The organism is Nocardia neocaledoniensis, assembly GCF_029868625.1.
GTDB lineage: Bacteria > Actinomycetota > Actinomycetes > Mycobacteriales > Mycobacteriaceae > Nocardia > Nocardia neocaledoniensis_A.
In genome coordinates, this window is the sequence record NZ_JARWOJ010000248.1 from 1 (window position 1) to 57,671 (window position 57,671).

44 protein-coding genes and 3 pseudogenes (1 of these 47 running past the window's edge) are annotated in these 57,671 nt (G+C 69.7%); 20 read left to right on the forward strand and 27 right to left on the reverse strand.

Going from position 1 to position 57,671, the window contains the following annotated elements:
* Nucleotides 1-163: 163 nt before the first annotated feature.
* Nucleotides 164-1,012: pseudogene (locus QH270_RS19205) on the reverse strand (LysR family transcriptional regulator); the annotation flags it as partial.
* Between the two features lie 72 nt (nucleotides 1,013-1,084).
* Here QH270_RS19205 and QH270_RS19210 point away from each other — a divergent pair.
* From QH270_RS19210 to QH270_RS19250, 9 genes are all read left to right on the forward strand, one after another.
* The gene (locus QH270_RS19210; protein WP_280344295.1) at nucleotides 1,085-2,014 is read left to right on the forward strand and encodes an EamA family transporter; all 930 of its coding nucleotides are present in this window, start codon (nucleotides 1,085-1,087) and stop codon (nucleotides 2,012-2,014) included.
* A 190-nt stretch (nucleotides 2,015-2,204) separates the two neighbouring features.
* Nucleotides 2,205-3,956, forward strand: a complete 1,752-nt coding sequence (locus QH270_RS19215; protein WP_280344297.1) for a hydroxysqualene dehydroxylase — start codon at nucleotides 2,205-2,207, stop codon at nucleotides 3,954-3,956.
* Nucleotides 3,957-4,023: 67 nt separating this feature from the next.
* Nucleotides 4,024-5,259 carry a MurT ligase domain-containing protein gene (locus QH270_RS19220; RefSeq protein ID WP_280344299.1) on the forward strand — a complete coding sequence of 412 codons (1,236 nt, stop codon included), beginning with the start codon at nucleotides 4,024-4,026 and terminating at the stop codon, nucleotides 5,257-5,259.
* On the forward strand, nucleotides 5,256-5,960 hold the full coding sequence (locus tag QH270_RS19225) for a type 1 glutamine amidotransferase (RefSeq protein ID WP_280344300.1): 705 nt from the start codon (nucleotides 5,256-5,258) through the stop codon (nucleotides 5,958-5,960). Before QH270_RS19220 ends, QH270_RS19225 begins: the two co-directional genes overlap by 4 nt.
* Nucleotides 5,961-5,994: 34 nt before the next feature.
* A complete protein-coding gene (locus QH270_RS19230; protein WP_280344302.1) occupies nucleotides 5,995-6,462 on the forward strand; it encodes a hypothetical protein in 468 nt (155 codons plus the stop codon).
* On the forward strand, nucleotides 6,459-6,818 hold the full coding sequence (locus QH270_RS19235) for a hypothetical protein (RefSeq protein ID WP_280344304.1): 360 nt from the start codon (nucleotides 6,459-6,461) through the stop codon (nucleotides 6,816-6,818). Before QH270_RS19230 ends, QH270_RS19235 begins: the two co-directional genes overlap by 4 nt.
* Before the next feature lie 232 nt (nucleotides 6,819-7,050).
* Nucleotides 7,051-7,827, forward strand: a complete 777-nt coding sequence (locus QH270_RS19240) for an ABC transporter permease (RefSeq protein ID WP_280344390.1) — start codon at nucleotides 7,051-7,053, stop codon at nucleotides 7,825-7,827.
* Nucleotides 7,824-8,879 carry a taurine ABC transporter substrate-binding protein gene (locus QH270_RS19245; RefSeq protein WP_280344306.1) on the forward strand — a complete coding sequence of 352 codons (1,056 nt, stop codon included), beginning with the start codon at nucleotides 7,824-7,826 and terminating at the stop codon, nucleotides 8,877-8,879. The genes QH270_RS19240 and QH270_RS19245 overlap by 4 nt, the downstream gene beginning before the upstream one ends.
* The gene (locus QH270_RS19250; protein WP_280344309.1) at nucleotides 8,876-9,637 is read left to right on the forward strand and encodes an ABC transporter ATP-binding protein; all 762 of its coding nucleotides are present in this window, start codon (nucleotides 8,876-8,878) and stop codon (nucleotides 9,635-9,637) included. The genes QH270_RS19245 and QH270_RS19250 overlap by 4 nt, the downstream gene beginning before the upstream one ends.
* Before the next feature lie 2 nt (nucleotides 9,638-9,639).
* Here the strand turns inward: QH270_RS19250 and QH270_RS19255 are convergent, their stop codons facing one another.
* The 6 genes and pseudogenes from QH270_RS19255 to QH270_RS34545 form a co-directional block, all read right to left on the reverse strand.
* A complete protein-coding gene (locus QH270_RS19255; RefSeq protein WP_280344312.1) occupies nucleotides 9,640-10,524 on the reverse strand; it encodes a bile acid:sodium symporter family protein in 885 nt (294 codons plus the stop codon).
* A gap of 108 nt (nucleotides 10,525-10,632) precedes the next feature.
* Nucleotides 10,633-11,682, reverse strand: a complete 1,050-nt coding sequence (locus QH270_RS19260) for a zinc-binding metallopeptidase family protein (RefSeq protein ID WP_280344315.1) — start codon at nucleotides 11,680-11,682, stop codon at nucleotides 10,633-10,635.
* Nucleotides 11,683-11,686: 4 nt separating this feature from the next.
* Nucleotides 11,687-12,577, reverse strand: coding sequence for a transglutaminase family protein (locus QH270_RS19265; RefSeq protein WP_280344318.1), 891 nt, complete (start codon nucleotides 12,575-12,577; stop codon nucleotides 11,687-11,689).
* Nucleotides 12,574-15,624, reverse strand: a complete 3,051-nt coding sequence (locus QH270_RS19270; RefSeq protein ID WP_280344321.1) for a circularly permuted type 2 ATP-grasp protein — start codon at nucleotides 15,622-15,624, stop codon at nucleotides 12,574-12,576. Before QH270_RS19270 ends, QH270_RS19265 begins: the two co-directional genes overlap by 4 nt.
* 45 nt (nucleotides 15,625-15,669) lie before the next feature.
* Nucleotides 15,670-17,727, reverse strand: a pseudogene (locus QH270_RS34540) (transglutaminase family protein); the annotation flags it as partial.
* Between the two features lie 663 nt (nucleotides 17,728-18,390).
* Nucleotides 18,391-19,662: pseudogene (locus QH270_RS34545) on the reverse strand (transglutaminase family protein); the annotation flags it as partial.
* 107 nt (nucleotides 19,663-19,769) lie between these two features.
* Here QH270_RS34545 and QH270_RS19280 point away from each other — a divergent pair.
* A complete protein-coding gene (locus QH270_RS19280) occupies nucleotides 19,770-20,411 on the forward strand; it encodes a hypothetical protein (protein WP_280344324.1) in 642 nt (213 codons plus the stop codon).
* On the opposite strand, the gene recR is transcribed toward QH270_RS19280, so the two are convergent.
* Nucleotides 20,408-21,016: a recombination mediator RecR gene (gene recR / locus QH270_RS19285; RefSeq protein ID WP_019044526.1), complete on the reverse strand. Its 609-nt coding sequence runs from the start codon at nucleotides 21,014-21,016 to the stop codon at nucleotides 20,408-20,410. The two genes, QH270_RS19280 and recR, sit on opposite strands and share 4 nt — an antisense overlap.
* Entirely contained in the window at nucleotides 21,016-21,333 is a 318-nt protein-coding gene (locus QH270_RS19290; protein ID WP_432420382.1) for a YbaB/EbfC family nucleoid-associated protein, read from the reverse strand. Before QH270_RS19290 ends, recR begins: the two co-directional genes overlap by 1 nt.
* A gap of 251 nt (nucleotides 21,334-21,584) precedes the next feature.
* Here QH270_RS19290 and QH270_RS19295 point away from each other — a divergent pair, with 251 nt between their 5' ends.
* Nucleotides 21,585-22,139, forward strand: a complete 555-nt coding sequence (locus tag QH270_RS19295) for a hypothetical protein (RefSeq protein ID WP_280344331.1) — start codon at nucleotides 21,585-21,587, stop codon at nucleotides 22,137-22,139.
* A gap of 1 nt (nucleotide 22,140) precedes the next feature.
* Here QH270_RS19295 and QH270_RS19300 read toward each other — a convergent pair whose 3' ends face one another.
* From QH270_RS19300 to QH270_RS19315, 4 genes are read right to left on the reverse strand one after another with little or no spacing between them, the layout of a single operon-like run.
* Entirely contained in the window at nucleotides 22,141-23,292 is a 1,152-nt protein-coding gene (locus QH270_RS19300) for an ROK family transcriptional regulator (RefSeq protein WP_280344332.1), read from the reverse strand.
* Between the two features lie 25 nt (nucleotides 23,293-23,317).
* Nucleotides 23,318-24,733, reverse strand: a complete 1,416-nt coding sequence (locus QH270_RS19305) for a sugar ABC transporter permease (RefSeq protein WP_280344336.1) — start codon at nucleotides 24,731-24,733, stop codon at nucleotides 23,318-23,320.
* Complete coding sequence (locus tag QH270_RS19310; RefSeq protein ID WP_280344338.1) at nucleotides 24,730-25,503, reverse strand: ATP-binding cassette domain-containing protein; 774 nt, start codon at nucleotides 25,501-25,503, stop codon at nucleotides 24,730-24,732. The genes QH270_RS19305 and QH270_RS19310 overlap by 4 nt, the downstream gene beginning before the upstream one ends.
* Before the next feature lie 11 nt (nucleotides 25,504-25,514).
* Nucleotides 25,515-26,648 (reverse strand): sugar ABC transporter substrate-binding protein, encoded by a 1,134-nt coding sequence (locus tag QH270_RS19315; protein WP_280344340.1) that lies wholly within the window; start codon nucleotides 26,646-26,648, stop codon nucleotides 25,515-25,517.
* A 216-nt stretch (nucleotides 26,649-26,864) separates the two neighbouring features.
* Here QH270_RS19315 and QH270_RS19320 point away from each other — a divergent pair, with 216 nt between their 5' ends.
* Both QH270_RS19320 and QH270_RS19325 read left to right on the forward strand, forming a co-directional pair.
* Nucleotides 26,865-27,695 (forward strand): MerR family transcriptional regulator, encoded by an 831-nt coding sequence (locus tag QH270_RS19320; RefSeq protein WP_280344342.1) that lies wholly within the window; start codon nucleotides 26,865-26,867, stop codon nucleotides 27,693-27,695.
* Nucleotides 27,692-28,042, forward strand: coding sequence for a VOC family protein (locus QH270_RS19325; protein WP_280344344.1), 351 nt, complete (start codon nucleotides 27,692-27,694; stop codon nucleotides 28,040-28,042). The genes QH270_RS19320 and QH270_RS19325 overlap by 4 nt, the downstream gene beginning before the upstream one ends.
* Nucleotides 28,043-28,044: 2 nt before the next feature.
* Here QH270_RS19325 and QH270_RS19330 read toward each other — a convergent pair whose 3' ends face one another.
* Nucleotides 28,045-28,479 (reverse strand): SRPBCC family protein, encoded by a 435-nt coding sequence (locus QH270_RS19330; protein WP_280344347.1) that lies wholly within the window; start codon nucleotides 28,477-28,479, stop codon nucleotides 28,045-28,047.
* Between the two features lie 172 nt (nucleotides 28,480-28,651).
* Here QH270_RS19330 and QH270_RS19335 point away from each other — a divergent pair, with 172 nt between their 5' ends.
* Together QH270_RS19335 and QH270_RS19340 are read left to right on the forward strand one after the other, a co-directional pair.
* Nucleotides 28,652-30,088, forward strand: coding sequence for an FAD-binding oxidoreductase (locus QH270_RS19335; RefSeq protein WP_280344393.1), 1,437 nt, complete (start codon nucleotides 28,652-28,654; stop codon nucleotides 30,086-30,088).
* Nucleotides 30,085-31,401 (forward strand): class I SAM-dependent methyltransferase, encoded by a 1,317-nt coding sequence (locus QH270_RS19340; protein ID WP_280344350.1) that lies wholly within the window; start codon nucleotides 30,085-30,087, stop codon nucleotides 31,399-31,401. The genes QH270_RS19335 and QH270_RS19340 overlap by 4 nt, the downstream gene beginning before the upstream one ends.
* Before the next feature lie 29 nt (nucleotides 31,402-31,430).
* Here QH270_RS19340 and QH270_RS19345 read toward each other — a convergent pair whose 3' ends face one another.
* Nucleotides 31,431-34,973: a serine/threonine-protein kinase gene (locus QH270_RS19345; RefSeq protein WP_280344353.1), complete on the reverse strand. Its 3,543-nt coding sequence runs from the start codon at nucleotides 34,971-34,973 to the stop codon at nucleotides 31,431-31,433.
* A gap of 123 nt (nucleotides 34,974-35,096) precedes the next feature.
* Entirely contained in the window at nucleotides 35,097-36,182 is a 1,086-nt protein-coding gene (locus QH270_RS19350; protein WP_280344356.1) for an esterase-like activity of phytase family protein, read from the reverse strand.
* Between the two features lie 122 nt (nucleotides 36,183-36,304).
* Between QH270_RS19350 and QH270_RS19355 the strand changes: the two genes are divergently transcribed.
* Nucleotides 36,305-37,048: a hypothetical protein gene (locus tag QH270_RS19355; RefSeq protein WP_280344358.1), complete on the forward strand. Its 744-nt coding sequence runs from the start codon at nucleotides 36,305-36,307 to the stop codon at nucleotides 37,046-37,048.
* Between the two features lie 59 nt (nucleotides 37,049-37,107).
* Here the strand turns inward: QH270_RS19355 and QH270_RS19360 are convergent, their stop codons facing one another.
* Genes QH270_RS19360 through QH270_RS19385 form a run of 6 tightly spaced genes read right to left on the reverse strand, consistent with a single transcriptional unit; the run spans nucleotide 37,108 to nucleotide 44,725 of the window.
* Nucleotides 37,108-38,556, reverse strand: a complete 1,449-nt coding sequence (locus QH270_RS19360) for an NCS1 family nucleobase:cation symporter-1 (RefSeq protein WP_280344360.1) — start codon at nucleotides 38,554-38,556, stop codon at nucleotides 37,108-37,110.
* A gap of 26 nt (nucleotides 38,557-38,582) precedes the next feature.
* On the reverse strand, nucleotides 38,583-40,085 hold the full coding sequence (locus QH270_RS19365; RefSeq protein ID WP_280344361.1) for a CoA-acylating methylmalonate-semialdehyde dehydrogenase: 1,503 nt from the start codon (nucleotides 40,083-40,085) through the stop codon (nucleotides 38,583-38,585).
* Complete coding sequence (locus QH270_RS19370) at nucleotides 40,082-41,410, reverse strand: aspartate aminotransferase family protein (protein WP_280344363.1); 1,329 nt, start codon at nucleotides 41,408-41,410, stop codon at nucleotides 40,082-40,084. The genes QH270_RS19365 and QH270_RS19370 overlap by 4 nt, the downstream gene beginning before the upstream one ends.
* Nucleotides 41,407-42,429 carry a TIGR03842 family LLM class F420-dependent oxidoreductase gene (locus tag QH270_RS19375; protein WP_280344365.1) on the reverse strand — a complete coding sequence of 341 codons (1,023 nt, stop codon included), beginning with the start codon at nucleotides 42,427-42,429 and terminating at the stop codon, nucleotides 41,407-41,409. Before QH270_RS19375 ends, QH270_RS19370 begins: the two co-directional genes overlap by 4 nt.
* 9 nt (nucleotides 42,430-42,438) lie before the next feature.
* On the reverse strand, nucleotides 42,439-43,860 hold the full coding sequence (gene hydA / locus QH270_RS19380) for a dihydropyrimidinase (RefSeq protein ID WP_110038168.1): 1,422 nt from the start codon (nucleotides 43,858-43,860) through the stop codon (nucleotides 42,439-42,441).
* Between the two features lie 16 nt (nucleotides 43,861-43,876).
* The gene (locus QH270_RS19385; protein WP_280344369.1) at nucleotides 43,877-44,725 is read right to left on the reverse strand and encodes a nitrilase-related carbon-nitrogen hydrolase; all 849 of its coding nucleotides are present in this window, start codon (nucleotides 44,723-44,725) and stop codon (nucleotides 43,877-43,879) included.
* 110 nt (nucleotides 44,726-44,835) lie between these two features.
* On the opposite strand from QH270_RS19385, the gene QH270_RS19390 reads away from it, so the two are divergent.
* On the forward strand, nucleotides 44,836-46,194 hold the full coding sequence (locus QH270_RS19390) for a PLP-dependent aminotransferase family protein (protein WP_280344371.1): 1,359 nt from the start codon (nucleotides 44,836-44,838) through the stop codon (nucleotides 46,192-46,194).
* 67 nt (nucleotides 46,195-46,261) lie between these two features.
* Here QH270_RS19390 and QH270_RS19395 read toward each other — a convergent pair whose 3' ends face one another.
* From QH270_RS19395 to QH270_RS19405, 3 genes are all read right to left on the reverse strand, one after another.
* Complete coding sequence (locus QH270_RS19395; protein WP_280344373.1) at nucleotides 46,262-48,412, reverse strand: 3-hydroxyacyl-CoA dehydrogenase NAD-binding domain-containing protein; 2,151 nt, start codon at nucleotides 48,410-48,412, stop codon at nucleotides 46,262-46,264.
* Between the two features lie 39 nt (nucleotides 48,413-48,451).
* A complete protein-coding gene (locus tag QH270_RS19400) occupies nucleotides 48,452-49,666 on the reverse strand; it encodes an acetyl-CoA C-acetyltransferase (RefSeq protein ID WP_280344374.1) in 1,215 nt (404 codons plus the stop codon).
* Nucleotides 49,667-49,855: 189 nt separating this feature from the next.
* Complete coding sequence (locus tag QH270_RS19405) at nucleotides 49,856-52,645, reverse strand: DNA polymerase III subunit gamma and tau (RefSeq protein WP_280344377.1); 2,790 nt, start codon at nucleotides 52,643-52,645, stop codon at nucleotides 49,856-49,858.
* A gap of 440 nt (nucleotides 52,646-53,085) precedes the next feature.
* Between QH270_RS19405 and QH270_RS19410 the strand changes: the two genes are divergently transcribed.
* Both QH270_RS19410 and QH270_RS19415 read left to right on the forward strand, forming a co-directional pair.
* Nucleotides 53,086-53,913 carry a hypothetical protein gene (locus QH270_RS19410; protein ID WP_280344379.1) on the forward strand — a complete coding sequence of 276 codons (828 nt, stop codon included), beginning with the start codon at nucleotides 53,086-53,088 and terminating at the stop codon, nucleotides 53,911-53,913.
* Between the two features lie 79 nt (nucleotides 53,914-53,992).
* Nucleotides 53,993-55,273, forward strand: a complete 1,281-nt coding sequence (locus tag QH270_RS19415; RefSeq protein ID WP_280344383.1) for an ammonium transporter — start codon at nucleotides 53,993-53,995, stop codon at nucleotides 55,271-55,273.
* A gap of 3 nt (nucleotides 55,274-55,276) precedes the next feature.
* On the opposite strand, the gene QH270_RS19420 is transcribed toward QH270_RS19415, so the two are convergent.
* Together QH270_RS19420 and QH270_RS19425 are read right to left on the reverse strand one after the other, a co-directional pair.
* On the reverse strand, nucleotides 55,277-56,413 hold the full coding sequence (locus QH270_RS19420; RefSeq protein WP_280344396.1) for a neutral zinc metallopeptidase: 1,137 nt from the start codon (nucleotides 56,411-56,413) through the stop codon (nucleotides 55,277-55,279).
* A gap of 58 nt (nucleotides 56,414-56,471) precedes the next feature.
* Nucleotides 56,472-57,383: a neutral zinc metallopeptidase gene (locus QH270_RS19425; RefSeq protein WP_280344385.1), complete on the reverse strand. Its 912-nt coding sequence runs from the start codon at nucleotides 57,381-57,383 to the stop codon at nucleotides 56,472-56,474.
* Nucleotides 57,384-57,661: 278 nt separating this feature from the next.
* Here QH270_RS19425 and QH270_RS19430 point away from each other — a divergent pair, with 278 nt between their 5' ends.
* On the forward strand, nucleotides 57,662-57,671 hold the 5' portion of the coding sequence (locus tag QH270_RS19430; RefSeq protein ID WP_280344387.1) for a DUF2207 family protein. It continues 1,613 nt past the right edge of the window; the window shows 10 of its 1,623 coding nt (coding positions 1-10); the start codon lies at nucleotides 57,662-57,664; its stop codon lies beyond the right edge, outside the window.

A 57,671-nucleotide genomic window follows, 5' to 3' on the forward strand; every position in this document is an offset into this window, starting at 1 on the left:
CGCCGGGGCCGGCGGGCGGGGCCCGCGGCGGGGCCCCGCCCCCCGCCCCGCGGCCGCCCCGCCGCGCCCCGCCCCCCGCCCGCGGCGCGCCCGCCGGCCTCGGCCCCGCGCCCCCCCCCCCCCCCCCCCCCGGCGCCGCGCCCTCCACCCCCGCGCGGCCCGGGGCTATCGCCGGGCGCGGGGGCGCCGGCGGCGGGGTGAGTATCTCTAACCCCCGCGCCGCGCCCACCCCGGCCAGCCGCAGCACCGACAGTTCGGGGTGGGCCACGGCGTACCTCGGCATCAGCGCGACGCCGTAGCCGGAGGCGACGACCGTCTCGATCACGCGGAAGTCGTTGAGCCGCTGCGCGATCCGGGGACGTACCCCGGTGACGGTGGCGATCGAGTTCAGCACGTCGTCCACCGGGAACCCGCCGCGCACGCTCACCCAGGTCTCCTCGGCGAGTTCCTCCGGCCGCACCGACGGCCTGCCCGCCAGCGGATGCGTCGGCGCGACGACGACGTCGATCGGCTCGCGCATCAGCACCCGCGCCGAGAGCCGTGGCCCGGCGGGCGATGGCGCGCGCTCGTCGCGGTGGGTCAGCACGATGTCGTAGTCGGCCAGCAGTGTCCCCGCGGTCGACGGCGGCAGATCCTCGTCACCGGCGACGATCTCCACCCCGCTGTCGGCGAGCGCGGTGAGCACGGGCGGCAGCAGCAGCGCCGCGCCGGACGGGAACAGCCCCACCCGCACCTGCCCGCGCGCCGACCCACGGTAGTGCGCCATCTCGGCGGTGGCCCGTTCCATCGCGGCGAGCACGTCGTCGGCGCGCAGCACCAGCGCGTGACCGGCGTCGGTGAGCCGCACCCGACGTCCGTCCGGTTCGAGCAACGCGACGCCCGCTTCCCTGGCGAGCACCTTCAATTGCTGCGATACCGCGGAGGGGGTCATCGACAGTGCTTCGGCCACGGCGGCGACGGTGCTGCGGTCGGCCAGCTCCCGCAGAATCCGCAGCCGCTCGATCGAGAACATGAAGCAAAACTACTTCATCAATCCACTTTTATTAGATTGTCCTGAACCTTTAGCCGCCCGCACGATAAGGGCGTGACCTCCCGTGACCGCCTGCTCGGACTGACCGTCGTCGTGCTCTGGGGCCTGAACTTCCTCGCCATTCGCATCGGCCTCGACCACTTCCCGCCCTTCTTCTTCGCCGCGCTCCGGTTCGCCGTCATCGCCGTTCCGGTGCTGGTCTTCATTCCGCGCCCCGCCGTGCGCACGCGCTGGCTCCTGCTCTACGGCACCGGCTTCGGCATCCTGCAGTTCGCGTTCCTGTTCACCGCCATGCGGGTGGGCATGCCGACCGGACTCGCCTCGCTGGTGCTGCAATCCTCGGCGCCGTTCACGGTGGTGCTCGGCGCGGTGCTGCTACGGGAACGGCTGCGACCGCTGCAGGTCGCCGGGCTCGCGGTGGCCGTGCTCGGCATGGTCGTCATCGGTGCCGACCGGCTGGCGAACGCGACGCTGCTGCCGGTGCTGCTGACGCTGGCGGGCGGGCTGGGCTGGGCGTTCGGCAATATCGGCGCGCGCCAGGCCGGCGCCGATTCACCCGGCTTCGATCCGCTGCACCTCACCCTGTGGATGTCGGTGGTGCCGGTGCTACCGCTGCTGGCGCTGTCGATGGCTGTCGAGGGGCCTGACACCGGATTCCGCGCGCTCGGCGCCGCGGTCTCCTCGGTCGACGGGCTGCCCGCGCTGGCCGCGCTCGCCTACATCGCGATTCTCGCCACGGTGTGCGGCTCCGGCCTGTGGACATACCTGATGAGCCGCTACCCGGCCGGCACCGTCGCGCCGTTGTCCCTGCTCGTGCCGGTGGTCGGCATCGCCGCCGCGTGGGTCGTGTTCGACGAGGAGCCGTCCGTGGCGGCGCTGATCGGCGGCGCGATCGTGATCGCCGGCGCCTTCGCCGCGACGACCACCCGGCCGATCGGGCGCGCGCCGAAGCCGACACCTGAACCGGAGCTCGTCCAGGTCTGACGTCCGATTCCGCCTATGGCCGCCGGGGCTGTGGCTAGCATGTGACCGATCGCGCGAGCCGTTATCCGCGCGACCGGTCGGTTTCGGGCGCGGGTGAACGACGCGACAGGTCGTCACAGCCAGGTCTTCGCCGCGCTCTAGAGTGTGAGCAAACAGCAGGCAAAACACGAGCAAGGCAGCTGAACAGCGTATGGCGGAACAGCGGTTGCCCGTCTCGCGGAGAACTTTTCTCCGCGGCACGGTCGCGGCGGGGGTGGTATCGGCGGGGGCCGTCGCGGGCGCGTCCGGAATCGCGCTGGGCGCACCCCCCGGACGCCGGGTCGCCGTCCTCGGCGGCGGTGTCGCCGGCCTGACCGCAGCCCATGAGCTGGCCGAACGCGGGTTCGACGTGACGGTCTACGAGGCGAGGGCGCTCGGCGGCAAGGCCCGCAGCGTCGCCGTGCCAGGCACCGGCCGCGACGGCCGACCCGACCTGCCCGGCGAGCACGGGTTCCGGTTCTTCCCCGGCTTCTATCAGAACCTGCCCGACACCATGCGCCGCATCCCCGTCGCGGGCAATCCCGACGGCGTCTGGAACAACCTGCTCAGCGTGCCGGAGGCCAGGTTCTCCCGCCGCGACGGTGACGACATCTCCCTGGCCCTGCCGGGCAGCTTCGCCGGAGCGAGCTTCCATCCCGACGCGATCAGGGAGACCCTCGCCGGGACCATCGCCACGGCCTCGAAGATGCCGCCGCCCGAGGCCGCCTACTTCGCCAACCGGCTGCTGGTGTTCAACAGCAGCTGCGATGCCCGCCGGTTCGGGCAGTGGGAGCACACCTCCTGGCAGGATTTCGTGCACGGGCACGAGCGCTCGCACGAGTTCCGCGCGATCGTGTCGCGCTCGCTCACCAGCATCATGGTCGCGGCCAAGGAGAATCTGGCCAGCACGCGCACCATCGGCAGCATGGGTGAGCAGTTCCTCGGCAACCCACTGGGCCTCGGCAACGACGGCGGCCTGGACCGGGTGCTGAACAACGCCACGAATATCGCCTGGATCGACCCCTGGGTGGCGCACCTGCGCGAGCTCGGCGTGCGCTTCGAACTCGGCGCCCGCGTCGAGGAACTCGTGGTGCGGGACAAGCGGATCGGCGCGGCCAGGATCGCCGGAGCGGGCACCGTCGAGGCCGACTATTTCGTGCTCGCCCTCCCGGTGGAGCAGGCCAGGAAACTATGGACGCCGCGGGTACTCGAGCTGGCGCCGGAACTGGCTGCCACCGAGCGGCTCTTCGTCGACTGGATGAACGGCATCCAGATCTATTTCCGTACGCCACTGAACATCTCGCGCGGGCACACCGCCTACGTCGACTCGCCGTGGTCGCTCACCTCGATCAGCCAGAACCAGCTGTGGACGCGCGGACTGTCGTCCTTCGGTGACGGCACAGCGACCGATTGCCTCTCGATCGACATCTCCGACTGGCACACCCCCGGCGTGCTGTTCGGCAAGCCCGCCGAGGCGTGCACGCACGAGGAGATCTTCCGCGAGGTATGGGCCCAGCTCAGCGCCCACCTCAACGACCGGGAACAACTGCTGCGCCCCGCCGACGTGCATTCGTGGTTCCTCGACCCCGGCATCACCTGGCAGGGCGACCGCAACGCCAACGCCGACCCGCTGCTGATCAACACCGCGGGCTCCTGGGACGCGCGCCCTGAACCGCACGGCTCGATCGAAAACCTGTTCCTCGCCGGTGATTACGTGCGCACCGATGTCGACCTGGCCACCATGGAGGGCGCCAACGAATCGGCGCGCGCGGCGGTGAACGCGCTGCTCGACGTCGCCGGGTCCGGTGCCGAGCGCTGCCGCACCTTCCGGCTGCGCCGCACACCCGAGCTGGAGCCGCTGCGCCGCGTCGACGCCGACCGTTACGCCGCCGGCCTGCCGAACATGTTCGACGAGCCGGTCTGACCTGCGTCGACGTACCTCACACCGCTCCCCTACCCGGCCCGTAACAACACGCACATAGACTCGCGGCGTGGCAGACATCTCGGTGCGTGGGCGCCTGGCTTTGCGAGCGGCGGCGGCAGCGTCGTGGGCTTCGCAGAAGGCGGGCCGCGGCAAGGGTTCGATGATCGGCGGCCTGATCGCGTTGAAGATCGATCCGACGATCATGACGCAGCTCGGGCGCGGCAGACGGACGGTGCTGATCACCGGCACCAACGGCAAGTCGACGACCACCAGGATGACCACCGCGGCGCTGGGCACCCTGGGCCAGGTCGCCACCCAGGCCGACGGCGCCAACATGGACGCCGGCATCGTCGCCGCGCTGAGCGTGCACCAGGGCGTGCCGCTGGCCGCGATCGAGGTCGACGAGCTGCATCTGCCGCACGTCAGCGACGCGCTCGGCCCGGCGGCCGTGGTGCTGCTGAACCTGAGCCGCGATCAGCTCGACCGGGTCGGCGAGATCAACATGATCGAGCGCAAGCTGCGCGCGGGACTGGCCAGGCACCCCGACACCGTGGTCGTCGCCAACTGCGACGACGTGCTGGTGGCCTCCATCGCCTACGACCACCCCAAGGTGATCTGGGTGGCGGCGGGCAGCGGCTGGGCCGTCGACGCCACCAGCTGCCCGCGCAGCGGCGAGCCGATCGTCTGGGAGGGCGAGAACTGGCGCTCCACCGGCGCCGATTTCCACCGCCCGCAGCCTGATTGGTGGCTCGAGGGCGAAGACCTGTGCGGCCCAGACGGTTTCCGCGCACCCCTGCACCTGGCGCTGCCCGGCCGCGCGAACCGCGGCAACGCGGCGCAGGCCGTGGCGGCGGCGGTGGCCATGGGCGCCGAGCCGGTCAAGGCCACCGATGCCACCGGGACCGTGCGCGAGATCGCGGGCCGGTACCGCACCGTCACCGTCGGCGCGCACGACGCCCGGCTGCTGCTGGCGAAGAACCCGGCGGGCTGGCAGGAAGCGTTGTCGATGATCGAGCCGACCTCGGCCGGCCTGGTGATCGCGGTGAACGGGCAGGTGCCCGACGGCGAGGACCTGTCCTGGCTGTGGGACGTGCGATTCGAGCACTTCGAGGGCGTGCAGGTGGTGGCCGCCGGTGAGCGCGCCACCGACCTCGCGGTCCGCCTGACCTACGCCGGGGTGGAGCACACCCTGGTGCCCGATCCGCTGCGCGCGATCGAGTCCTGCCCGGCCGGGCACGTCGAGGTGCTGGCCAACTACACCGCGTTCCGCGATCTCAACCGTGACCTGGAGGCCCGTTCATGATCCGCATCGGCCTCGTCCTGCCCGACGTGATGGGCACCTACGGCGACGGTGGCAACGCGCTGGTCCTGCGGCAGCGGCTGCGGATGCGCGGCTACGACGCCGAGATCGTCGACATCACCCTCGCCGATCCGGTCCCGGATTCCTTCGACATCTACACCCTCGGCGGCGCCGAGGACTCCGCGCAGCGCCTGGCCACCCGCCACCTGCAGAAGTACCCCGGCCTGCAGCAGGCGGCCGCCAAGGGCGCGCCGGTCCTCGCGATCTGCGCGGCCATCCAGGTGCTCGGCAACTGGTACGAGACCTCCTCGGGCGAAAAGGTCGACGGCGTCGGTCTTTTCGACGTCACCACCTCCCCCCAGGCCACCCGCGCCATCGGCGAGGTCACCACCACGCCCGTCATGGAGGGCCTGAAAGCCCCGCTGACCGGCTTCGAGAACCATCGCGGCGGCACCCTGCTCGGCGCCGACGCCGCCCCGCTGGCCAAGGTGACCCGCGGTGTCGGCAACGGTGTCGGCGACGGCACCGAGGGCGTCGTCCAGGGCTCGGTCATCGGTACCTACCTGCACGGCCCCGCCCTGGCCCGCAACCCCGAACTCGCCGACCTCCTCATCGCCCGCGCCCTCGGCATCCCCGCCACCGACCTCGCCCCCCTCGACCTCCCGGTCGTCGACCGTCTCCGCCGCGAACGCCTCCGCGCCTGATCGACATCTGAACTAGTTCTGACATACTGGAGGCATGAGCGCGACAGCCACCTGGTCCGAATTTCTGCGGGACCCCAACCGGATCATCGAGGAGATGGAAGCCAACGGCGACGTGATCCTCGTCCGCCGGTCCGCGCCGCCGGTCCGGCTGTCGAGCGCGGACGCCGAGGCGGCGGCTTCCGACGCCCTCGGTGTGCTGATGCAGTTGCTCACCGTCGCGATGAACGACGAGGTGCTCGAACGCATGGTGTCCCGCCTCGCGGTCGTCTTCCCGTGGCTCGAGCTACTCCCCGAATCCGCGCGGATCGAGTTCGTCGGCGAGTTCCTCGCCATCGCGCGAGGCGGGCTGTCGGTCGGTCGGGTCGACCGCCTGAGTACCACCCTCGAATCGTGGAAGGAAACGGCGCGCGCGTACGCCGACCCGGCGATCTCCGTCGACGGTTCGGATCTGCACTACCTCGAAACCCCTGAAGCAGCAGCTGCTCCAGGGGAAGCGGAGTGAGCCGCCGTTCGGATGTACCCAGACCACTGAAGCGGGCGGAGTTCGAGATCGTCTTCGCCACCAGCCAGGCGCAGAAAGGCTGGACCGACTGTCTCGCGGCGGCGCGCAACGCGATGGTCGACGCTTGGGATCAGCTCACCCGCGACCCGGAAGCGGTGTCCTCCCGGCTCTATCCGCTCAAGGCGGACCTGCGCTACGGCCAGTACCAGGGGCGAACGTTCGAGCGGTTCCAGTACAAGTTCTCCGACGGCGGCAGGCTCTGGTACTTCGTCGACCACGCGCCCAAGGGCAGCCGCACAGCGGGACGCGTCCTCCTCGAACGCTGTATGCCAGGACACCCGAAGGAAACCGACTAGCACTGGTCGGCGAACCAGCCGACTTCCGCTCACGGCGACTTTTACCCTCCCGGAGTCGCTACCTGCGCCGATAGCGTCGGGTCTCGTCGTGTCGGGCGCATCGGCCGGGGCACCGAGGCTGAGGAGTGCGGGCGTGACCGGAGTGCTGATCGAGACGGCGGGAGCGCGGGGTCTCGGGGCGAAGGTCGTGCGGAGGGGCGGGCCGCGACGGGGTCGGCGAGCGCTTGCTTCGGTGGTCGCCATCGGCATCGTGCTCGTCGGCTGGACGGTGGTGTCGGCGGTCGGGGTGGTGGATGCGCTGTATCTGCCGTCGCCGGGCGCCGTGTGGGACGCGTTCGTGCGGGCCAATACGCGGCACCGGATCGCCGACGGGGTGGACCGGTTCGTCATCGGGGAACAGGGCTACTACCTCTGGGAGCATCTGCTCGCGAGCCTGCAGCGGATCGCGGTCGGGGTGGGGGCGGCGATTCTGCTCGGCCCGCTGGTGGGGTTCGTGATGGGGATGGTGGCGCCGGTGCGCTGGGTGGCCGAGCCCGTGCTCAACTTCCTGCGCGCGCTGCCCCCGCTCGGCTACATCGGCCTGCTGATCGTCTGGTTCGGCATCGGTGACACCTCCAAGATCTGGCTGCTGTTCCTGGCCGCGTTCCCGCCGATCGCGATCGCGACCCTCGACGGGGTGCTCGGCGTGAAGCAGGACTACCTCAACGCCGCCCGCTCACTGGGAGCCGGTCGCGCCCAAGTGGTTTCGCTCGTCGTGCTGCCTGCGACGCTGCCGAATGTCCTCAGCGGCATCCGCATCGCGACCGCGTTCGCCTGGACGACGGTCGTCGCGGCCGAACTCAACAACGGCATCCCCGGCATCGGTGGGCTCGCGTATATCGCGGGCACGCAATTGAATACGCCGCTCACCATCGCCTGCATCATCGTGATCGGCGTGGCGGCGCTGCTGCTGGACGCGGTGATCGCGTTCATCGGCACCAGAGTCGTCCCTTGGAAAGGCAAAGCATGACAACCACCGTGCGCAAGATCGTGGCGACCGCGGCCACGCTCTCCGCTGTCCTCGCGGTCACCGCGGGCTGTGTGGAATCCGGCCGCGCGGACACCGGCCAGGCCGGGGCCAGCTGCCCGTTCGCCGCGGATCCGAGCGTCACCAGCACGGTTCGGCTCGGGTTCCAGGCCATTCCCAACGGTGACCTCCTGGTGAAGGACCGAAACCTGCTGCAGGCCTGCCTGCCCAACGCGAAGATCACCTGGAGTCAGTTCGCCTCCGGCGCCGACGTGGTGCAGGCCTTCGGCGCGGGCAGCCTGGATATCGGCACACTCGGCTCCAGTCCGGCGACCAAGGCGCTGTCCGCCCCACTGAATCTGCCGGTGCAGGTGGTGTGGATCCACGACGTGATCGGCGCCTCGGAATCGCTGGTCGCCAAACAGAAGTCGGACCTGGCGGGGCTCAGGGGCAAGCGCATCGCCACGCCCTTCGGCAGCACCTCGCACTACAGCCTGCTCGCGGCCCTGGACCGGGCCGGCCTCACCGGCCAGGTGGAGTTGATCAACCTGCAGCCGGCGGCGATCCCCGGCGCCTGGCAGGGCGACCAGATCGACGCGGCCTGGGTGTGGGATCCCACCCTGTCCGAGCTCACGGCCGCGGGCGGCACGGTGATCACCAGCAGTGCCGAGACCGCCGCCGCGGGCGCGCCGACCTTCGACGTGGCCATCGCCGACAAGAAGTTCCTCGCCGACAACGCCGCCTTCGCCGTCACCTGGGCGAAGCTGCAGAGCTACGCGGTCGAGCAGATCAACACCGACAAGGAGGCGGCGGCCGTCTCGATCGGCGCCCAGCTCGGCATCGCGCCGGACAAGGTCACACCGCAGCTGGCGGGCTACCGATATCTGACCGCCGCCGAGCAGGCGGGCCCGCGCTACCTGGGTGGTGGATTCGCCGCAGACCTCGCCGGAACCGCGGGATTCCTGCTGAGCCAGGGCGGTATCGCCGCGGTCGGCAGCGAGCAGCAGTACCGCGACGGCATCGCGGTCGCGGCCGTGACGGGCGCGGCGGGGTGAGCGCCGAGCGGGTGACGCTGACCGGGGTGAGCAAGAGCTACCCCGGGCCGGCGGGCGATGTCGAGGTGCTCGCGCCGACAGATCTCACCATCGAGCCGGGCGAATTCGTCTGCGTCGTCGGCCCTTCCGGCTGCGGCAAGTCGACGCTGCTGAACATCCTGGCCGGGTTCCTCACACCGTCCACGGGCGAGGTGCGGGTGGGTGACCGCGTTGTCGACGGTCCCGATCCGGATCGCGGCGTGGTGTTCCAGCAGGCGAACCTCTACCCGTGGCTGTCGGTGCGCGGCAATGTGGAGTTCGGCCCGAAAGTCCGTGGGGTGGACAGGGAGACGCGTCGAGCCGAGGCACGGCGGTTGCTCGCGCTGGTCGGACTGGACCAGCTCGCTGATCGCCGACCCTACGAGCTCTCCGGCGGGCAGCAGCAGCGCGCGCAGATCGCCCGGGTGCTGGTGAACGATCCGGGCATCGTGCTCATGGACGAACCGTTCGGCGCGCTCGACGCCCTCACCAGGGAGCGGCTCCAGCGTGAACTGCGCGCGCTGTGGCGCGGTGGCGACAAGACGGTCCTGTTCGTCACGCACGGCATCGAGGAGGCGGTGCTGCTCGGCACCAGAATCCTGGTGATGGCGCCCGGCCGGATCGTCCACGACGCCGCGCCCACGTTCAAGACCGCGGGCGACGATTTCGAGACGATCCGCGCGCACCCCGAATTCGCGGCGCTGCGTGACGAATTGGCGCGCCACATCTACGCCGCCTGAACTCACTCGGTGGCGGCGACCACCGCCCGCGACCGGCCCCGGGTGATCAGGTAGCCGAACACGGCCGCGATCGGGAACATCAGCACGCCGTAGACGGCGGCGGGCACGGCCAGCTCGGTGCTGTCGAGCACGCTGATGGCGATGGTGATGGCGATCGTGCTGTTGTGGATGCCGACCTCCATCGAGCAGGCGATGGCCTGGCGGTCCGGCACGCCGAGCAGGCGCGGGACGAGGTAGCCGAGGGTGAGGCTGATCAGGCAGAACAGTACGGTGATCGCGCCGACCTGGCCCAGCGAGTCGGTGAGCGTCTCGGATTCGGCGATGATCGTGCCGACGATCACCAGCAGCAGGGTGAGCGCGGAGCCGATGCGGACCGGGCGGTCCATCCGGTCGGCGAACGCGGCCGACCAGCGCCGCACCAGCATGCCGACGGCGACCGGGACGAGCACGATCGCGAACACCTGCACGACCTTGCCGAACTGCAGGCCCACCGTCCCGCCGCCGTCGGCCGGCTCGAAGTAGCCGATCGCGAAATTGGTGACCAGCGGCAGGGTGACGACCGCGATGATCGAATTGACCGCGGTCAGCGACACATTCAGCGCGACGTCACCGCGGAACAGATGGCTGAACAGGTTCGCCGTCGTCCCGCCGGGCGACGCGGCGAGCAACATCACGCCCACCGCGAGGACGGCGGGCAGATCGAACAGCAGCACCAGCCCGAAGGCCACGGCCGGGAGTGCGATGAGCTGGCAGAGCAGGGCGATGGCGACGATCCGCGGGCTCTTCGCGATCCGGGTGAAGTCGGCAGGGGTGAGCGAGAGCCCGAGGCCGAACATGATGACGACCAAGGCCAGGGGCAGGCCGACGGATACCAGGGGTGAGTTCATAAGCCATCCTCATCGAGCAGTCCGGGCGTGGGACCCGGTTTGAGACGCGATCGTCTCAACAAGAGGGTAGCCAGATGTGACCCACATCGCAGTTGAACGGCGAAAATCCTAGGCGGCTACCGAACTCCGCTCACAGAGTTCGTGCACGAAGCGCATCTTCTCCAGCACCCGTTCCGGGAGGACGAAGGGGTACAGGTCGTCGTGGCCCATCGAGCGGTTGACCATGTTCAGCGACCAGGCCAGCGGCAGCCACAGTTCGATGATCTTGTCGAAACCGGCGCGGCCCACCTGCGGGCGATCCAGGGTGGCACCCGCGGGCGCGAAGCCGAAGGCGGCGGCGGTATCGAGGGTGTCGCGGATATGCAGATAGTGAGCGAAGGTCTCGGCCCAGTCCTCGGCCGCGTGCATGGTGGCGTAGGAGGAGACATAGTCGTCCTCCCAGCCGGGCGGAGCGCCGTTGGCGTAGTGGGTGTCCAGCGCGGCCTGGTAGTCGGCGTACGGATCGCCGAACAGGTCGCGGAACCGTTGCAGCTCTTCGTCGCCGGTGACCAGAACGGTGAAGTAGTAGTGGCCGATCTCGTGCCGGAAATGACCGAGCAGGGTCCGGTACGGCTCGGCCATCTCGATCCGCAGTTGCTCGCGGTGCGGGTCGTCGGCCTCGGCCAGATCGAGGGTGACGACGCCGTCGAGGTGGCCGGTGAGCACCCCGTCATTGCGGCTCGACAGCAGGTCGAAGGCCAGGCCGTGCGCGGGATCGGCGTCGCGGCCGACGATCGGCAGGTCGAGTTCGGCCAGTTCGAAGATCAACCGGCGCTTGGCCGCCTCGGCCTCGGCGAAGGCGGCCAGGCCGGCGGCGTCGTTGTCGTTGGGCCTGGTGCGGGTGAGCGCGCAGGATTCGCACAGCGTCGGCCCGTCGTTCGCGCCGTCGGCGTGGACCAGCCAATTGCATTGCGCCACGTGCAGGTTGTCGCACAGGCGGAACCGGTCGCCGTCGACGACACCGCCCGCGTGGTCGATCGCCGCGTCGCCGGGCGGATCGCCGATCACCACCAGCGCCCGTTCCCGCAGGCTGAACCCGAGCGGGCTCGAACACGACAGGCACACCGAATTCTCGAAGGCCAGCTGCTGGCCGCAGTTCGGGCAGACGAAATCACGCAAGGGACTACACCTCCACCGGGGCTACATCGACCGAGACCGTGATCGTGGACTGTTTGGCGTCGGTATAGATGATGCCACGCAGGGGCGGCACATCCTGGTAGTCGCGGCCCCACGCCACGGTGACGTAGCGCTCGTCGGCGAACTGATCGTTCGTCGGATCGAAGGCGATCCAGCCGCCGGTGCGGTCGCCTGCGTCGGTGCCGGGCAGCCAGACCGCGGCCCAGGCATGGGTGGCGTCGACACCGACCATGCGTTCCTTGCCGGGCGGCGGGTCGGTGGCGAGATAGCCGGAGACGTAGCGGGCGGCCAGGCCGTGCGAGCGCAGGCACGCGGCGCCGACGCGGGCGAAGTCCTGGCAGACGCCCTCGCGGGCGGCGAACACGTCGGCGACGCTGGTGCTCACCGTCGTCGAGCCGGAGCGGTAGCGGAAGTCGCGGTGGATGCGGGTGTTCAGCTCGGTCACCGCCGCGAGCAGCGGCCGACCCGGCGTGAGACTCTCCGCCGCGTACGCGGTGACCTCCTCGGTGATCTCCGGCGGCAGCAGATCGAGGGTGAACTCGACGGCGAGCGGACCGGTGGCGGAGGTCGGACGCGCTGTCTCCCAGGGCATATCGGCCCGGTCGACCGTCGACAGACCCTCGACCTCGACCAGCGATTCACCGGTGACCTCGAGGGTCCGATGCTCCGCGGTGACGTGGAAGTACGTCGTCGTATTGCCGTAGACGTCGGTGCCGACGGAACGGTCCGATGGCACCGGGTCGATGTGGATGTCGTGTTCGAGCAGCCGCTGGCCCGCGAACTCGCGCGGCGTCAGGTAGGCGCGGCCATAGGAACTGGTGACCTCGTCGGAATAGCTGTAGGTGGTGCGGTGGGTCACCAGGTAGCGCCTGCTCATCCGACCATCCTGGTATTGCCCCACAGCGGCTGGATGCTGACCGGCACAGCGAGTTTCGTCGCCTCGAACGACTCCGACAGCTTGCGCAGCCGCAAGTGCACCCCTTCCAGCAGTTCCACCAGTTCGGTGCGGACGCCGTCGGCGTCGCTGTGCGCGAGGTCGTCCGGGTCGACGCGGCGCAGCATGCGCTGCGCGTCGGCGAGCAGCCGTTGGGACCGCGAGGCGCCGGAACCGCCTGGCAGCGCCTGGAAGTCGGCCTCGAGGCGGTCGAGCTGATACACCAGCGAACGCGGATTGCCCGCGTCGAACAGCAGCAGCGCGGCCAGGGCGCCGACATGGGCCGACCCACGGTGCCGACGCCGGTAGATCACCGCCGATTCCGTGGCGGTGAGGACGGCCTCGGCCACCACTCGCTCCACCTCGGGCGGATTCACCCGCGCCAGCGCGGCATTGACGAGCGAGGTGACGGCGAGTCCGCGCTCGATCCGCTTGCCGATGTCCATGACGAACCAGCCGGTGTCGCGCACCAGCGATTCCGCGCCGATCCCCGACAGCGACAGCAGCGCGGCCAGCGTCAGCGAGTGCACCGCCGACATCGCGTTCTCCTGTTCGCTACTGGCGCCGCGGAATTCGGCCAGCGCGCGGTCGACCGCGCCGATGATCATCCAGGTGTCACCGGAGACCTGATCACGCACCGCCCTGGCCGCCGATCCGTAGTGATCCACCGCGTACGAGAGCGAGCCGGGCAGATACCGGTCCCCGGTGAGCGAGGCCAGGTAGTGAAACCCTTCCGCCGATGCTCCCGCCACCGCCTGATGTCGCGCCTGCGCGCGCTTGGTCCGCGCACGCGCCTTCCCCCGCGGCCTACCAGCGACCGGCTCCTCGCTCCCGGCCGATTCCGTGCCGCGCTCGGCGGTCGTCCCGGTCGTGCGCAGCGCACGCGCGAGCGCACTGGTCCCCCGCTCCCACGATCCGCCCTCGTCGGCCGCCGCGTCACCGTCACCCGTCGCGTCACCATCGGCCGCCGCGCTGCCATCAGCCGCCGCGCCATCGTCGTCAGCTACGCCGCCAGTAACCACGCCACTGTTGGCTGCCACGCCACCGTTAGCGGAGTTGGCGCCGGGCGTCTCGTCCATGCTGAGCACCGCGTCGTCCGGCGGCCGCGCAGCCTGGGTGGCTTCGGCCGGCTCGACGCAACTGAGCTGTCCGGTCGGGTCGGGCAGGACCGAGTTCGGGGCGTTGGTGCCCGTGGTCACCGAGAGGGCGCGCATCAGGATGGGCAGGGCTTCGGCGCCGTCCAACCAGGGGCGGTAGCGGTAGTCCTGGTAGACGTCGTGGGTGGCGGCGAGGAGGCGGACGACCGACTCGGCGCGCTCGCTGTAGCGGCCCATCCAGAACAGGTCGTTGAGGACGCGCGGGGAACTGATCGCCTCGACCACCGGCATCGCCCGGCGCAACCGATCCTCGTGCGGCGCTTCACTGCCGACGGCGGGCGCGGTGGCGGGAGCGGCACGCACCCAGACATCCTTGGCGGCCACCTTGATCACGCTGCGGGTCGGTTCCAGCCGCATCCGCTGCTGACCGAGCCCGCCCGACATGGCCGTGTACCCACCGCGGCGGGCCATCGAGAACAGCCGCATACCGACCGGCGCCGGCGCCAAACCCGAGCCGTCCTCGATCGCCGGCGCCACCGAGAACTCGGCAGGCTCCTGGCCGACCCACTTCCACCGCTCGGCCTCGATCCGGGCCGCGAGATCGGCACGTTCGGCGGCCGACAGGCTCGGCCCGAAGATGGTCGACCCGTCGACGGCCGACCGGATCACCAGGTCACCGAGGTGCGCGACGAGGTGGGAACGCTCGCTGTCGTCGCCGCCCCAGTACGCGGGGGTGCCGTCGAGCAGCAGATCGGTCCCGAGTACCGAGCGGGCGACGCGCGGCAGGAACGCGCTCAGCGCGGGCGATTCCAGCAGTCCGCTGCCGAGGGTGTTGACCACCGTCACCGCACCGCGCCGCAACACCTCGACCAGCCCCACCACGCCGAGGCGCGAATCGGGGCGCAGATCCAGCGGATCGGAGAACTCGGCGTCGACGCGGCGCAGCACCACATCGACCCGCTCCAGGCTGCCGAGCGAGCGCATCCACAGGGCGCCGTCGCGGACCACCAGGTCGGCGCTCTCGACGAGTGGGAAGCCGAGCACCTGCGCGAGATAGGCCTGATCGAAGGCGGTTTCGGAGTACGAGCCCGGGCTCAGCACCACGACCACCGGCTCCTCGCCGTCGGCCAGTTCGGGCGCCGCCTCCGCCAGCATCAACCGCATCGCGCGGGCGAACGGGGTGAGCGGCCGCGGTCCGGCGTGCTCGAACGCCTCGGGAATGGCCGAGGCGACGACGCGGCGGTCGGCCAGCGCGTACCCCGCCCCCGAGGGCGCCTGCGCCCAGTCGGCGAGCACCCGGAACTGCCCGTCCCCCCAGCGGCTGATGTCGCAGGCGTGCAGGAACAACTGATGGGTGCCGGGGATCGTGATGCCGTGCGCCGCACGGACATACCCGGTGTTGCCGAACACGATCTCCGGTGGCAGCAGGCCCGAACTCAGCAGTCTGCGCGGCCCGTACACGTCGGTGAGCACCTCGTCGAGCACGAGCGAGCGCTGCACCAGGCCGGTTTCCAGGCGGGTCCAGTCGTCGGCGGAGACCAGCAGCGGGATCGGGTCCAGCCGCCACGGCGCGGCGGTCACGGTGTCGTCCGCGCCGACCTCGGTATAGGTGACGCCGTCGTCCTCGATCTGCCTGCGCACCCGCAGGTCGATCCTGCCGAGTCCGCCGACACCCTGGTCGACGAAGTCGGCCGACAGCTCCGACCACATCGACCGCACCCGGCCGCGGCCGTCGACCAGTTCGTCGTAATAGCCCTGGGTGGGCCTGCCGCACTCGTCGAACCGCGCGCCCGCCTTGCTCTCGGACCGGTACCGCGCGAACTGCTCGGCGGCGGCCGCGGCGGCGTGCCCGCCGCCGGTCTCACGGCCCACTGTGTCCCGTCGGTCAGGCACCGTTGCTTGCTCCTACGCGGCGAGTGGTCGGGCGGTTGACATGTGCTACCGGCTGTCGCCCACGCCCCACACCGTGCGCGCGCGACGTAGATCCAGGATGCCCGGTGCGCCGACATCGGTCGACTGTGCCGCGATCTTCGCACGGAGTTCGGCCGGGTCGAGCGGATTCACCGTATGCCCGGCGGCCTCGAAGCGGCGATTGCGTCGCGACTGCGCGGCGACCGCGTTGACCGGGGCGTCGTCGAAGGCACGGCCGCCCGGGTGCACGACGTGATAGGTGCAGCCGCCGCGGGACAGTCCGGTGGCCGGGTCGATCAGGTCGAACACCAGCGGCGCGTCGACGGTGATCGAGGGATGCAGCGAATTCGGCGGCTGCCAGGCCCGATACCGCACTCCGGCGACCTGTACGTCGGCCTTGTCGGTGGCCAGCAGCGGCACGGGCATGCCGTTGCAGGTCAGCACGTAGCGGTCGCGGTCGGCACCGACCACCCGCACCTGGAGCCGTTCCACCGAGGAATCGACATAGCGGGCCGTGCCCTGCCCGGTGGTCTGCTCGCCGAGGGTCAGCCAGGGTTCGATCGCGCCGCGCAGTTCCACCTCCACCTCGCCGATCACGGCGGTGCCGATGCGCGGGAACCGGAACTCGGTGAACGGATCCAGCCAGCTGGTGTCGAAGTCGATGCCGTGCGCGCGCAGGTCCGCGGCGACCTCGGCGATGTCGCGCATCAGGAAGTGCGGCAGCAGGTAGCGGCCGTGCAGGTTGGCGCCGTGGCGCAGCAGCGGCGCGCGGTAGGGCCGGTCCCAGAACATCGCGACCAGCCCGCGGACCAGCAGCGACTGCACCATGGCCATCTGGAAGTGTGGCGGCATCTCGAAGCCGCGCAGTTCGAGCAGCCCGAGCCGGCCGCGCGCGGAATCGGGGCTGTAGAGCTTGTCGATGCAGAATTCCGCGCGGTGGGTGTTGCCGGTGAGGTCGGTGAGCAGATGCCGCAGGGCACGATCGATATGCCAAGGCGCCGACTGGATCTCGGCCGGGGTGCCGTCCACGCTCGATTCGGCGGTGAGTCTGGCGATCTCGGCGAAGGCGATCTCGAGTTCGTAGAGCGCGCCCTCGCGGCCCTCGTCGGCGCGCGGCGCCTGGGAGGTCGGGCCGACGAAACGTCCGGCGAACAGGTACGACAGCGCCGGGTGCCGCTGCCAGTAGGTGAGCATCGAGACCAGCAGGTCGGGGCGCCGCAGCAGCGGTGAGCGTGCGGGGGTCACCCCGCCGAGCGTGATGTGGTTGCCGCCGCCGGTGCCGCCGTGCGTGCCGTCCACGTCGAAGGATTCGGTGCTCAGGCGGGCCAGCCTCGCCTGCTCGTAGAGGGTGCCCAGCACTTCGGACTGCTCGGCGAACGAGCTGGTCGGCATGATGTTGACCTCGATCACGCCCGGGTCAGGAGTCACCGAGAAGGTCCGCAGCCGTGGGTCGTTCGGCGGCGCGTAACCCTCGAGGACCACCGGCTGATCCAGCGCGACCGCAGCGGCCTCGACCCTGGCGACGAGGTCGAGGAAGTCGTCGAGCTCGGCAACCGGCGGCAAGAACACGTGCAAGCGGCCGGCCCGCACCTCGGCGACCAACGCGGTCGTGGGCGTGAAGTCCGCCGATTCGAGCACCGCCGACGGTTCCTCGCGCGGCAGCCGCAGCGGTCCCTGGAACAGCGGATCGGCGTCCGGAACGGGTGGTGGGGAGTGCCACGACACAGAGTTCAGCGGAAGCCGCAGGCCCGCAGGCGAATCCCCGTCGGCGAGCACGATCCGGCCCGGCCCCTCGCCATCGCGTCCGCGCCGCAGCTGCCAATCCGCGCTGGCCCAGCCCGCGCCGTCGGCACGGCGGTGAATCGGCAGCACGTAGGCGGCCGGCTCGGTGACGGGTTCTTCGAGCCGGTCCAGCAGTGTCCGGCGGGCCTGTGGCGAGTCATCGGCCGGGTCGAGATCGTATGCCGGCGGTTCCCCGTGGGGCGCCGTCACTGTCGCCGCCAGCCGTGCCAGCGGATCCTCGAAGGCGGGCCGCACCTGCCCGTCGGGCAGTCCCAACGATTCCGCGACCCGCGCGATCAGCGCACGCGCCGCGTCCGTGTCGGCCGCGGGCACCCGGTCGGGCGCCACCGCCGCCGAATTCTGCGGCTGTGCCCGCGCGGGCTGCACCGCCGCCGCAGCGGCGGCGGCCTTTCCACCCAGGCCCACCATGGCAAGCATCCTCGCCGTCAGGCCGCCGAACCACGTCGACTTCGCAGCGGGCTCCACGACCGGCTCCGGGTGGCCGGCTTCGGCTGAGACGACGACCCCGCCGGAACCAGCCACTTGCCCGGGCCGACCCGCTTCGGCTGACGCAGTGACCTCGCCTGGACCGAAGTCCTGCTCCGGTCGGGCGACGCCGAGCGGCACGGCGATCTCGCCGGGGTCGCCGACCGGGCCGTCCGCCGCCACGGCGGGTTCCACCGCCGCTTCGTCAGCGTGCGGGGCAGGCGGCGGGGAGCCGAATGGTCCGACCGGCTGGGTGCCGGTCTCGCCTGGTAGAGCCACGACCTCGGCAGCCTGCGACGTGGCGGGCTGCGCCTCGGTGAGCTGAACGTCAGCGGACGGAGCGACGTGTGGTGTGCCGTGTTCACCGCTGGAGGCAGGGGTGTCGGTGGTCGGCTCGACGGCGGGCTCATCGAGCATGCCGCCCGAGGGCGGCGAGTCGGCGGGGCCGGTCTCCGGCAGGTGGGGACGGCCCACCGGCGTCCACGGGTTGGTGAGCAGGTCTTGCCTGGTCCAGACGGGTTCGCCGTCGGCGCGCCAGGCGATGGCGATCTCCCAGCGCGGCAGGGGTTCTCCGGGGTACCACTTGCCCTGGCGGTATTGGACGAGGCCGGTGGGGGCGTAGATGGCGCGGAGTCGGTCGGCGAGGTCGACGGCGCGTTCGCGTTTGTGGGGGCCGTCGGCGGCGGTGGTCCACTGGGCGCTCATCTGGTCGTCGATGGAGACGAAGGTGGGTTCGCCGCCCATGGTGAGGCCGACGTCGGCGGCGGCCATCCGCTTGTCGATGGCGGCGCCGGAGGCGGTGATCCGGTCCCATTGGGAATCGGTGTAGGGCAGGGTGACTCGCGGGTCCTCGTGCACCCGGCGCACCACATTGCTGAATTCGAGGGTCGCCTCGGTGATCCCGGTGGCGCCGGTGATGGGGGCGGCCGCGCCGGGATGCGGGGTCGCGGCGAGCGGGATGTGTCCCTCCCCGGCGAACAGTCCCGAGGTGGGGTCCATGCCGATCCAGCCCGCGCCGGGGATATAGACCTCGGTCCACGCGTGCAGGTCGGTGAAGTCGGCGCTCGGCCCGGACGGCCCGTCCAGCGACGGCGTGTCCGAGGTGAGCTGCACCAGGTAACCGGAGACGAACCGCGCGGCCAACCCGAGTTCGCGCAGGATGCCGACGAGCAGCCAGGCCGAATCACGGCAGGACCCCAGCCGGGTCCGCAGCGTGTGATCGGGCGTCTGCACCCCCGGCTCCATCCGCACCGTGTAGTCCACCGTGCTCCGCAGCGCGTAGTTGAGTTCGACCAGGTAGTCGATGACGCGGATGCGCCCGTGCGGCCCGTGCACCCGCACCCAGTCGCGCAGCAACTCCCCTGGCCCCGAACCCGGTTCGCCCTCGTCGACCGGTCGCAGATACGGCTCCAGGTCGGTGGCCAGCGCCTCGGGGTAGGCGAACGGGAAGTGCTCGGCGTAATCCTCGACGAAGAAGTCGAACGGGTTGACCACCTCGAGATCGGCGATCAACCCGACGGTGATGGACAACTCATCGGTCGGCTCCGGAAAGACGAGGCGCGCAACGAAATTGCCGAACGCGTCCTGCTGCCAGTTCACGAAGTGCGCGGCCGGGGTGACCTGGAGCGAGTAGGCCTCGATCGGGGTCCGCGAGTGCGGGGCAGGCCGCAGCCGCACCTCGTGCGGATGCACCTCGACGAGACGATCGAAGGAGTACGCGGTCCGGTGTTCGAGCGACACCTTGATGCCCATGGGTCAAGTTGACCACAGGCCACCCGCCCCGGGCGTGCCGATGAATCGGGCGTTTCCCGACGGGCATCATGTCGAAACCCGCAGGCAACACACCGTAGGCTGGACCGGTGAGCTATGACCACATCCTCTTGCCGTCCGGCGTCGCCACCTCCGTCGACGAGGTGGACGCGTACCTGGCCAGTCAGGAAGGTCAGCCGGAGTCCGCGGAGATCGCGCAGATCGCGGCGGTGCTGAATGGCCGCAACGGCGAACTGCCGGTGGACGACACGTTTCTCAGCGTGGAATCGGTCGGCGGCGCGACCGGGACCACGCTCTACGTCCCGTCGCCGTACGACGCCGTCGGTTTCGTCCGCAACCTGCTCTTCGACCTCGCCACCCCGCGCGGCTACGCCATCTACGATCCGCAGCTGAGCTGGCTGATCGATCCCCAGGGTCACATCCCGATCCGCGTCACCCACGGCGGCGCGGGTGAGTTCCCCTATCTCACCGAGGAATTGGCGCATCGTTGGGTCGCAGGCCTGGCCGACCCCAATCCGTACCTGATCGTCGAACGCGGCGAGCAGCGCTACATCCAGACCTACCGCGATCCCGACGGCGGCTACATCCTCGAGTACCGCGACGGTTCACCCAAGCAGCACTTCGGCACCAGCAGCGACGACCCGGCCCAGGTCGCCAGGGTGATCTGGGACTGGGCCACCGAGCAGCCCGACGCGGGGGCCGAACTCGCCTGGGACCGGGTGAAGCTCTAGAGCGCGCGGCGCCCCGACAGCGCGCGACCCAGCGTCAGCTCGTCGGCGAACTCCAGGTCACCGCCCATCGGCAGGCCGGACGCCAGCCGGGTGACGGTGAGCCCGGGGAAATCGCGCAGCATGCGCACCAGGTAGGTGGCCGTCGCCTCGCCCTCGGTGTTCGGGTCGGTCGCGATGATCACCTCGCTCACGTCGACGCCGTCGTCCTGGTTGCCGATGCGGGTCAGCAATTCCCTGATCCGCAGCTGATCGGGACCGACGCCACTGAGCGGATCGAGCGCACCGCCGAGCACGTGGTAGCGACCACGGAACTCGCGGGTGCGCTCGATCGCCTGCACGTCCTTGGGTTCCTCGACCACACAGATCATGGTGCGATCGCGGCGCGGGTCGGCACAGATCCGGCACAGTTCGCCGTCGGCGACGGTGCCGCACGAGACACAGAACTGCACGCCGTCGCGCACCTTCTGCAGGGCCGCCTGCAACCGGTCGATCTCCGGCGGCTCCACCTGCAGCAGGTGGAAGGCGATGCGCTGCGCGCTCTTCGGACCGACGCCGGGCAGCTTGCCCAGCTCGTCGATCAGATCCTGAACCGGCCCCTCATACATCAGAAATCAGGCAGACCGGGCATCGAGCCGCCGCCGAGGCCCTGCGAGAGCGGGCCCAGCCGCTCGGCGGCCAGCTTCTGCGCGTTGGCCATGGCGTCGTTGATCGCGCCGATCACCAGGTCCTGCAGCCCGTCGACATCGGACGGGTCGACGACCTTCGGATCGATGGTCAGCGACTGCACCTCGCCGCTCACCTTGATGGTGGCCTGGACCAGACCACCACCGGCCTGACCTTGCACTTCGGACTCGGCGAGCTCGGCCTGCGCCTGCATCACCGCTTGCTGCATCTGCTGAGCCTGGGCCAGCAGGGCCTGCATATCGAACTGACCGCCATCGGGTTGCACCAGCACGTCCTCTCAGAAGTTTCGTCCGCGTCAAGCGTAGTCCTCACGCGCCGCCGGGATACTCCCACACCCGGGGCGGCGGCGGCGCGTACCGACGAGGCCGTTATCCGTGATCCGCCTGGTAACAGCTTGATTGCTGACTCGCCGGACCGGATCGGGCAGTGGCTGCCCCGCTTAGGATCGGACGGGGTCGGAACCGGGTACAGCAACCGTAGGGAGAACAGATGAAGGCTCACCGCACTTCGCTCGTCGCTGCCTCCGTCGCCGCGACGGCCCTGGCGGTTCTCGCCCCGACGGCATCGGCCGAACCGGTCGCCGACTACGGGGGCGGCTGCGTGGTCGATCCGGGCAATTCGGCAGCGACACTGGATTCGCTGCGGTTTCGCTGCAGCGTCACCCAGCAGGATCAGATCTACCGCGACGCGCAGGCGGGCGCGGTGCCGTCCGGAGTCACCAACGGCTGGGTGACCCGCCCGCCGCAGTTCGCGCCGACGGCCTCGGCCCTGTGGATCGGCAAGGTGTTCCGCACCGGCCCCGACGGAGGCAGCCTGACCAACCGCGTCACCGGCGCCGGAATCGAGGCGTTCCCGGCCGACGTCTACCGCGCGCCCTCGATCCTCGACGGCGGGCCCGCCTGGGCACTGAACTACGCACCGTCGCCGACGCCGCAGGTCTACGACGAGATCCGTGAGATCGCGCCGGGCGTCTGGTTCGGCTATTCGTGGTGGCGCGCGGACGGGTGGCCGCTGCTCGCGGCGTTCGTGCTTGCCCCGGCCTGAGTCAGAGCAGCGCGAGGACGTCGTCGAAGGCGGCCTCGGCGGCGCCGAGCAGTTTGGAATCCGCACCGAGGCGTGACTTCTCGATCCGCACGCCGCCGATCGCCCGGCTCACCATGCTGCGCCGGCGGACCTCCTCGGCGACTCCGGCGACGGCGGCGTCGGGCAGCGCGGTGAACAGGTCACCGAGGACCAGCAGTTCCGGGCCGAGGATATTGACGACATTGACCAGGCCGAGCGTCAGCCACTCCAGATAATCGGCGAGCGCGGGCCCGCCGTCGCCGGGCAGGGCACGCAGCTCCGCGACGATGGCGCCGCGCGGGCCGTGCTCGGACCGGCCGAGCGCGCGGCACAGCGCGGCCTCGCCGACCTCGGTCTCCCAGCAGCCGGTATTGCCGCAGTGACAGGGCCTGCCGTCGGGTCGCACCGTCATGTGCCCGATCTCACCGAGGTACCCGGCGGCGCCGCGCAGCAGCGTGCCCTGGGAGATGAGGCCGCCGCCGACGCCCACGTCGGCGGAGACGAAGACGGTGTCGCCCGCCCCGCGTCCAGCGCCGCGCGCGTATTCGGCGAGGGCGCCGAGTTCGGCGTCGTTGCCGACCACGACCGGGATGCCGAGCACGCCGGTCAGCCGCGAGCCGAGCGCCACGTCGGTCCAGTCGAGGTTCGCGGCGTCGTGCACCAGGCCGTCCGCGCGGCGCACGACACCGGGTACCGACACTCCGGCCGCCACCGGGCGCAGCCCGAGATCCGCGGCGAGCAGCGTGGCCGACTCGGCGATGTGGGTGATCACTTCGGCCGGTTGCCGTTGCCGCCCATGCAGATTCCAGCTGTTGCGGCCCAGGATCTGCCCGCCGAAGCCGACCAGCGCGATGCCCGCGTGCTCGACCTGCACGTCCACCGCCAGCACCACCGCAGCCTGTGGCTGCGGCAGGACAAGCAGCGAGGGGCGACCGGCCCCGCGCGCCAGCCGCGGCACCCGCTCCTCCACCAGTCCGCTCTCGGCGAGCGCGTCGACGAGCATCTTGATGGTGGAGCGGTTGAGCCCGAGTTCGGTGGCCAGCGCCGCGCGGGTGGCGGGGCCGCCGATGTGCAGCAGGCGCAGGAGGCTCGACCGGTTGAAGCGGCGCACCTCGTCCGGTCGGGCGACGGTCATGGCCTCTTGAATACCACTGTGGCGCTCATCGTTGCACCACCGCCGCGCGCCGCCGGGACAGCGCGTCGACCGAGGCCGCCAGCAACAGCACGAGTCCGGTGACGATGGAGACCACCGCCGCGGGCTGTTCCAGCAGGCCGAGGCCGTTCGAGACCACCGCCAGCACCGCGCCGCCGATCACGGCGTCGGCCACCCGGCCGCGTCCGCCGAAGAGCGAGGTGCCGCCGATCACGGCCGCGCCCACCGCGAACAGCAGGGTGTTGAGCCCGCCCGCCTGTGGATCGACCGACCCGACCTTCGACGAGTAGACGATCGCGCCGACCGCGGCGCACGCCGAGCAGATGACGAACACGCTCGCCCGCAACTGGGTCACATTGATGCCCGCCCGCCGTGCCGCTTCCGCGTTGCCGCCGACCGCGTAGATGTGGCGGCCGTAAGTGGTCCGGTTGAGCACATAGGTACCGACCACCAGCAACGCCAGCACGATCGGCACCACGTACGGCACCCCGGAGATCTCGACGAGATCGTTGGGCGAGCGGTTCACGGTGAGCGCGGCCGTCACCACCGCCGCGAAGACGGTGAGCGCCCCCACCTTCGCGAGCACCAGCGGCGTCGGCCCGGTGACCAACCCGCGCCGCCGCCGCAGGAAGTGCCCGCCCAGCGTGACCGCCGCGTAGCCGCCTGCCGCCACCACGAACAGCGCCCAGCTGCCCACCGTCGACAGGTTGCCGTTGGCGACCTTGTCGAGCACGGGCGATGAACTGATGCCGAGCACGCCGCCCTCGCCGATGAGCTGCAGGATCACGCCCTGCCAGGCCAGGAACAGCGCCAGCGTCACCACGAACGATGGCATCCCGATCTTGGCGATGAGGAAGCCGGTGATGCAGCCGATGGCCGCGCCGACACACACGGCCAGCAGCATCTCCACCCACGGATTCGCCGGGAACCCGATGACGGTGATCGCCACGCCGAGCAGCGACATGGCCACACCGGGCCAGATCCGCAGCAGCGCCGCCAGCACCGCGCCGAGCACGAGCAGCGCGTTGAAGACGAAGAAGACCGTTGACCCCATGCCCGCCATGAGGTTTCCGTCTTCGACGTAGTGCATGGCCAGCACCGCGCCGGCCACACCCGACGCGGTACCCGCCGACAGATCGATCTCCCCGATCAGCAGCACGTAGACGATGCCGATCGCGATGATCGTCTGCCCGGCGCCCTGCGCGAGCAGATTGGCGATGTTGTTCAGCGAGAAGAACACGTCCGACAGCACCGAGAAGAACACGATCAGCGCGACCAGGCCCAACAACGCGGGCAGCGAACCGATCTCGCCGGCGCGCAGCCGCGCCACATAGTCGCCGAGTGCCTCCCTGGTCGACCGGGTGGTGGTGTCGATCCCGAAGTCGGTGACGGCCGTTTCCTGCTTCTCCACCAGCTCGCTCACAGGACCACCGCCTCCGGCCGCGCCAACCCGAGCTCACCCGAGCGGCCCGCCGTGATCAACTCGACCACCTGTCCGTGCGTGACGTCGGCGGTGCGCACCTGGGCGGCCATCCGGCCCAGGTACAGCACCGCGATCCGATCCGCGGCCTCGAACACGTCGGCCAGGTTGTGGCTGATCAGCACGACGCCGAGCCCCTGCTCGGCCAGACGCCGCACCAGGTCGAGCACCTGCCTGGTCTGGGCGACGCCCAGTGCCGCGGTCGGCTCGTCGAGCAGCACCAGATTGCTGTTCCACAGCACCGCTTTGGCGATCGCGACGGTCTGTCGCTGGCCACCGGACAGTGCCGAGACGGGGGTGCGCACCGACTTCACGGTCCGCACCCCGAGCGAGGCCAGGGTGCGCCGCGCCGCCTCCTCCATGCTCGCCTCGTCCAGCAACCACGGCTTGCCGCGTTCCCGGCCGAGGAACATGTTGCCGACGATGTCGAGGTTGTCGGCCAGCGCCAGATCCTGGTAGACCACCTCGATGCCGAGTTCGGCGGCGTCCTTGGGTCCGCGCAGATGCACCGGCTCGCCACGGAAGCGCACCTCACCGGAGTCCGAACCATGGATCCCGGCAATACATTTCACCAGTGTGCTCTTGCCAGCGCCGTTGTCGCCGACCAGCGCGGTGACCTCACCGGCGGGCACGGTGAGGTCGACATCGTGCAGCACGTGGACCGCGCCGAAGCTCTTGTTCAGCCCGGTGATCCGGAGTAGCGGCTCGCTCATGTCCTCGGCCCTCAGCTGATCCCGAGCTCGGCGCAGGCCGCCGCCAGATCGCCACCGCAGATGTCGGCGACCTTGACGAACCCGGCGTCCACGACGACCTTCACCTCGGCACGCGTCACGGTCTGCGGCTGCAGCAGCACCGACTTCACCTCGCGCTTGCCCTTGGGGTCCTGGCTCACGTTCACCGCCAGCGCGTCCGCGGCCGCCTTGTCGCCCTTGGCCAGCGCGGCGGCGAGTTTCGCCGCGGTCTGCGCCTCCTCGAGGATGGGCTTGAACACGGTCATGTACTGGTCACCGCGCAGCACGGCCTTGAGGCCCTCGGCGGTGGCGTCCTGGCCGGTGACCGGGACCTTGCCGTTGAGCCCGTTCTTCTTCAGCACCGTGATCACCGCGCCGGCGAGCCCGTCGTTGGCCGCGACCACGCCGTCGACCTTGCCGCCGTTGCCGGTGAGGATCTGCTCGAAAGTGGTGCCGCCCTTCTGGTTGTCCCAGCCGTCGATGGCCTGGGAGCGCACCAGTTTCAGCGTGCCGTTGTCGTAGAGCGGCTTCAGAACGTTCTGCTGGCCCTGGTGGAACAGGGTGGCGTTGTTGTCGGTGGGCGCGCCCTCGATCTCGACGACCTCGGCGCCCGGCTCGGCCCGCAACGCGTCCGCGAGCGCGCGGCCCTGCAGCTCACCGACCTTCACGTTGTCGAAGGACACGTAGTAGTCGGACGACCCGCCCAGGTTGAGGCGGTCGTAGTCGATCGTCGGGATGCCCGCCTTCTTCGCCTTGGCCGCGACCGCGCCACCGACCTCACTGTTGATCGCGGCGATGACGAGGACCTTCACGCCCTTGGCGATCATGCCGTCGGCGAGGGTGGTGAACTTCTGCACGTCGCCCTGGGCGTTCTGCACGTCGGCGTCGAAGCCCTCGGCGCGCAGCGCCTGCTGCAGCATGGGCTTGTCGAAGGATTCCCAGCGGGCCGACGTGGCGGTCTCGGGCAGGATCACGCCCACCGTCGGTCCGCCGCTGCCGCCCGACGCCGCGTCGGATTCGTCGCCGCCGCCGCTGTTCGATCCGCAGGCGGTGAGCGTCAGTGCGCCGGACAGCGCCAGCGCCACGGCTGCGTGCCCCAGGCGGAACTTCCGGTTGTTCGTCCTCATCACGGTGACCTTCCCGAACCGCGGTCCCGCCACTTCTTTCGCTGTGACGTAGACCACTCTCGATATGTTGTGGTCAACAACATATGCGAATCGGGCCCGGCGGAACGGCGAAATCGGACAAACCGTTCGCGTTCACCTGCGCAGAGTGTCGTCCGGTCTCCTTGACAGCCTCGCGGTGTTGACCCTCCCGCCACTGGAGGGTGTTGTCTTGTGCACATGACAGCGACCGTGGCGATCGGCGAGTTCGCCCGCCTCACCCATCTGAGCGTCAAGGCCCTGCGCTACTACCACGAGATCGAGCTGCTGGAGCCGGTCGCGGTGGACGCGGGCACCGGCTACCGGCGCTATTCCACCGACCAGGTGGATCGCGCCCACCTGATCCGGCGCCTGCGCGACCTCGACATGCCGCTCCCCGACATCCGCACCGTGCTCGCCGCCGCCGACCCGGCCGACCGGGATGCCGCCCTGCGCGCGCACCTGACCAGGATGGAAGCGGAGTTGCAGCGCACCCGCGACGTGGTCGCCTCGCTGCGCGCCCTGCTCACCACCCCGGCGCCGCCGCTGCGGGTCGACTATCGGGTCGAGCCCGCCTTCACCGCGCTCACGGTCACCGAGCGGGTGGATCACAGCGCGATCTCCGCCTGGTGCGACCAGGCGTTCGAGCGGCTCTACACCGGCTTGCTCGCGGCCGGAGTGACGCCGGGAGGCGTTGCGGGCGCGACCTATTCGGCCGAGTTCTTCACCGAGGACGCGGGCGAGGTCACCGCGTACGTGCCGCTGCCGCCCGGCGCCGCGCTCACCCCGCCCGCCGGGCTCGCGATCACCGAGTTCGGCGCACAGCGCTTCGCCATCGCGGTGCACACCGGCGCGTTCGAGGACTTCGACCGCACCTACGGCGCCCTCGGCAGCCACGTCGCCGAGCACGACACCGTCGCGCCCGGCCGGCCGGTCCGCGAGCGCTATCTCGTCGGACCCGACCTCACCAGCGATCCCACCGAATACCGCACCGAAGTGTGCTGGCCCATCACCGAAGGAGAAAACCCATGAGTCTCACCATCGACAACATCACCTACGACTGCGCGAACGCGGGCGCGCTCGCCGAGTTCTACGCCCAGCTGCTCGAACGCACCGTCGACCCGGAGGCGTCGGAGTTCTTCGCCACCGTCGGTCAGACCGAGGGCGCCACGCCGGTGCTGATGTTCATCCAGGTCCCGGACAAGACGCCGGGCAAGAACGTCATCCACCTCGACCTGCACGCGGTCGACTGGCGCGAGCACATCGACCGCGCGATCGGCCTGGGCGCCAAGCACATCGGCGACTTCGACGAATACGGCCAGCAGTGGGCCACCCTCGCCGATCCCGAAGGAAATCTCTTCGACATCGGCAAGGAGTGAGTTCAGGCGAGCTCGCTCGCCAGGTTGCCCAGCACCTCGGCCTGGATCTTCTTCAGGCCGAGCGGGGCGAAGATGCCCTCGAAGATGCCGGAGACCCCGCCCGCTCCGGTCCAGGTGGTGCGGAGCGTGACCTGGGATCCCGCGCCGTCCGGCGTGACGGTCCAGGTGTTGACCATCGAGGAGTTCGCGTCGCGCTCGGTGAGGATCGAGTCCGACACGGTGACGTTCGCGCGCACGTTGCGGGAGCGCTTCTCGGTGGCCTGCAGGGTCCACTCCACCACGGTCCCCGCGCCCTTGCCACCCTCGACGACCTTGTAGTCGCGGTAGTGCGAGGAGAGGATGCGCGGGCGGACCGTCTCGTAATCACCGATCGCTTCGAGCGTGCGCTGCGGATCCGCGGCGACGGTGATCGAACTGCTTGCGCTGACCTGTCCCACTGTTGACTCCTTGTCGGGGGTGCGAAATCGACCGGGTTACATCCTGCCCTGCCGGGCTACGAGTCGCCCGACCAGGTTGGACGAGTGGGAAACAGGTGCGTGACATTTCCCCGCCGCGCGGGCATATCCGGTGGCCGGACAGGCACGGTCGTACTAGCGTCGAAGTGTGGCACTGAGTCTTTTGGGTAGGGCTGGTCACGAACCGGCCGCACGCGAGTCCGGATATGCCGCGCACCGAGCGGGTGTGGAGCGATTGCTTGCCAGCTATCGCGCCATTCCACCCGGCGCCGTCGTCCGGCTGGCGAAGAAGACGTCGAACTTGTTCCGGGCCAGGGCGGCGACCACCGCGCCCGGCCTCGACGTGTCCGGACTCGGCCAGGTGATCGCCGTCGACCCGAAGGCCCGCACCGCCGACGTGGCGGGCATGACCACCTACGAGGACCTGGTCGCGGCGACCCTGCCCTACGGGCTGGCGCCGCTGGTGGTGCCCCAGCTCAAGACCATCACGCTCGGCGGCGCGGTCACCGGCCTGGGCATCGAGTCGACCTCGTTCCGCAACGGCCTGCCGCACGAATCGGTGCTGGAGATGGACGTGCTGACCGGCTCCGGTGAGATCGTCACCGTCCGCCCGGACGACGACACCGCCGACCTGTTCCGCGGCTTCCCCAACTCCTACGGCACGCTCGGCTACACGGTCCGCCTCAAGATCGAACTCGAACCCGTCCAGCCCTTCGTCGCGCTGCGGCACGTGCGCTTCCACGACCTGCGCGAACTCGAAGCCGAGCTGGAGCGCATCGTCACCGAGCGCAGCTACCAGGGCGAGCGGGTCGACTATCTAGACGGCGTCGTGTTCACCGCCACCGAGAGTTACCTCACACTCGGGCGGCAGACCGACGAACCCGGCCCGGTCAGCGACTACACCGGCATGGACATCTACTACCGGTCCATCCAGCACGCCGAGGGCGTCGCGCGCGACCGGCTCACGATCCACGACTACCTCTGGCGCTGGGACACCGACTGGTTCTGGTGCTCGCGGGCCTTCGGCACCCAGAACCCGAAGATCCGCCGCTTCTGGCCGAAGGCCTACCGGCGCAGCAGCTTCTACTGGAAGCTGGTCGCCCTCGACCGCAAGTACCACATCGGTGACCGCCTGGAAGCCCGCAAGGGCAACCCGCCACAGGAGCGCGTGGTCCAGGACATCGAGGTGCCGGTGCACCGCACCGCCGACTTCGTCGAGTGGTTCCTGCGGGAAATACCGATCGAGCCGATCTGGTTGTGTCCGTTGCGGTTGCGCGACACCGCGGACACACCGGCGGGCGACCGCCCGTGGCCGCTGTATCCGCTCGAGCCACGGCGCACCTACGTCAATGTCGGATTCTGGTCCGCCGTTCCCACGAAGCCGGGTGAACCGGAGGGGGCGGCCAACCGCGCGATCGAGAAGATCGTGTCCGAATTCGACGGACACAAGTCGCTGTACTCGGATTCCTACTACGCCGAGGACGAGTTCGCCGTGCTCTACGGCGGCGAGACCTACACCGAACTGAAGAAACGTTACGACCCGGACCAACGACTGCTGAATCTGTATTCGAAGGCGGTGCAACGCAAGTGACGACATTCAAGGACCGATCCGAGGTCTTCGCCGAGCTGGGGACCCGGCTCAGCATTGCCGAGGTGTTCGAGACGCTCATCGACGGTGAGATCCCGATCCGCTTGCGGGCCTACGACGGCAGCGCGACGGGACCGGAGGACTCGCCCTACACCCTCGACATCAAGACCCCACGCGGCATCAACTATCTGGCCTCGGCGCCGGGCGATCTCGGCATGGCTCGCGCCTACATCGCCGGCGACATGACGGCCGAGGGCGTACACCCCGGCGACCCGTACGACATCTTGAAGGCCATGCAGGCCATGAAGTTCCACCGCCCGTCGGCGCTGTCGCTGGTCACCATCGCACGCTCGCTGGGCTGGGAGCGGCTCAAGCCGGTCGCCCCGCCGCCGCAGGAGACGCTGCCGCGCTGGCGCCGGATCGCGCTGGAAGGCCTGCGCCACTCCAAGACTCGCGACGCCGAGGCCATCCACCACCACTACGACGTCTCCAACAAGTTCTACGAGTACGTGCTCGGCCCCTCGATGACCTACACCTGCGCGGTCTACGGCGAACCCGACTGGACCCTGGAACAGGCGCAGGAGAACAAGTACCGGCTGATCTTCGACAAGCTGCGGCTGAAGGAAGGCGACCGGCTGCTCGACATCGGCTGCGGCTGGGGCGGCATGGTCCGCTACGCGGCCCGGCGCGGCGTGCAGGTGATCGGCGCGACGCTCTCGGCCGAGCAGGCCGCCTGGGCCCAGCAGAAGATCGCCGAGGAGGGGCTCGGCGAGCTCGCCGAGGTCAGGCACTGCGACTACCGCGACGTCGTCGAGGGCGAATTCGACGCGGTGTCCTCGATCGGGCTCACCGAGCACATCGGTGTGCACAACTACCCGTTCTACTTCGGCTTCATCAAGGACAAGCTGCGCGACGGCGGCCTGTTCCTCAACCACTGCATCACCCGGCCGGACAACACCCGCACCACGAAGGCGGGCGACTTCATCGACCGCTACGTCTTCCCCGACGGCGAGCTGATCGGTTCGGGCCGCATCATCTCCGAGATCCAGAACATCGGGCTCGAGGTGCTGCACGAGGAGAACCTGCGCGAGCACTACGCGCTGACCCTGCACGAATGGTGCAAGAACCTGGTGGCGAACTGGGACGCCTGCGTCGACGAGGTCGGCGAGGGCACCGCCAAGGTGTGGGGCCTGTATATGGCCGGCTGTCGACTCGGCTTCCAGCGCAACGTGGTTCAGCTGCACCACGTGCTCGGCGTGAAGCTGGGCTCCGACAGCGCCTGGCAGGTGCCGCTGCGCCCCTGGTGGCAGCCGTAGGCCACGGCTGAGCTCGGGTCCGCCCGAGCTCAGCCCAGCAGTTCGTCCAGGAAGTGGGCGGGCACCTCGTTCAGGATCGGATGCGGTTGCCCGTCATGGGCTTGCGTGCGCAGCACGTGCAGCAGGCCGACGACACCGGGCCCGGCGTCGAGCAGCGGCCTGGTCCAGCCCAGGTCGGCGCAGGTGCGCAGCACCGGCAGGACCAGCCCGGTCGCCTCGCCGACCCAGCCCGCCGCGGCCAGGCACTCGGCGAGCAACAGGGTCGCGTCGAGTTCCGCGCGGGGACGCGACTGTTCGAGCAGCCGGGAGTACAGCACCCTGGCGTATCTGGCCGCCCGGTCGTCGGCGCGCAGGCGCTGTTCGGCGAGCAGTGTCCTGATCTGGGCGAATTCGCGCGCCTCCGCGATCAGCGCCGCCGCGCCGGAGCGACGGCGTTTGCCGTTGCCGGACACCTCGACGGTGAAGCGGTCGGCGCCGTCGCCGTTGCTCAGGCCGAGCCGGGATCGTTCGGCGCGCACGTGCGCGTCGAGCCTGGCCAAGCCGTTCTCCGACGCCACCCGCGCACCCTCGTCGAGCCGCGCGGCCGCGGTGTACTGGTCGCCGAGGGCGGCCTTCACCCGCGCGCCGATCACGAAGGTCGCGATCTGGAAGTCGACCGGCCCGACCCGGGTGAGCAGTTCGTGGCTCTCGTCGAGCAGCCGATCGGCCACCGCGAGATCGCCACGCCGATAGGCCAGCTCACCGAGCAGTGCCGCGGCCACCCGCGCCGCGTCCGAGCGCGGCCCCGACCGTGCCCGCGCCGTCTCGTAGGCCAGCTCGAAACATTCGGTCGCGGTGGCGATGTCGAGCTGCTCGTAGGCGGCGTCGCCGCGAGCGCAGAGTCCGAAGACCGGGCCGAGCGGGTCCTTGGAGCGCACGTGGTAATCGGCGGCCCAGTCCTGCATCTCGGTCACGCCGTCGAAGTCGAAATCGCAGAGCCGGACGAAGGACACCAGGTTGGCGGCGGTGGAGACGATCCAGGCGGGCAGCTCGTCGGGCGCGTCGAGGCAAGGCGTGAGCCGTTCGACGACCTCGGCGGTGTCGTCGTGGGCCACCCGGTCGGCGGCATCGAGAACGGTGGCGGCGCAGCGCTGCTCGACCAGCTCCGGCTCGCCACCGCTGCGGGCGAGCAGGCTCGACAACCGGCCGAGCGCGGAGCGGGCGGTGCCGGTCTGCTGCAGATTCATGTTCGCCCGCGCGACCGCCATCAACAGCTTCGAGCGCGAAGTCACCTGCTGCACCGGCAGTTTCGAGACGCTGCCGAGCAGGGTCGCCAGCCGGGAGCCGTCGATCAGGTCCATGCCGCCGCTTTCCAGCAGGTCGGCGGCGAGCTTGAGGTCGGTGGCGGCCAGTGCGTGATCGACCGATTTGCGCAGCAGCTGATGCTCAGCGTACCAGCGGGAGGCCTTGCGGTGCAGCAGCTTCGCCCTGCCCGGATGCACGCGCTCGAGCCGGGCACGCAGATGTTCGGCGAACAACGGCTGCATCCGGTACCACTCCGGGTCGTGCTCGATCCGGTGCAGGAACAGTTCGCGCTGCTCGGCCTGTTCCAGCAGGCTCGCGCCGTCGGGCACGTCGGCGAGCACCGCCGCGAGCGAGCCGTTCACCCGCTCGACCACCGAGATCGCCATCAGGAATTCGAGCAGGCCCGGTTCGATGCTGTCGAGCACGTTCTCGGCCAGGTACTCGCGCATGCCGTGCCCGCCCTCGGCGAGCTGACCGAGCAGCGCGGCCGGGTCGGCCTTGCCCCGCAACGTCAGGCTGACCAGCTGGATGGCGGCGGGCCACCCCTCGGTCGCCAGATGGATCTGCTCGACCTGCTCGTCGGTGAGCGCGAAACCGTTGCGCTCCAACAGGATCTGGCGCGTCTCGGCCTCGGTGAGGCGCAGCTCGGCCGCGCCGAGCTCCACCAGCTCGTCGCGCACCCGCAGCCTGCTGATCGGCAGCCCGGCCTGGTCGCGGCTGGTGACCACGAAACGCACGTGGTGGCAGCCGTTGTCGAGCAGCGTCGCCATGGCGCGGTGCACGCCCTGGTCACGCACCCGATGCCAGTCGTCGACGATCACCACCACGCTGCGGTCGCTGGCGTGGATCTCGTCGATCAGCGTGGCGATCACGAAGGCGACGGCGTCGGCGGGACGTTCCTCGAGCACCTGCTCGAGTCCGTTGCCCACATCGGGTCGCACCCGCCGGATGGCCTGGATGAGGTGGGCGAGGAACCAGATCTCGCTGTCGTCGTCCTGGTCGACGCCGAGCCAGGCGACGGGGATGTCGCGCGCGACCAGATCCGCGCGCCACTGGGCCGCGATCGTGCTCTTGCCGAAGCCCGCGGGCGCGTGGATGAGCGCCAGCCTGCGGTTGCCGCCCGCGCGCAGCACGTCGAGCAGCCGCTGCCGGGGGAACGGCTCGCGGGCCGGGGTGGGCGGCCGGAACTTGGTGGCGGCGGTGGGCGGCAGGGTGCAGGAGTTGCCGCCGCCGCGGGCGCCGGAGGTCTCGGCGGGGCGCAGCGTCAGTGGCCAGCTGTGCCGGGCGGTCACCGCTTTCAGGGTCTCGGGGGTGTCGTCGGAGTCCGGTTCGGTATCGAGCAGGGCCATCTCGTCGGGCATCTGGCCGTGCGCGCGCTGCACGTCGCGCAGGAGCTCGCCGAACTCGTAGGCCGAGGCCTGGCGGTCGGCCGGATCGGGCGACATGGCCTTCTCGATCGCGGCGGCCAGGTCGCCTGGGATGTCCTGGGAGCGCAGATCCGGCACCGGCTGGGTGGTGATGCGCAGGAACTGCGCCACCACCTTCTCCCCCGCCTGCCGCTCGAACGCCGCATGGCCGGTGAGCAGGGCGAACAGGGTGGCGCCGAGACCATAGATATCGGACCGGACAGTCGGTTCATGGCCCTTGAGCACCTCCGGCGCGGTGAACGCGGGCGAGCCGGTGATCATGCTGCTCGAGGTCTGGAATCCGCCGGGGATACGGGCGATGCCGAAATCGGTGAGCTGCGGTTCGCCGTACCCGCTGATCAGCACGTTCGCCGGCTTCACGTCGCGGTGCAGAATGCCCGCCCGATGCGCCGACTCGATCGCCGCGGCCAGTTTCACCCCGGCACGCAGGGTATCGGCCCAGGTCAGGGGACCACGGTCGTGGATGAGCCGCTCCAGCGAGCCGCGCGAGCAGTACGGCATGACGATCAGCGGCAGGCCGGTCGCGGTGACATCGACCTGCAGGATGTCGACGATGTTCGGATGCCCGGACAGCCTGCCCATCGCCTGTTCCTCGCGCAGGAACCGCTCCCGGCTCTCCTGATCGATCTCCGAGGACAGTACCTTCACCGCCACCACTCGATCCAGCGCGGGCTGCAGGCACCGATACACCACGCCGAAGCCGCCGCGCCCGATCTCCTTGGCCGCCGTGAGTCCCATCGCGTCGAGTTCGGCGATCACCGTCTCGTCGACCTCGCCGGGGGCGAGCGCGCGCTGCGTGTGCGTACCTACCGGTGACGACTCGGCCGGCCCGCGTTGCATGCGGGTCTCTTCCGGATCCATGTGACCACCCCTCGAAGCGAATCGGCGTCACCGGCGCAGGTGTACAACTCCAAGCTAGCGCGATCGCGCATCCATCGGGTGGAGATTCGGCGCTGTGGCGGTCGCGATCATCGTCTTCGCTGGTCAGCGCATGGCGAGCGCGATGAGCTGGGTGCGCTGTTCGGCGGCGAAGTTGTTGTCGGCGACCAGCACCAGGGTCTTCTCACCACTGCTCAGGCGCGGTCCCCAGGTCATGCCCTCGATATTGTCGACGGCGTCGACGCCGAGGTCGGTGAGGTCGGCGAGCAGCCGCTTGGTGACGGGTCGCGCGCCCGCGAGCGGCGCGTCGAGCACATTGCTCGCCTGGGTCACGTCGACCTCGAACAGCCGCACCCGATTGCCGACACCCTTGGCGAAAGCCCGTTCCAGTACCAGGAATCGGGTCGGATCGAACGGATCGGCGGCCAGTATCGCGGTGACGCCGTTGCTGGACTGGCCGGGTTCGGGCCGCGAGTCCGCGAAGACCGGCTCCAGGGGATACGCGTACTGCGCGAGCAGCGGGCCGAATCGGGTCTGCACGGTGATCCTGGTGGTGGCGCCCGTGGTCGGTGTGGCCGCGGGTCCGTCGGTGAGCAACGGGCCTTCCAGCGCGGTGACGACCAGCGTGCCGCCCGCGGCGAAGGTCACCGCCTCCAGCGCCTGGTTCTGGCGTGGGCCCGAATCCGCGCGCATCCGTTCGTTTTCCGGGATCGGAAGCTCGGCGCCGAACGCGCCGTCGGGGCGCGCGATCCGGACCGACGGGTCGGCGAGCACGGCGCCCGCCCGCTCGCCCTCCTGGGTCCACAGGTAGTCGCCGGTCAGCGGGTCGACCCGAATGTCCTCGGGGTCAACGGACTTCGGCGGATAGGTCGAGCCGTCGGGGCGGCGCAGCGGCGTCGTCCCGGTGAATTCCACAGCTCCCAGCCCGGCTTCGGTCACGGGAATCCGGGCGGTGTAGAAACGTGCGGGGTTCTTCTCGGACCTGTCGTCGCTGAGCAGCACGAATTCGCCGGTGGCGGAGAGATAGTCGATGCCGGAAAGCCCACCGACGACGGTGCCGCCGAAGTCCAGGTCGTTGGCCACGACCTGCTCCCCCAGCACCCGCACCGCGCCCGGATCCGCCGCGCCGACGGGCGCGCACACCCCGGCCAGCACCGTTCCCAACACCACCGCGGTCATCCGACGTCCCATGACCGGTCACGCTAACCATCCCGGAGTGCCCGTGGGTGAACAGCGTTCGAACACCGCAGTAAGGTCGATGACACGAACTCGGGGGAGGTCAGAGTCCCCCGCGCCGACAGGGGGGCTTCGCGATGACCTATCCGTCCGGAAACCAGGATCCGCAGCAGTGGGGCCAGCCGATGGGCTACGGCCAACCGCAGGAGATCCCGCCCCTCGGTCGGCCGCCGAAGTCGAACGCGGGCTGGATCGTCCTGGCATCGGTGCTGGTCCTCGCCCTGCTCGGCGGCGCGGGACTGCTGGTGGTCGGTGCGAAGGACACGGTCGCCGGATCGCCGGTGGCGGCGTCGGGCGCGGCGCCGGTCTCCGACACCGTGCGCACCTCCACAGCCAAGCCGACCACCACCACGAAGCCGCCGAAGGCGGACGCGAAGCTGAGCTACACCGAATACGAAGGCCCGTGGGACTTCAAGATGGGTGATGTGACGCTGCGCGCCGACTGGATCGAGGGCCGCGATCACGACACCTGCGCCCCGATCGAGAAGGACGGCAAACTCACCGCCCTCGGCTGCCGGTACGCCGCCGAACTGGTCCTCTCCGCCGAAGCCGGCGCCCTGCGTTTCGCCCAGTTCATCCTGGTCATGCCCGACGCCGCCACCGCGAAGACCGCGGCCGCCGAGATCGATCAGAAGGCACTGAAACCCCGCCCCGGCACCACCATCGACGATTTCGCGACCGGCAAATGGAAGGCGGGCGCCCAGGAACAATTCGTCGTCGTCACCCTCGCCACCGCCACCTCGGCCGTCGACGAACCCACCGTCCAGAAATACCTCGGCTACCGCCACGCCGACATCCTCGCCGCCCTCCTCTTCCGCTGAGGACCGAGCCCGCGAAAGCCGACAGCCCCGGTTCGCGAACCGGGGCTGTCCTGGCGTGATCAGTGCGTTGCCGGTGCGCGGCGGAGGTTGAGGGTGTACATGACCAGGGCGCCGAGGGCGGCGCCTACCGGCCAGGAGAGGGCGGTGATATTGCCGTTGTCGGGGGCAAGGGCGACGATCACCGCGATCGGGCCCGCGATGGCCAGGGCGATCAGGGCCTTGGGGTTGAAGCCGCGGGTGTACCAGTAGCTGCCGGTGGGGTCGTCGCTGTAGAGGTCGGTGAGGACGGTGCGCTGTTTGCGCACCAGGTAGTAGTCGACGACGAGGATGCCGAAGACCGGGCCCATCAGGGCGCCGACGCCGCCGAGGAAGTAGATGATGAAGTTCTGGTTCTCCCACAACTTCCATGGCAGGACCACGATCGACAACAGCGCGGTGATCACGCCGCCGGTGCGGAACGAGATGTACTTCGGCGCCGCGTTGGAGATGTCGTAGGCCGGCGAGACGAAGTTCAGGACCACATTGATCCCGACGGTCGCGGTGGCGAACAGCACGGCGGCGATCACCACGATCACGTCGCTGTCGATGTCGGCGACCAGGGCCACCGGATCGGCGAGCACCTTGCCGTACACCTTCAGCGTGGCCAGCGCGATGATGATCGAGAGCACCACGAAAGCGGTCTCGTTGAACGGAATGCCCCACGCGTTGCCGCGCAGCACGGCCTTGCGGCTGGGCGAGAAGCGCGCGAAATCGGCGTAGTTCACCAGCGGTCCCGCCATGAACGCCACCATCAGGAACGCCACGCCGACGAAGGTCGCCACCGTCGCGCCGCCGCTGAGCGGTTCCCCCGCCCGTGCGTTGAAGTCGATGCTCCAGTCGGCCTTGCCGAGGATCCAGATCGCCAGCGCGATCATTCCGATCCAGACCGCGGGCCCGGCGAAGTCGGAGGCCTTGCGCACCACCTCCATGCCGTAGTTGATGATCGCCAGCTGCACGGTCCACAGCACCAGGAAGGCGATCCAGCCCAGCGTGGAGAGGCCGAGCACATCGTTGCCGGTGAGCGATTCGAGGCCGGGCGCCACCCGCAACAGCAGGATCATCAGCGCGGTGGAGGCCAGGTAGGTCTGGATGCCGTACCAGAACACCGCGACCAGGGCCCGTAGCAGCGCGGGGATGTTCGCGCCGAACACCCCGAACGCGCCGCGGGCGAAGACCGGGAACGGAACCCCGACCTTCTGCCCCGCGACGCCGATCAGGTTGCTGCCCAGCCACAGCATCAGCACACCGGCGAACAGCGCGAGCATCGTCTGCCAACCGGACATGCCGAGAGCGAGCATGCCGACGGCGAAGCCGTAGCTGGCGATGCTGTGCGCCGAGGTCATCCAGAGGCAGAAGATGTCCCAGGTACGCCAGGTCGCCGTCTCCTTGGTAGTCGGTGCCAAGTCGTCGTTGACCAGCGTGGAACTGCTCGGCGCGTCATCGGACGGCCGTACCCGAGTTTCTGTCATCGGATGTCCTTAGTGCTTCGATCGTGCTAACTGTTCCGCGGAAAACCGAGGTCGATGCCGCCGTGGCTCGGGTCGAGCCAGCGGGAGGTGATCGCCTTCTCCTGGGTGAAGAAGGCGAAACCGTTGGGGCCGTATGCTTTCGCGTCGCCGAACAGCGACGCCTTCCAGCCGCCGAAACTGTGGTAGGCCACCGGGACCGGGATCGGCACGTTGACGCCGATCATGCCCACGGTCACCTGACGCTGGAAGCGCCGCGCGGCGCCGCCGTCGTTGGTGAAGATGGCGGTGCCGTTGCCGTAGGGCGAGGCGTTGATCAGCTCGACGGCCTGTTCGAACCCCTCGACCCGCACCACCGACAGCACCGGTCCGAAGATCTCGTCGCGGTAGACCGCCGAACTCACCGGCACCCGGTCGATCAGAGTGGGGCCGAGCCAGAAGCCGTTCGGGTCGCCGTCGAAGGTGGACGCGCGCCCGTCGACCACCAGTTCCGCCGCGTCGGCGACGGCGGTGTCGAGGTAGCCGGCCACCTTGTCGCGATGCTCGCGGGTGATCAGCGGGCCCATGTCGCAGCCGCGGCGGCCGTCGCCGGTGCGCAGGTCCTTCATCCGGTCGGCGATGCGCGCGACCAGCTCGTCGGCGACCGACTCGGTGGCCAGCACCACGCTCACCGCCATGCACCGCTCGCCCGCCGAGCCGAACCCGGCGTTGACGGCGGCGTCGGCGGCCAGGTCGAGGTCGGCGTCGGGCAGCACCAGCATGTGGTTCTTCGCCCCGCCGAGAGCCTGCACCCGCTTGCCGTTGGCGCTCGCGGTCCGGTACACGTACTCGGCGATCGGCGTCGATCCGACGAACGAGATGGCCCCGACCTCGGGATGGGTGAGCAGCGCGTCCACGGCCTCCTTGTCACCGTGCACCACATTGAGCACCCCGGCGGGAAGTCCGGCCTCGGCGGCCACCTCGGCCAGCCAGTTCGCCGCCGACGGATCCTTCTCGCTGGGCTTGAGGACCACGGTGTTACCCGCAGCGATGGCGATCGGGAAGAACCACAGCGGCACCATCGCCGGGAAGTTGAACGGGCTGATGATGCCGACCACGCCGACCGGCTCGCGCACGGAGTACACGTCGACCCCGGTCGAGGCGTTCTGGCTGAACTCGCCCTTGAGCAGGTGCGGCATCGACAGCGCGAATTCCACCACCTCGAGCCCGCGCGCGATCTCGCCCGCCGCGTCCGAGAGCACCTTGCCGTGTTCGGCGGTGAGGATCTCGGCCAGCGCGTCCTTGCGGGCGTTGAGCAGTTCGCGGAAGTTCAGCAGGAAGCGGTGCCTCGTCGCGATCGAGGAATCCCGCCAGGCGGGCAGCGCGGCCGCGGCGGCCTTGACCGCGGCGTTGACGTCGGTGGCCGTCGCCATCCGGACCGTGCGGCGCGGCACGCCGAGCGCGGGGTCGAAAACCGGTGCGGTGCGGGTCGATTCCCCGGTCCACGGCTTGCCGTCGACCCAGTGCTCGAGTGTGTCGGTGGGATGCGTCATCGGATCTCCAAAGGGTTGGCCAGTACTTCACTCAGCGCGGCGACGGCCTCGGCGACCTCGGCCTCGGTGACCACGCAGGGTGGAACGAAATGAATCCGGTTGTCGGCGCCGAACACCAGCACGCCCCTGGCGGCCAGCCCGGCCTTGACGCGCGCGATGGTCGCGGCGTCGACGGGTTCGCGGGTCGTCCGGTCGGCGACCAGCTCGATCGCCCAGAACACGCCCTCGCCACGGACCTCGCCCACGATCGGGTGCTCAGTGGCGAGCTTGTCCAGCGCGGGGCCGATCACCGTGCGGCCGATGCGTTCGGCGTTGTCGACGATGCCCTCCTCGGCCATCACGTCCAGCGCGGCGACGATGGAGGCGGCCGCCAGCGGATGGCCGCTGTAGGTCAGTCCGCCGGGGAACACGCGCTCGTCGAAGGTCGCGGCGACGGCATCCGAGATGACGATGCCGCCGACCGGCACGTACCCCGAATTCACGCCCTTGGCGAAGGTGATCAGGTCGGGGGTCACGTCGTAGCCGTCGAACGCGAACCACCGTCCGGTGCGGCCGAATCCGCACATCACCTCGTCGAGGATCAGCACGATGCCGTAGCGGTCGGCGATGGCGCGCACCCCGGCCAGATAGCCCGGCGGCGGCACCAGGATGCCCGCGGTGCCCGGCACGCTCTCGACCAGAATGGCCGCGATGGTCTGCGGACCCTCCGCCTGCACGACCCGCTCCAGGTGCCGCAGCGCGCGTTCGCTCTCCTGCTCCGGTGTCTCCGCCCAGAACTCGCTGCGATACAGGTACGGACCGAAGTAGTGGACGTGGCCGCGCGCGTACTCGTTCGGCATCCGGCGCCAGTCGCCGGTCGCGACCACCGCCGCGCCGGTGTTGCCGTGATAGGACCGGTAGGCCGAGAGCACCTTGTCGCGGCCGGTGTGCAGGCGCGCCATCCGGATCGCGTTCTCGTTGGCGTCGGCGCCACCGTTGGTGAAGAACACCTTGTTCATGCCGTCGGGCGCGTGCGCGGTGATCCGCGCCGCCGCCTCGCCGCGCTGCAGGTTCGCGACCGCGGGACCGATGGTGGTCAGCCGCGCGGCCTGCTCGGCGATCGCCGCGGTGACCACCGGATGCTGGTGTCCGATATTGACATTCACCATCTGACTGGCGAAGTCGAGGTATTCGCGACCGGCGTGGTCCCAGACCCGGCAGCCGCGGCCGCCGGCCAGCACCATCGGGTCCAGGCTCGCCTGCGCCGACCACGAATGGAACACATGGGCGCGATCGAGTTCGTAGGCGCGCGCGTCCAGATCGACGCCGACCGCCGCCCCGGTCATGCCGACACCTTCGTCGCGGTGATGGCCTGCCGCAGCCGCGGGATCACCGTTTCGCCGTAGACACGCAAGGTCTCCTCCTTGTTGTCGTGTTGCAGATAGCCCGCGAACTGGTCGACGCCGAGATCGGCGAGTGCCCGCAGCTTCGCGATGTGTTCCTCGGGGGTGCCGAGCAGGCAGAACCGTTCCACGATCTCGTCGGAGACGAAGTCGGCGTGACTGTTTCCGGCCCGGCCGTGCTCGTTGTAGTCGTAGCCCTTGCGGCCCTCGATGTAGTCGGTGAGCGCCTCGGGCACGCCACCGGTGCCGTAGCGCTCGACGATGTCGGCCACGTGATTGCCGACCATGCCGCCGAACCAGCGGCACTGTTCGCGCATGTGCGCGCGATCGGTGCCGACGTACATGGGCGCGGCCACACAGATCTTGATCGAATCCGGGTCGCGCCCCGCCGCTTTCGCCGCCGCGCGCACGGTGCCGATCATCCACTCGGCGATGTCGAGGTCCGCCAGCTGCAGGATGAAGCCGTCGGCCACCTCACCGGTCAGCGCGAGCGCCTTCGGCCCGTAGGCCGCCACCCAGACATCGAGCGTCGAGCCCGTGCTCCACGGGAATTGCAGTGTGCTGCCGTTGTATTCGACAGGCCGCGAGTTGGCCAGTTCCCGGATCACATGGATCGATTCGCGCAGGGTGGCCAGCGTGGTCGGTTTCCCGCCGCCCACCCGCACCGCCGAATCGCCGCGGCCGATCCCGCAGATGGTGCGGTTGCCGTACATCTCGTTGAGCGTGGCGTACAGCGAGGCGGTGACCGTCCAGTCGCGGGTGGCCGGGTTGGTCACCATCGGGCCGACCGTGATCCGTCTGGTCTCGTGCAGGATCTGGCTGTAGAGGACGTACGGCTCCTGCCACAGCAGGTGCGAATCGAAGGTCCACAGGTGGCTGAAGCCGTGTGCCTCGGCCAGTTTCGCCAGCTGCACGGTGCGCGCGGCCGGCGGGTCGCACTGAAGTACCGCTCCGAATTCCATGGCGTCTCCTCAGATCAGGTACTGGCACTGGTCGCGGCGCACGAACTTGCCGTCGCCCTTGCGCCCCCGGTACTCCCCGTCGGCGACCACGACCTTGCCGCGCGAGAGCACCACGTCGACGTGACCGTCGATCTCGTAGCCCTCCCAGGCGGAGTGGTCCATGTTCATGTGGTGGGTCTTGCCAAGGCCGATGGAGGTGTGGCCGTTCGGGTCGTAGACCACGATGTCGGCGTCGGCGCCCGGCGCGAGCACGCCCTTGCGGCCGTACAGACCGAACATCCTGGCCGGGGTCGTGGAGGTGATCTCCACCCAGCGCTCCAGGGTGATCCGGCCGTCCACCACCCCCTGGTACATCAGGTCCATCCGGTGCTCGACCGAGCCGATGCCGTTGGGGATCTTGGAGAAATCGCCGATCCCCATGTCCTTCTGCCCCTTCATGCAGAACGGGCAGTGATCGGTGGACACCATCTGCAGATCGTTGGTGCGCAGGGCCTGCCACACCTGGTTCTGGTGCTCTTCCTCCCGCGAGCGCAGCGGTGTCGAGCACACCCACTTCGCGCCCTCGAAGCCCGGCGCGCCCAAGTTGTCCTCGAGCGAGAGGTACAGGTACTGCGGGCAGGTCTCGCCGAACACATTGCGGCCGCGATCGCGGGCCGCGGCCAGCTGCGCCACCGCCTGCTTGGCCGACACGTGCACCACGTACAGCGGCGCGCCGGTGAGATCGGCGAGCATGATCGCGCGGTGGGTGGCCTCCTCCTCGAGCTGCCAGGCCCTGGCCACCCCGTGGTAGTACGGATCGGTCTTGCCCTGGGCGAGCAGCTGTTCGACGAGCACGTCGATGGCCGGGCCGTTCTCGGCGTGCATCATCGTGAGCAGGCCCGTGTCGGCGCCGGTCTGCATGGCGCGCAGGATCTGCGCGTCGTCGCTGTAGAACACGCCGGGGTAGGCCATGAAGAGCTTGTAGCTGGTGATGCCCTCGTCGGGCAGCCTGCGCAGCTCCGCCAGCGACTCCTTGTTCACCTCGCCGATGATCTGGTGGAACGAGTAGTCGACGGCGCACTGCCCGGCGGCCATGTCGTGCCAGGTCTGCAGGCTCTCGGGCACCCGCTCACCGAACTTCTGCACCGCGAAGTCGATGATCATGGTGGTGCCGCCCCAGGCGGCCGCCCTGGTGCCGGTCTCGAAGTCGTCGGCGGCGGTGGTGCCGCCGAACGGCATCGACATGTGCGTGTGCGCGTCGATACCGCCGGGGATGACGTACTTGCCGCTCGCGTCGATGACCGTGTCGACGGTCTCGGCGAGATTCGCGCCGAGCACCGTGCTGCCCGGTTCGAGCAGCGCGACGATGCGTTCACCGTCGACGAGCACGTCGGCGGCGCCGCGCCCGGTCGCCGAGACGACCGTGCCGCCCGTGATCAAAGTCGTTGCCATACGAAACCTCCCGCGCTCAGGGCGCCACGATGGCGTCGTAGGAGTCCGGGCGCCGATCGCGGTAGAACTGCCAGTCGCTGCGCACCTCGCGCACCAGATCCAGGTCGATCTCGCGGATCACCAGTTCGTCGGTGTCGGTGGAGGCGATGTCGCCGACGTAGTTGCCGCGCGGATCGACGAAATACGAGCTGCCGTAGAAGGTGACCGCGTCATCGCCGAATTCGGCCGTCTCGGTGCCGATCCGGTTGTTGGCGGCGATGTAGTACTGATTCGCGGCCGCGGCGGCGGGCTGCTCGAGTTCCCAGAGGCGGTTGGACAGACCGGGTTTGGTGGCGGAGGGGTTGAACACCAACTCGGCGCCGCCGAGACCGTAGGCGCGCCAGCCCTCGGGGAAATGCCGGTCGTAGCAGATGTAGACGCCGATCTTGCCGACCGCCGTGTCGAATACCGGATAGCCGAGATTGCCGGGGCGGAAGTAGAACTTCTCCCAGAAGCTCGGCAGGTGCGGGATGTGGTGCTTACGGTATTTGCCCAGGTAGCTGCCGTCGGCGTCGATCACCGCCGCGGTGTTGTACAGCACGCCGGGCTGGTCTTCCTCGTACACCGGGAGCACGATCACCATCTGGTGCGCCCGCGCCAGTTCGGCGAAACGCTCGGTGGTGGGGCCCGGAACCGATTCGGCGTACTCGTAGTACTTCTTGTCCTGCACATTGCCGAAATACGGTCCGTAGAACAGTTCCTGGAAGCAGATGACCTGCACTCCAGCGGCCGCGGCTTCCTCGACGAATCCCTCGTGCTTGGTGAGCATCGACTTCTTGTCGCCGGTCCACGTTGCCTGGGTGATGGCTGCCTTGATTGTCGTCACCTGTCGATCTCCTACCGAAGTTGGTTATGTTATCTTCGACGGTAAACATTTCCTGAATATTTCAGTCAATGCCGGAAGTGTAAATCTCGCACCGTGATCGAGAAGTGGAAATGAACGACCGGATTCAGATCGATGACCCGACACCCGCCGGGATCGCCGGGGCCATCGCCCGCCTGATCACCAGCGGAGAGCTACGTCCGGGCGATCGGCTGCCGACCGTGCGGGAGCTGTCAAGCCGGCTGGGCGTGAGCCCGGCGACGGTCAGTCACGGCTGGCGGGCACTGGCGCAGGCCGGACTCGTGGTCTCCCGGGGGCGCAGCGGCACCTTCGTCGCCGAGGGCGGACACCGCCCCCGTCCCGTCTCCCGCACCGACGGCATGACCAAGGGCGCCACCTCGGCGCGACTCGACCTCTCGCTCGGCACCCCCGACCCACTGCTGCTCCCCGAGGTCGGCGCGATCCTGTCGCGGCTGGCCCTCGGCACGGAAACCACCGACTACCACCAGGCGCCGGTGGTGCCCGAACTCGGCCGGCTGCTCCAGGCCGACTGGCCGACCAGGTCAGGGGCGCTCACCGTGGTCGACGGCGCCATGGACGCCGTCGCCCGCAGCCTGCAGGCGGTGGTCCGCTTCGGCGACCGGGTGATCGTGGAGGACCCCACCTTCCCCTACATCCTCGATTACCTCGACTCCATCGGCGCGGAGACCGTCCCGGTCGGCATGGACGAAGAGGGCCTGCTCCCAAACGAATTCGCGCGCGCCCTGGCCACCGGCGCCACCGCCGCCGTCCTGCAACCGCGCGCGCAGAACCCCACCGGCGCGTCCATGAGCGCCGAGCGCGCCGCCGAACTGGCCGAGATCCTGCGCTGCGGCGAGCACCGGTGCGTGGTCATCGAGGACGACCACTCCGGCCCGGTGGTGCCCGCCCCCGACGTGAGCCTCGGACGCTGGCTGCCCGACCAGGTGCTGCATGTGCGCAGCTACTCCAAATCGCACGGACCCGACCTGCGGATCGCGGCGCTGTCGGGCCCGGAGGAGGTCATCGACCGGATCGTGGCCACCCGCGTGCTCGGTCCCGGCTGGACACCGCGCATCCTGCAGCGCCTGCTGTACGAGATGCTGCGCGACGAGACCGTCACCCGCACAGTGGAATTCGCGCGCGACCAGTACCAGGCCCGGCGCCGCGCCCTGGTCACCGCGCTCGGCACGCGCGGGGTGCGGATCGCCGACGGCCAGGGCCTCAACGCGTGGCTGCCCGTCGCCGACGAGCGCAGCGCCCTGGTTCACCTGGCGGCCAACGGCATCCGCGTCGCGCCGGGCGGGCCGTTCTTCGCCGCCGACCGCGGGCATCCCGAGGCCGTGCGCGTGACCATCGCCCCGCTGACCGACGGCGTCGACGAGGTGGCCGCCGTGCTCGCCATGGCCGCGCGCCCCCGCCAGGCCGAATACTTCTCCCTCGGCGACGCCTGACCACAACGACGGAAGCCCGCCACCGAAACGGTGACGGGCTTCCTGACCGGCTGGAGCCGGGTGCTGCTTACTTGCGCAGCGAGGCCGGAACCTCGAAGCGCGGGCCGAACTTCTTCGCCAGCTCGTCGGCGCGGGCCACGAAGGCCTCCTGGCCGCCCGGGTAACCGACGATGAACTGGTGCGAACCGCCCGACCAGGCCGGGAAGCCGATGCCGAAGATCGAGCCGATGTTCGCGTCGGCGGTGCTGGTGAGCACGCCTTCGTCGAAGCACTTCTGGGTCTCGATGGCCTCGGCGAACATCATCCGGTCCTTGAGGTCCTGGAAGGTCACGCCCTCCGGGAGCTCACGGCTGGAGTTGTAGAGCGAGCGCAGCTCGTCCCACAGGCCGGTGGCCTTGCCGTCGACGTAGTCGTAGAAGCCGGCGCCGCCCGCCTTGCCCTTGCGGTCGTACTTGCCGACCAGGGTGTCGAGCACCTCGGCGGTCTTCGCGGAGGCGGCGTTGAGCTCGCCACCGGCCGCGAGGATGGCCTCGGCGGTCTCCTTGTAGATCTTCTGCATGGTGGTGAAGTTCAGCTCGTCGCTGAGCTTCAGCGGCGCGGCCGGGTAGCCCGCCTGCAGACCGGCCTGCTCGACGGTGGCCGGGTCGATGCCCTCGGCGACCATGGAGATGGCCTCGTTGATGAAGGTACCGATCACGCGCGAGGTGAAGAAGCCACGGCTGTCGTTGACGACGATCGGGGTCTTCTTGATGGCGAGGGTGTAGTCGTACACCCGGGCCAGCGCCTCGTCGGAGGTCTTCTCGCCCTTGATGATCTCCACCAGCGGCATCTTGTCCACGGGGGAGAAGAAGTGGATACCGATGAAGTCCTCGGAGCGCTTCACGCCCTCGGCCAGCAGGGTGATCGGCAGGGTGGAGGTGTTCGAGCCGAGCAGCGCGTCGGCGTCGACGATGTCCTCGATCTCCTGGAAGACCTTGTTCTTGAGCTCCGGGTTCTCGAACACGGCTTCGATCACGAAGTCGACACCCGCGAAGTCGGCCGCGTCGGCGGTCGGCTTGATGCGGGCCAGCAGCGCGTCGGACTTCTCCTGGGTGGTCTTGCCACGCGAGAGAGCCTTGGCCTCGATGGCCTCCGAGTACGCCTTGCCCTTCTCGGCGGCCTCGAGCTTCACGTCCTTGAGGACGACCTCGTAGCCGGCCTTGGCGGAGACGTAGGCGATGCCCGCGCCCATCATGCCCGCGCCGATGACACCGATCTTCTTGATCTCACGCTTGGGCACGTCCTTCGGACGCGAACCGCCGTTGTTGATGCTGTTCAGGTCGAAGAAGAACGCCTGGATCATGTTCTTGGCGACCGGGCCGGTCAGCAGACCGACGAAGTAGCGCGACTCGATCAGCGACGCGTTGTCGATGTCGACCTGCGCGCCCTCGACCGCGGCGGCCATGATCGCGCGCGGGGCCGGCATGTTGGCGCCCTTGATCTGCTTGCGCAGGTTGGCCGGGAACGCGGGCAGGTTCGCCGCGAGCGCCGGGGTGGCCGGGGTGCCGCCGGGGATCTTGAAACCCTTCTTGTCCCACGGCTGGGCCGCCTCCGGGTTGGCCGCGATCCACGCCTTGGCGGCGGGCAGCAGCTCCTCGACCGAGGACACGACCTCGTCGATCAGGCCGATTTCCTTGGCCTTGGTGACCCGGTGACGCTGACCCTGCAGCAGCACCTGCATCAGCGCGCCCTGCAGACCGAGCATGCGCACGGTGCGGGTGACGCCGCCGCCGGCGGGCAGCAGGCCGAGGCTCACCTCGGGCAGGCCGATGGCCGAGCCCTTGACGTCGGCGGCGACCCGGTAGTGGGTGGCCAGCGCGATCTCGAGGCCACCGCCGAGGGCGGCACCGTTGATGGCGGCGACGACCGGCTTGCCGAGCTGCTCGAGGCGGCGCAGCGGGCCCTTGACGTCGTTGAGCATCTTCATGACCTCGGGCGCGTTGTCCGGGCCCACCTGCATCATGTTCTTCAGATCGCCGCCGGCGAAGAAGGTCTTCTTACCGGAGGTGAGCACGACACCGGTGATGTCGTCCTTCTCGGCCTCCAGGCGGTCCACGGTCGCGGCCATCGAGGCGATGTACGCGTCGTTCATGGTGTTGGCGCCCTGGCTGGGGTCGTCGATCGTGAGGACGACCACGCCGTCGGCGTCCTTCTCCCAGCCGATGATGTTGTCAGTCATAGTTTTTCGTTCTCTCCTATGAGAAGTGTCGGCCGGGGATCAGACGCGCTCGATGATGGTGGCGACACCCATGCCGCCACCGATGCACAGGGTGACCAGGCCGTAGCGCGCGTTGCGACGCTCCAGCTCGTCGACCACGGTGCCGGTGATCATCGCGCCGGTGGCGCCCAGCGGGTGGCCCATGGCGATCGCGCCGCCGTTGACGTTCAGCTTCTCGTCCGGGACGTTCAGGTCCTTCTGGAACTTCAGCACCACGGAGGCGAACGCCTCGTTGATCTCGACGAGGTCCATGTCGTCGATGGTCAGGCCGGCCTTGGCCAGGGCCTTCTTCGCGGCCGGGGTGGGGCCGGTCAGCATGATGGTGGAGTCGGCACCGGAGGTGGCGGTCGCGACGATGCGGGCCTTCGGGGTCAGACCCGAGTTCTTGCCCGCTTCCTCGGAGCCGACCAGCACCAGGGCGGCGCCGTCGACGATGCCCGAGCTGTTGCCGCCGTGGTGGACGTGGTTGATCTTCTCGATGTAGGTGTACTTCTGCAGCGCGACGGCGTCGAAGCCACCCATCTCACCGATGCCGGCGAAGGAGGGGTTCAGCTTGCCGAGGTCGGCGGCGGTGGTGCCGGGACGCATGTGCTCGTCGTTGTCGAGCACGACGAGGCCGTTCTGGTCCTTGACCGGCACGATCGACTTGGCGAAGTAGCCGCCGGTGGTGGCCTTGGCGGCCAGCTCCTGCGAACGCACCGCGTAGGCGTCGACGTCGTCGCGGGAGAAGCCCTCGATGGTGGCGATCAGGTCGGCCGAGATGCCCTGCGGCACGAAGTAGCCGTCGTAGTTGGTGGCCGGGTCCAGCGCCCAGGAGCCGCCGTCGGAGCCCATCGGCACGCGCGACATGGACTCGACGCCACCGGCGATGACGAGGTCGTCGAAGCCGGAGCGCACCTTCTGCGCGGCCAGGTTCACGGCCTCGAGGCCGGAGGCACAGAAACGGTTGAGCTGGAAACCACCGACGGTGTCGGGCAGACCCGCGATGGTGACCGCGGTGCGGGCGATGTCCATGCCCTGGTCACCGACGGGGGTGACGACACCGAGGATGAGGTCCGAGATCTGGTCCTCGTCGAGGTTGGGGAAGCGGCCACGCAGCTCCTGGATCAGACCAACAGTCAGATCGATCGGCTTGACCGAGTGCAGCGAGCCGTTCTTCTTGCCGCGGCCGCGCGGAGTGCGGATGGCCTCGTAGATGTAGGCCTCTGTGGTCATATCGGAGTGTTTCCTTCCTTGGGGTGCGGTGGCCGCACGAACGCCACGACCTATCGTCTTCGACGCCGTACAAATCCGGCAGCACCAGCGGAGCATAGAGCCATGCCCCATCCGGCGATCCCGGCCACCCGTTCATACTACCGTGGTGTGCGAACTCCGGTTAACTTAACGTGGTCCGGCGGGTGGCTGTCAACCATCCAGACTCTTCGCTCCGAGCTCCGCGCGCAGCAACGCCAGAGCGACCTCATCAGGGTCCTGCCGGTCACCGGGAGCCACCGGCTCCGCGGCGGCGGCCAGCATCTCTTGCTCCTCCTCCGGCGTCGGCGGTGCCAATGGGGCATCACCACGCGCGGATTCCCCACCCGACCGGCCCGGATCGGACGAGTACCCCTCCTCGGGGCCCGGGTCGTCCGGTAGGTCGGGGAAATCGGGCGGCGGGATGTCGTCGTCACCGGCCGGCTTGGCTTGGCCCGCCGGATTGCCCTTCGTCTGGCTGGGGCGCGAGAATTTCGGCCGTCCCGCCGGCTTGGCCTCGCCCTGCCCCGGCCCGCGTGCCGCGTTGCCCGCGGCCTTCGCCGCCGGAGCGGGTCGCGGCGCGGGCGTCCCCGTCTCCCAGCGCACATCCAGCTCCCGCCCGAGCACCGCCCGGACCGCCGATCGCACCGCGTCGATATTGCGCGGATCCGACAGCCGCTGCGCCAACGGCGGGCTCTGATGCGCGAAAACGATGGTGCTGCCCTCGGCCCGCGACACCGCCGCCCCCGACAACAGCGCCTGCAGGGTAGGCCCGAACTCCCGCACCTTCCCCTTGATCTCCGCCCAGGCCCCCTCGACCAGCGTGACGAGGTCCTCCGCCGGTGCGGCGGGTGCAGCGGCAGTCGCTGGTTCCGGACTCTGCACAGCGGCGGGCTCCGCACTCGGCGCCGCCACCTGCCCGGCGTCGGGCTCCGGACTCGGCGCGGGCGACTGCGGGGATGCCTGCGCCGCGAAATCTCGGTGTGCCGCGGCGGGCTGCTCCGGCGCGGCGGTGCGCTGCGGCGCCTTCGACTCGTCCGGCGCCTGAGCCGACCCGAGATCGGGCCGCTGCTGAGACGAATTCGATTGCTGTACCGCGGTTTCCGACTCCAGCGACCGCGCGTCGGGATCCGCGATTCTCGGCGCCGTCGCGCCGGTCACCTGCTCGGCGGCCGTGCCGTTCATCGCCGTGGCGACGGCGTTCTCCTGCCCGGAACCGGCGACCGACTGCCCTTCCACCCCACTCGGGTCCGGCGTGACCCGCTGCGGCGTCGGCGCGTTCGGTTCCGTCGCTGGCGTGGCCTGCTGCGGCGTCGGCGCGTTCGATTCCGTCGCTGGCGTGGCCTGCTGCGGCGTCGGCGCGTTCGATTCCGTAGCCGGCGTGACCTGGTGCGGCGTCGGCGCGTTCGGTTCCGTAGCCGACGTGACCTGGTGCGGCGTCGGCGCGTTCGATTCCGTAGCCGACGTGACCTGCTGCGGCGTCGGCGCGTTCGGCTCCGTGGGCTGTGCGGTGTGACGCGGGTCCGACACGCCCTGGTCCACGACCGGCGCACTTCGCTCGGCGGGGATCTGCGGGCCGGGATCGGCGGGTGGACGGGCGGCCGGGCCCGTGGCGGTTTCGTCGCGGTGCGCCTCGGAGGGCACTGGTCCGCCTGTAGCCGCTTCCTTTTCGGCGCGGGCGGCGGCCAGGAGTTCCGCGCCACGGCGGCGGTTCGTTCCACCCGCGGGCGCGGCCGGACGTTCGGCCTGCGGCGCGGCAGCGGACGTCGCTTCAGCGGCGGGGGCCGAGCGCGCGGAAGAGACAGCGCCACTTGCGAACCCGCGTTCGAGGCGTTCGAGGCGTTGCAAAGTCGCGGACTCGGTGTCGGAGACCGAGGGCAAGAGCATCCGGGCGCAGATGACCTCGAGGAGCAGGCGCGGGGCGGTGGCGCCGCGCATTTCGCCGAGGCCCTCGTGCAGGAGTTCGGCGTAGCGGGTGAGGGTGGCCGGGCCGATGCGTTCGGCCTGGTCACGCATGCGTTCCAGGACGTCGCCGGGACCGGAGACCAGGCCGCGGTCGGCGGCGTCGGGCACCGCGCGCAGCAGGATCAGATCGCGCAGGCGCTCGAGCAGGTCGACGGCGAAACGGCGCGGATCGTGGCCCGCCTCCATCACGCTGTCGATCGTGCCGAACAGGGCGGCGCCGTCGTCGGCGGCCAACGCGTCGATGGCGTCGTCGATCAGCGCCACATCCGTGACGCCGAGCAGCGAGACCGCGCGCTGGTAGGTGACGCCGTCGGGCCCCGCGCCGGCCAGCAGCTGGTCGAGCACGCTCAGACTGTCACGCGGCGAGCCGCCACCGGCCCGGATGACCAGCGGATACACCGCCTCCTCCACCGGCACGTGCTCCTGCTCGCAGATCTTGCCGAGCAGGCCGCGCATGGTGGCCGGGGGCAGCAGCCGGAACGGATAGTGGTGCGTGCGCGAGCGGATCGTCGGCAGCACCTTGTCCGGCTCGGTCGTGGCGAAGATGAAGATCAGATGGGCAGGCGGTTCCTCGACGATCTTGAGCAGCGCGTTGAAGCCCGCCGTGGTGACCATGTGCGCCTCGTCGACGATGAACACGCGATAGCGCGACTCGGCGGGCGCGTAGAACGCGCGGTCGCGCAGTTCACGGGTGTCGTCGACACCACCGTGGCTGGCGGCGTCGAGCTCGATGACGTCCAGATTGCCCGCGCCGCCCGGCCCGAGCGCCACGCAGGAGGGACAGACACCGCACGGCGTCGAGGTCGGGCCCTCCACGCAGTTGAGCGAGCGCGCGAGAATGCGTGCCGAGGAGGTCTTTCCGCAGCCGCGCGGCCCGGAGAACAGATACGCATGGCTGATCCGCCCGGTGTCCAGCGCCGTACTCAGCGGGTCGGTGACATGCTCCTGACCCACTACCTCAGCGAATGTCGCCGGTCGATACTTCCGGTACAGAGCCACGGCCCACAGGCTACCGGCGAGGTGTGACAGGCGGGTGTGCGGCTGACGCATCGCGCCCCGTCCCGAAGACCGCTCCGCAAACGTGACATGAATCACAACTCTGGTCGAGGTCGGAACAATCCCGACAAAGCTAGGTGACCAGGTGCAACGGCCGAGCTATCAACTACTCCACACGCGGCGAATCCCCCCGCGAAAAGCCATCAATCCTGGTTGCTTCGAGAATGCGTACTCACTGCCTGATATGGCCCGACATTCTGGAAGTAACGAAACCATCAACCGTGGTGACAGCGTCGCAAGCCCCTGGCTACCGTGGATCTCGGCAACTTCGGTGGCCAAACCTTCATCAGGTTGGTGACCCCGGCCGGTCCCTCATCCCGACCGGGGCACAACCTTCGCGCACCGTATCGCTCCCCCACCGCCGACCGGAGGAACGTTTCACCGTGCTGTCGTGTGATGACATCGCAGCCGCTTGGCTCGCCCACACCGATTTCGCCGGCGACCACGCCGCGGTCGGCCTGCTGAGCCGGGCGATCAGCCCCCAGGACTTCGACATCAAACGCGATTCGCTGCCCGTCGCCGCGGCGGCGGACCCGGCGACCGCCGCCGCCATCCTGCAACTGCTCGAACGCGGGCAGGTGCCGACCATGGCCGCGATCCGCACCCTCACCGCGCAGAACGAGATGCGCCGCGAGGCCGAGCGGATCGAACGCCTAGGCAGGCGCGCGCAGCGCAGCATCGACGAGTTCGGCCGCATCCTGGCCAGGCTCGCCGCCGCGCACTGGACCGAACACGGCATCGGCCCCACCCGGCGCGACATCCTCGCCGACGCCGAGATCACCGAGCTCATCGCCGAGCGGGTCGGTGAGATCGCGCCGTCGGCCGTGAAACATCTGTGGCTGATCGAGCGCGCGCAGCGGGCGGGCTGGATCGCCTCGAACGCGAACCCGGGTTCGCTGTGCCCGGCCCGCCGCTGGCACACCACGAAATACGGCAACCGGGTGTCGCAGAAGCCGGTCAACATGGTCGGCAAGCTCGTCGCCGGATTCGTCGTCGACCACATCGCCGAACGCGGCAGGCCACCGAGCTGGGCGGCACTGGCCCGCGACGTGCGCGACGACCGTGGCCGCCGCGTCTTCTTCGACGTCGCAGACGCGCACGCCCAGCGCCGCTGGCTGGTCACCGCCGAGTGGCTCGCCGACAGCGACGACGATCTCCCGACACCGGGAAAGCGCGGTCGCCGCGCACTGGCGAAGGAAAACCGCAGCTAGTACCCGCCGCTATCACGCGACCAGGTAGATCGTCGGGTAATTTCCTTCCACGCACTCACGCGTCGAAGAAGGAGTTTCCGTGCCCGCAACGATCGATCCTGCGGCCACCGCCTGGCTGTTAGCGGCTACCGCCATGGTGCTGTTGATGACGCCCGCGCTGGCGGTCTTCTACGGCGGGATGGTGCGCTCGACCGGCGTGCTGAACATGCTGATGATGAGCTTCATCGCGATCCCGCTGGTCACCGTGGTCTGGCTGGTCGCCGGATACAGCCTCGCCTTCGGCGACGACGCGGGCGGCGGCCTCATCGGCAACCTGGACAAGGCGGGGCTGGCCGGGATCAATCCCGACTCCGTGCGCGGGACGATCCCGGAACTGCTGTTCGTCACCTTCCAGCTGACCTTCGCGATCCTCACCGCGGCGCTGGTCTCCGGCGCGATCGCCGACCGCGCGAAGTTCACCGGCTGGATGGTCTTCGTCCCGCTGTGGACGCTCGCGGTGTACGCGCCCATCGCGCACTGGGTGTGGGGTCCCGATGGTTGGCTGCTCGGTTTCGGCGCGCTCGACTACGCGGGCGGCCTGGTCGTCGAGATCGCTTCCGGCGCTTCGGCACTGGCCCTGGCGCTGGTGCTCGGCCCGCGTATCGGCTTCAACATCGACGCGATGCGTCCCCACAATCTGCCGTTCGTGCTGCTCGGCGCCGGGCTGCTGTGGTTCGGCTGGTTCGGTTTCAACGCCGGATCGGCGCTCGGCGCGAGCGGCACGGCGGCGGCGGTCTTCCTGAACACCCTGGTGGCGGGCAGTCTCGGCATGCTCGGCTGGCTGCTCGTCGAGCAGATCCGCGACGGTAGGCCGACGACCTTCGGCGCGGCCTCGGGCGCGGTGGCCGGCCTGGTGGCGATCACTCCGTCCTGCGGCGTGATCAACACGCTCGGTGCGGTGATCGTCGGCCTGGCGGCGGGCATCGTGTGTTCGTTCGCCGTCGGCTGGAAACACAAGGCGGGCTACGACGATTCGCTCGACGTGGTGGGCGTGCACTTCGTCGGCGGCATCGTCGGCACGATCCTGATCGGCCTGCTCGCGACCGAGGTGATGACGGGCGGGGTGAACGGCCTGTTCTACGGCGGCGGTTTCGCGCAGCTCGGCAAGCAGCTGGTGGCGGTGCTCGTGGTGGCCGCGTACGCGTTCGCGGTGTCGTTCGTCCTCGGCAAGGGCATCGACAAGATCATCGGCTTCCGCGTGAGCAAGGAGGACGAGACCGCGGGCATCGACTTCGCCCTGCACGCCGAGACCGCGTATGCCGAAGGCGTGCACGGCAGTTCGCCGCGCCGCTTCGGCGAAGGGCACTACGGCGGGCACTGACCGCTAGCTGACCTCGTCGGCCGGGGCCAGCCAGGTGTTGCACTCGAAGTTGCGGTTCTTGGTGTAGCCGTGGTTGTACCAGTTGCCGTTGTGTTCGGGAGTGCCGTGATCGCGGTGGCGGCCGTCGCCGTCACCGCGGTTGTAGTTGTGCTTCACCGCGGCGTAGCCCTCCTGCGAGGTCCACGAGCCGCCCGCCTCCGAGGAACCGATGTACATGCCGCCGAAGCAGCTGGCCTGCAACTCCATTCGGCGTGAGGTCTCCAGGCCGCCCGCCGACATGGTGCCCTGTTCCCGGCGCTGATTCGACGAGGCCTGCAGCAGACCGGTGAGTCCCTGCACGTGGTGTCCGTATTCGTGGGCGTACACCGACAGCGCCTCCATCGGCGGGTACGGGGTGTTGTGCAGCACCAGACCCGCCGTGGACATGTAGATCGTGCTCGACGCGCTGCAATAGAAGGCATCGCTGCTCGCCCCGCCGCAGGGCGAGGACAACTCCGACGGATTCACCGCGACGACCAGGCCCGGACTGCGGAACGGCAGGTTCGCCGCCGCGAGATTGGCCTTCCACATCTGGTCGAGGCAGACCTGCGCCGCGGCGAAGAACGCCTTGGCGACGGCGGCGTCGGTCGACCAGCGGGGCAGGTCGCAATCGAGATTGCCGAGGCCGGCGGCGTCGTCACGGAACAGCGGATGCTGACCGAGCGCGATCACCGGTTGCGGCCCAGCGGGTTTCGTCGTGGTCGGCGCGGTGGTGCGGGCCGAGGTGCGCACGGTGGTCGTGCTGGTCGGCGCCGAACTCGTCGTCGGCACCGGCGAATTCGAGCTGTAGGTGTGGCTCGGCGGGGTCGTGGTCGCGGCCTGATTCGCCGAGGTCTGCTCCGACATCGCGACAGCGGCCACCACCAGCGCACCCACGATCCCGCACACGGTCAACACGGTGAGCAGGGAGCCGAACCAGCCGCTCTTGCGCGGCGGCGGTCGCCGATACCCGTGCGGCGCATAGCCGTACGGCGGCGGCAGTGGGCGGCCGTACGGTGGCGGCATGGGCTGCCCATACGGCTGCTGATACCCGTACGGCTGCTGGTGGTAGCCGTAGGGCTGCGGCGGCTGCCCGTACATCGGTCCGGGACGCGGCGGCATGCTCACAACGACAACTCCACACTCGACATCGAACGGCCCCCTCCGCGAACGTCGCGAGCTAGCTCACTTCGCTGGCGGACGCCGTGAAAGTGTTGCACTGAGCGGTGAGGTTGCGCTCCAGGCCCGCCTCGAACCACTGGCCGCCGTGCTCGGAGGTGCCGTGGTCGCGCATGTCGCCGGGACCGTCGCCGCGCCCGTAGGAGTCCTTGGTGGCGAGGGTGACCTGGCCCGAGGACAGCGAACCGCCGCCCTTCGACGAGGCGATGAACATGCCGTCGAAGCAGTTGGCCTGCAGCTCTACTCGGCGCGAGAGCTCGAGACCCTTGTCGGAGCGGACACCCGCGTCGACCCGTTCGCTGTTGGCCTTGCGCAGGATGCCGGACTGGGCCTGCACGTGGTGGCCGTACTCGTGCGCGAACACCGACAGGTAGATGACCCAGTTGTCGCGGAACTGCTCGGTCTGCAGCTGGCTGATCGGCATGTAGATCGTCTTGTTGGCCGCGCAGTAGAAGGCGGCGAAGTTGCTCGTCGACCCGGTGCACGGGGTGGTGATGCCCGCGGTCGTCGCGGTGACGCTCAGCGTGGGCGATTCGAACGGCAGGTTGTTCGCGGCCATCACCGGCTTCCACGCCGCCTCGAGGCAGGTCGCGGCGGATTCGAAGAACGCGCGCGCCTTCTCCACCTGGGTGCCCCACGGCGCGTAGTCGCAGGCGGCGGGGACCAGGGTGCCGTCGGCATCGGTGAGCAGCGGATTGTCGGCGGTCGCCGCGGGCGCGGTGCCGGGCTGAGGCTCGTAGGTGGTGCTCGGCTTGGGGCCGATCGCCCCGATCCCGACGTCGATCCCGGTGTTGACGGCGAACTTCACCAGACCGCCGACGACGAGGAAGACGATCACGAGCAGCAGCGAGGTCAGTCCGCCGCGGCCTTTGCGCGGTGGCGGAGTCGGCCTGCCGGGCGGCCCGTAGGGCATCGGCGGTGGCCGGTAGCCGGACGGCGGGCCGTAGCCCTGCCGCGGCGCGTAGCCCTGTGGATATCCCTGCGGCTGTGGATAACCCTGCGGACCGTAGCCCGGTTGCGGTCGATATCCCGGTGGCGGACCGTACCCAGGGGGCGGCGGAACCGGTCGTCCACCTGGACCGACCGGGCCATAACCGTACGGTGGTTGGGTCACGTCCCCCGTACCCCCTCGTCTCGTGAGTCGCCGACAGCCGCTGACGCAGAATAGCAAGCTGTCTAGAGTAAGCAGCCATGCTGACTT

What these genes read in the sequence shown, in the direction of transcription:
- QH270_RS19215 (WP_280344297.1), top strand. Translation starts at nt 2,205, where the DNA reads ATGGCGGAACAGCGGTTGCCCGTCTCGCGGAGAACTTTTCTCCGCGGC.
- QH270_RS19225 (WP_280344300.1), top strand. Translation starts at nt 5,256, where the DNA reads ATGATCCGCATCGGCCTCGTCCTGCCCGACGTGATGGGCACCTACGGC.
- QH270_RS19230 (WP_280344302.1), top strand. Translation starts at nt 5,995, where the DNA reads ATGAGCGCGACAGCCACCTGGTCCGAATTTCTGCGGGACCCCAACCGG.
- QH270_RS19245 (WP_280344306.1), top strand. Translation starts at nt 7,824, where the DNA reads ATGACAACCACCGTGCGCAAGATCGTGGCGACCGCGGCCACGCTCTCC.
- QH270_RS19255 (WP_280344312.1), bottom strand. Translation starts at nt 10,524, where the DNA reads ATGAACTCACCCCTGGTATCCGTCGGCCTGCCCCTGGCCTTGGTCGTC.
- QH270_RS19265 (WP_280344318.1), bottom strand. Translation starts at nt 12,577, where the DNA reads ATGAGCAGGCGCTACCTGGTGACCCACCGCACCACCTACAGCTATTCC.
- recR (WP_019044526.1), bottom strand. Translation starts at nt 21,016, where the DNA reads ATGTATGAGGGGCCGGTTCAGGATCTGATCGACGAGCTGGGCAAGCTG.
- QH270_RS19290 (WP_432420382.1), bottom strand. Translation starts at nt 21,333, where the DNA reads ATGCAGGCCCTGCTGGCCCAGGCTCAGCAGATGCAGCAAGCGGTGATG.
- QH270_RS19295 (WP_280344331.1), top strand. Translation starts at nt 21,585, where the DNA reads ATGAAGGCTCACCGCACTTCGCTCGTCGCTGCCTCCGTCGCCGCGACG.
- QH270_RS19300 (WP_280344332.1), bottom strand. Translation starts at nt 23,292, where the DNA reads ATGACCGTCGCCCGACCGGACGAGGTGCGCCGCTTCAACCGGTCGAGC.
- QH270_RS19310 (WP_280344338.1), bottom strand. Translation starts at nt 25,503, where the DNA reads ATGAGCGAGCCGCTACTCCGGATCACCGGGCTGAACAAGAGCTTCGGC.
- QH270_RS19315 (WP_280344340.1), bottom strand. Translation starts at nt 26,648, where the DNA reads ATGAGGACGAACAACCGGAAGTTCCGCCTGGGGCACGCAGCCGTGGCG.
- QH270_RS19320 (WP_280344342.1), top strand. Translation starts at nt 26,865, where the DNA reads ATGACAGCGACCGTGGCGATCGGCGAGTTCGCCCGCCTCACCCATCTG.
- QH270_RS19325 (WP_280344344.1), top strand. Translation starts at nt 27,692, where the DNA reads ATGAGTCTCACCATCGACAACATCACCTACGACTGCGCGAACGCGGGC.
- QH270_RS19345 (WP_280344353.1), bottom strand. Translation starts at nt 34,973, where the DNA reads ATGGATCCGGAAGAGACCCGCATGCAACGCGGGCCGGCCGAGTCGTCA.
- QH270_RS19350 (WP_280344356.1), bottom strand. Translation starts at nt 36,182, where the DNA reads ATGGGACGTCGGATGACCGCGGTGGTGTTGGGAACGGTGCTGGCCGGG.
- QH270_RS19355 (WP_280344358.1), top strand. Translation starts at nt 36,305, where the DNA reads ATGACCTATCCGTCCGGAAACCAGGATCCGCAGCAGTGGGGCCAGCCG.
- QH270_RS19360 (WP_280344360.1), bottom strand. Translation starts at nt 38,556, where the DNA reads ATGACAGAAACTCGGGTACGGCCGTCCGATGACGCGCCGAGCAGTTCC.
- QH270_RS19365 (WP_280344361.1), bottom strand. Translation starts at nt 40,085, where the DNA reads ATGACGCATCCCACCGACACACTCGAGCACTGGGTCGACGGCAAGCCG.
- QH270_RS19370 (WP_280344363.1), bottom strand. Translation starts at nt 41,410, where the DNA reads ATGACCGGGGCGGCGGTCGGCGTCGATCTGGACGCGCGCGCCTACGAA.
- QH270_RS19375 (WP_280344365.1), bottom strand. Translation starts at nt 42,429, where the DNA reads ATGGAATTCGGAGCGGTACTTCAGTGCGACCCGCCGGCCGCGCGCACC.
- hydA (WP_110038168.1), bottom strand. Translation starts at nt 43,860, where the DNA reads ATGGCAACGACTTTGATCACGGGCGGCACGGTCGTCTCGGCGACCGGG.
- QH270_RS19390 (WP_280344371.1), top strand. Translation starts at nt 44,836, where the DNA reads ATGAACGACCGGATTCAGATCGATGACCCGACACCCGCCGGGATCGCC.
- QH270_RS19395 (WP_280344373.1), bottom strand. Translation starts at nt 48,412, where the DNA reads ATGACTGACAACATCATCGGCTGGGAGAAGGACGCCGACGGCGTGGTC.
- QH270_RS19400 (WP_280344374.1), bottom strand. Translation starts at nt 49,666, where the DNA reads ATGACCACAGAGGCCTACATCTACGAGGCCATCCGCACTCCGCGCGGC.
- QH270_RS19420 (WP_280344396.1), bottom strand. Translation starts at nt 56,413, where the DNA reads ATGCCGCCGCGTCCCGGACCGATGTACGGGCAGCCGCCGCAGCCCTAC.
- QH270_RS19425 (WP_280344385.1), bottom strand. Translation starts at nt 57,383, where the DNA reads ATGCCCTACGGGCCGCCCGGCAGGCCGACTCCGCCACCGCGCAAAGGC.